This is a genomic window from Haloarcula terrestris, assembly GCF_031624315.1.
Taxonomy (GTDB): domain Archaea; phylum Halobacteriota; class Halobacteria; order Halobacteriales; family Haloarculaceae; genus Haloarcula; species Haloarcula terrestris.
Genome location: NZ_JAMQOM010000004.1, coordinates 107,983 through 163,496, shown reverse-complemented (window position 1 = coordinate 163,496; position 55,514 = coordinate 107,983). Strand labels below are relative to the sequence as shown.

The following is a 55,514-nucleotide window of genomic DNA, read 5'->3' as shown; positions in this document are numbered from 1 at the left end:
GCGAGGATATCCCGGTGGGAGACGCGGATCTCGAAGTCCTCGCCGGTCAGCCCGAGGTCGGTGAGCATCTCCACAGCGACGGCCAGGATCTCGGCGTCGGCCGTCGGCTCCGCCGACCCGAAGATGTCGACGTTGGTCTGGTAGAACTCCCGGAACCGGCCCTGCTGTGGTTCTTCGTAGCGCCAGAACGGCCGCGTCGAAACCCACTTGATGGGCTTTGAGAGTTCCTGTTGCTTGGCGACGAACATCCGCGCGACGGTCGGCGTCAGCTCCGGCGTGAGCGCGACCTCGCGGCCGCCCTTGTCCTCGAAACTGTACAGTTCCTCGACGATCTCCTCGCCGCTCTTGTCGACGTACATCTCGGTCGGTTCGAGGGCCGGCGTGCCGATCTCCCGGAAGCCGTACCGCTGTGCTACGTCCTCCAGCGTGTCCATGGCCCACCGCCGAGCCTGCATCTCCTCGGGGTAGAAATCGCGAAAGCCCTTGACGGAGTCGTACATACCCGCGCCTACAGCGAGCGCGCGCTTGAACCTGTTCGTTCACGCCGGACATGATCCTCGAACCGCGCGCCGGTATCTACCGGTAGAGAGTTACTAAAACACGGAACCACTGCGTGTTTCGCGGACAGTCTGTCCAGAACAGGAATGTCGGCCACCACACGCTGGTGTCGATGGCGATAAAGGCCGGCTATAGGACGGTCGAGCCGCGTTAGAGAACCGACAACAAAGGGAGACCCTCACGGGTGTGTCCGTATGGGACAGGTACTGAGCCGGTGGACACTCCGAGGGGTGAGACAGTGACACAGCGATTCGAGACGGGGGTTCGAGCGCTCGACCGGAAGCTCGACGGCGGTATCCCGGCCGGTAGCCTCGTCACGCTACTCGCCGAACCGGCGAGTCAAGCGGAACTGTTCCTCTCCAAGTTCGTCGCCCAGCAGGACACGATGTATCTCTCCGGCGAACAGGCACCGACCACGATCACGTCGACGCTACGGACCCACAGGGAAACCTACGACGACCTCACAGTCAGCCAACTGGACCGGAAAGCGCCAGTCAGCGACGCACTCACCCATATCGAGGAACTCACAAGCGAATCACTGCTCGTCATCGACCCCGTCGAACCGTTGGAACGGGCCGACACCGGAGAGTTTCGAGCCTGCCTCGAAACGCTGCAAGCCAAGCTCGCACAGACCGATAGCGTCGCGGTCCTGTACGCGCTCAAATACGACGCCACGCCACCACAGCGCCACCGGACGGAGTACACGAGCGACATCGTGTTCGACCTCGAAACGGAACGTAGCGCGGACGCCCTTGAGAACAGGCTCTTCGTCCCGAAGTTCCGCGGCGGCCGAGCGCTCACTGAACCGCTGTGTCTCGATATTACGGACCGGATCAGCGTGGACACCAGCCGGGACATCGCTTAGTCTGTAGAACACGCTCACAAGACCCGCACGCCGACGGCTACCGCAAGCCACGCACCCGGGACTGCGTATGCTCGGGGAACACGTCAGCCACAGCGCCCTCGCCGTAGCGCTCCCGCAACAATTCGCGCAGTTCGACCTCGTAGTCAGCCTTTGGAATCTCTGCACTGGGGCCGCTCTCGACAACCAATCGGTCGGCGGCCATCGCATCGATAGCGCCACGGCCGATACCGGCCAGCGGCGCGAGGTAGTCCACGTCCAAGCGATCCTCGACGCTCTGGGCGAGCGGGCGCTCGATAGTCGGGACCCGGTCGTCGCGGCGGGTGCCGTCGGCGACGGCTGCAAGCGAGTCGCTGCCGTCGGCCTCGGCGATCCAGTCGCCGCGGGCAACGGTTTCGACGGCGTGTTCGTGGACCTGCTGGATGCCGTTGCGAGGGTAACCGTCGTCGTGCATCCGCTCGACGGCCTCACTGGCCACGTCCGGGTCCAGGTCGACTGTCTCGTGACCGAAGCCGACGGCCGACGCGCTCTCCCGAGCGGGGTCGGTGTCACGGACGCCGAAGGTGCCGCTGACGAGTGTCACATTATAAAAGGGGTCGAGCAGGAGCGCCGCCAGCGTCGAGTCCTTGCCGCCGCTGTACAACAGGGCACACTCCATCTACCGGCGCTTGATGTCGAAGCTCTTGGAGTCGGGCGTCAGTTCCGAGAGGAGTTCCTTCATCTGGTCCTCGTCGATCTGGCCCTGGACGCGGCCGCTCTGGGCCAGCGCCACGACCTGCTGTTCGATTTGCTCGCCGACCTGCGGCTTCGACATCTTGACCGTGTTGAGCCGCTTGCGCGCGCCGTCGGTGAGGTTCTGTTTCAGCACGGCCTGCTTCTGGGCGTCGGCCTGCTGCTGGGCCGCTTCCTGTGCCTCGCCCTCGTCGCCCTGCTGTTCCTTGAGCTGTTCCATCTTCTTCTTGCGGAGTTCTTCGAGTTCCTCCTCGCTGGGGTCGCCACTCATAGTTGTCTGAACGTACTGGAGTCGGTCGGAAAACGATTTCGGAGCGGTCGCTGACGGGTCTCGAAAACGGAATAAAAGTCCTCAGTCAGGCGTAGCGTTCGAGCTCCGGGCGGTCCATCTCCGTCAGAAGGTCACCCGCAGTGTCATCGAGAAGGCTGCGGCCCTCGCCGGTGACGCGGCGGCCGTCGTTCTCGCTGGTCTCGACGTAGCCGGCGTCTTCGAGCTGCTGGAGCGCGGTCCGGATGATGTTGCCTGAGCCCTTGGTCTTGTGATGTGGGCGGACGCGGTAGCGGGTCGTGCCCTGCTTCGAGGTCCCGTACTCCGAGCGGAGGGCGTTGACGCCGACGGGACCGTCGACAGCGACCTTTCGGAGGAGGCTGGCGGCGCGTCGCGCCCAGAAGTCCTCCTGCTCGGGTGGGAGTTCGCGGTCGACACCGGTCTTGGTGTATTCGGCCCAGTCCGGGGCTTCGATGTCGTCTTCGTCTGCGAGCGTCTCCGTGAGTGCCTCGATGAGTTCCTCGGGGGGAACGTCGTAGAGTGTAGCCATTGCAGATTCCTTTCCGTCGCCGTCATTTAAACGCGTCGTTCGCAGTCGGCGGGCGTGAACCGTTCACTCGCCCGCAGGGCAGCAATGATGCCATCCACCGTCAGCTTGGCCGGGCGTCATTCCTCCGGCGAGGCGGCCCGGTCCACGCCGAGGGCTGCGGCGACGCCGCCACCGATAATCGTCGGCAAGAGATAGCTCCCGACACGGTGGATCAACACCCCCGACGTGGCGACGGCAGCGGAAATCGGTGCCGTCGAGACCAGCAGCGTCACGAGAACCGTCTCGATAGCGCCGGAGCCGCCGGGGAGCGGCACGACGCTGGCGATGCTGGCGACGGGGACGACGAGCAGAACAATCTCGGCGCTGACCGGTGCCCCGACGGCGTACAGCGAGGTCCACAGCGACGCCGACAGGCAGGCCCAGCCAAACGCCGACAGCCCGAAGGTCTGAAGCACCGTCCGGCGGTCGGTCGCGATGCGTTCGATGGCCGAAAAGAACCCCTCGATTCGTGCCTCGATACTGGCTGTGGACGGCGGTGACCATCGAGGAACGACTTTCGACACCGTTGCGAGAGCCGGTGCCACGCCGCGGATGACAGCCGTCTGAATTCGGTACCGGTGTCGCCAGCCCAGAACGGCAGCAATCGGGATCCCGACCGCGAGCACTGCCACGGCGACGGCGGCGAACGCGAGGTTCCGGGTCAGTTGGACCGCACCAGCGGCGACGAACGTGAAGCCGATGACCGCGTACCCGACCGACGGCAGGAAGTGGACTGTGTCGACGGTAGCGATGGCCGCCAGCCCGGTTTCGTACTCGGTGTCGGCGGCCGCGGAGATGAGCAGTGCGCTCAGTGGCTCGCCACCGGCCTGACCGAAGGGCGTGACGTTGTTCGAGAACACGGCGGCGACGAACACGAGAACGGCCGTGAGTGGCGACATCGGCGCGCCGAGGGCCTGCAGGACCGTCCACAGCGCCAGCCCCCACGAGACGAGCCAGAGCATGGCGATGCCCGCGACGGCCAGCAGGGCCACCGGGTCGGCCGTCGTGAGCGCGTCCAGCGTCTCGTCGATGCCGACGAGCCAGACCAGCCCCGCGAGGACGGCGAGCGTCGCCGCGAACCCGACGACCGTCGCCACCCGGTTCCCATCCATGTGGATGGCATTGGCAGTCTCCGGTTTCAACCCACCGACCCTGACCCGTCGGCCGATACCCCCGAGGGTTTTGGCCCGGGGCACCGACGACCGGGTATGGACGAGCGGGCTGCACTCGCCGACCTCGCCGACCGGCTGCCCGACGCGGGCGACGACTGCGCCGTCGTGGACGGGCAGGTCATCACGACCGACATGCTCCACGAGCGGACGGACTTCCCGGCGGGGACGACCCGCTACACGGCCGGCTGGCGAGCCGTCGGGGCGTCGCTGTCGGACGTGGCCGCGATGGGGGCCGACGCGACCGCCGCGGTGGCCGCCTACGGCGCACCGACGTTCGAAGCGGACGAACTCATGGCGTTCCTCGACGGCGCACAGGACGTGTGCCACGCGGTCGGCGCTGAGTACGTGGGCGGCGACCTGGACAGCCACGACGAGTTCACCGTCGCCACGACGGCCATCGGCATGGCGGCCGATCCGGTCCGTCGTTCGGGCGCGTCGCCCGGCGACGCGGTCTGTGTCACCGGCACGCTCGGCCGGTCAGCCGCCGCGCTCGAACTGTTCGACCGGGGCGACACAGCCCGAGCGAACGAGCTGTTTCAGTTCGAACCACGCGTGCGTGCAGGCGTCGCGCTCCGGTCACACGCGACGGCGATGATGGATTCGAGCGACGGTCTGGCCCGCTCGCTCCATCAGTTGGCCGAGGCTAGCGGCTGTGGGTTCGCCATCGAAGCGCCGCTGCCCATCGACACACAGGTCGACGCGGTCACAGAGACCGAACAGGAGCGCAGAGAGTTTGGCGTGTTCTTCGGCGAGGACTTCGAACTGGTCTGTACGCTGCCCGAATCGGTTGTTTCAGAGGCCAAAGAGGCTGTGCCGTGCCAACTGCATCGTGTCGGAACGGCCACCGAGCGCGGCGTGACGCTTGACGGCGAGACGCTTCCAGACCGGGGTTACTCACACTGAGAGCGGTCTCGGGGCGTGTGAACTGACGGTTATATCGCGCTGATCTCGAACGGAACCGGCGTGAAACAGGCCAGTCCTAGCAGGAGCGTGAACAACCCGAGGAGCCGCCGCTGGCGGTCCAGCGCCGCATCTACGGTCGGTCTCGCGGGACCCGCATACGCGAGCCCGGTGGCGAACAGGCCCCAGAACACCCACAGCCCCCAGACGCCGAAGCCGACCGGCGGCGGGTCCCGGGTGAAATACAGGTAGCCGGCGAGGGCAAACAGCGCGCCCGGAACCGCGGCGGCGACGGTCTCCTGACGCTGGCCGACGATGGCCCGGACGATGTGACCACCGTCGAGTTGGCCGACCGGCAGCAGGTTCAGGAACGTGAAGAACATCCCGGCCCAGCCGGCGAACACGATCGGATGGACCGATTCGCCGGGGCCGATCTCGGTTCCCAGTCCCAGCGCGTTCACCAGCCCCTCTAACGCCTGAAACAGCAGCGGATAATTGAACGTGATGATGACGCCGGTGTCGCTGTTTGCCACGCGTTCCGGGACCGTAATCGGGTCTATCGAGAGGCCGATGACGGTGACGACCGTCGTGGCGACAAGTCCGGCGAGCGGGCCGGCCACGCCGATGTCGAACAGCGCGGTCCGGTCGGGAATACGCCCGCGGATGTTGATGACCGCCCCCATCGTCCCCAGGTACGACGGAAACGGAATAAAGTAGGGCAGCGTCACGTCGACGCCGTGGTAGCGGGCGGCGGCGTAGTGGCCAAGTTCGTGGATGCCCAGTACGCCGAGCATGGCGACGACAAACGGCCAGGCCTCGAAGATCCGAAGCGGGTTCTCGGCAACTGGGATGTAGTACCAGGCGCTCGCCCCGACGTACAGCGTGGACGCAATAGTGGCCAATAGAAGGCCGATGTTGAGCCACGGGACGCCCCCGGTGTCCGTGTCAATCGGTTCTGCAACCAGTTCGTACTGGTCCGGGCGTGTGTTGGGCGACCCGCCGGGGACAGAAATCGAACCATCGACGCTCGGTCCCTCGACGGCAGTACCGCCATTGCTCGCAGCAGTCACACCAGCGGACTCGGAGCCGAGGCCTTCGAGTCGAACGTCGTACCCCCGCTGTCGGAACACCGGTCGGAGTTGCTCGACGACCGCATCCGGCGGCACCAACGGGTCCCCGACGTACCGGACAGTCTGACCCGTCTGCTGGACTGTCGACACGGCAAACGCGCCGGCCAGTTGGTCCGGGGACGGGGGGTCACCAGCGGGGCCACTCATCGACTGTTCGTAACGGATGGGGGCACAAATACTCCGCGAACGGACACACCGCTATCGGATGGGATAGCGGAAAACGGATCACGGGGACCAATCCACTACGCCGGCTCGATGCGCCAGGTGGTCGCGCTCGTGTACGACCACTTCTCGACGTTGATCTCGGACGCGCTGTCTTTGAGTTTGACCATCAGGGCACCGATCTCCTTCGGAGAGAGACCGACTTCGTCAGCGATGAACTTGCTCTTGAAATACATCTCACCGTCACTTGCCTTCTCTGCGAGGAACGACTTCAGTCGCTCTTCTTTGGAGGGCTCTTCCTCGCCGGAGGGCGTTGCAGTAGCGCTCATCTTTGTCACCTCACTCTCCCGTAACCCCGCCGGGAGTATATAAAGGAAGGAACCTTCAGGTCACTTCGGTCACTTTCAGGACAAATCGAGCTAAAACGGATTTTTTACTATCGTTTGAGATATCTTTAGACATTTTATAGAGCGTTTTAAGACTGTATCACTGATCTCTGTGTGGGGTGTTTTGAACAGTCTGTGAAAGAGGAATATCACCTTCTGTGACGGCAATAAACGGGTATTTTTGCCGATATTTCGAGGCGTCGTCAGACGTACGTCAGCGCGTCCGGCACGCGTCAGACAGCCAATTCAGTTGGTATCTGGTCGGCACCAGCCGCCATGAGTCACAACAGCGGCCACCCAGAGAGGCGACAGCCAGTGGCCTTGACAACCCTTAAGAGTGCATCGCGGTTACGGCGGGCTAATGAAAGTCGTCGTCTCCATTGGCGGAAGCGTACTGGCCCCGGACCTCGACGCGGACCGGGTCGCCGACTACGCCGACGCCATCCAGTCACTCGATGCACAGGGGCACACGCTCGGGACCGTCGTCGGCGGCGGCCCGACCGCACGGGATTACATCGGGAGCGCCCGCGACCTCGGCGCAAACGAGATCGAACTCGACCAGCTCGGCATCGCAGTTACGCGGTTGAACGGCCGCCTACTCATCGCTGCCCTGGACGACCGCGCGGCACCAACGCCCGCCGAGAGCTACGACGAGGGCCGGGAAGCCATCCGGCGCGGGGACATCCCCGTTCTCGGCGGTATCGTCGCCGCACAGACCACCGACGCCGTGGCGGCCGCGTTCGCTGAGTACGTCGGCGCGGACCTGCTCGTCTATGCCACGTCGGTTCCGGGCGTCTACGACGCCGACCCGAACGAGGACGACGACGCAACACGGTTCGACGAACTCAGCGCAAGCGAACTCGTCGACGTGATCGCCGATATGGAGATGAACGCCGGCAGCAGCGCCCCCGTCGATCTGCTCGCTGCGAAGATCATCCAGCGGTCCGGCATCCGGACGGTAGTGCTGGACGGGTCTGACCCCGAACGCGTCGTGCGCGCGGTCGAAGACGGCGAGTTCGACGGGTCCGAGATCATCCCGGGGGCGTAGATGGCGGAAGATCCCTATGAGGTCGGCCGCGGCGGCAGCCGGGCGTTCTGGGCCGACTCCGTCGCCGACGCAATCGAGGCGCGCGAGCCCGACGAGCCGATTGTCATCAAAGGCGGCGTCTCCCCCTCGGGCGTCCCTCACATCGGCCACTTCAACGAGATCATGCGGGGCTACTACGTCGCCGAGGCTCTGCGAGACCGCGGTCACGAGGTCAGGCAGGTGTTCACCGCCGACGACAAGGACCGGCTGCGGGCGGTCCCCCGCCAGCTCGCCGACCTCAACTGGAACGTCGTCGGCCTCGGCGAGGTCGACGCCGGGGCGCTCGGCCGGAACCTCGGCAAGCCGTACACGGACATCCCGGACCCCTTCGGCTGCTGTGACTCCTACGGCGCACACTTCACGACGCTCCTGCGGAAAAGCGCCGAACTGGTCGGCGTCGACGTGGAGTTCGTCTCGAACACCGAGCTGTACGCCGACGGCGAGTTCGAACCCGTGACCCGGCGCGTCCTCGAACGCGCCGACCGCGCCCGCGACGTGCTCGCGAAGTACCAGAACAAGGTCGATGACGACTACGTCCCCTTCCTGCCCCAGTGTGCCAACTGCGGGAAGATTACCGAGGGCGTCACAGCGGTCGACCTCGACGCCGGCGAAGTCGAGTACGTCTGTGAAGATGTCGAAGCCGGCGACCAGACCATCGAGGGCTGTGGCCACGAGGGAACGGCGACGCTCCGGGATGGGAAGCTCCCGTGGCGCTTCGAGTGGCCCGCCCAGTGGGAGATTCTCGGCGTCGACTTCGAGCCGTTCGGCAAGGACCACGCCGAGGGGTCCTGGCCCTCCGGCGAGGACGTGGCCGAAAACGTGCTGGACATCCAGCCGCCGGTTCCGATGGTGTACGAGTGGTTTACGCTCGACGGCGAACCGCTCTCCTCCTCGTCGGGCAACGTCATCACCGTCGACGAGGTGCTGGATATCCTCGAACCGGAGGTGTTCAAGTACTTCTTCGTGAAGGACCCACGGAAGCAGCGGGACTTCTCCGTCGAGAACGTCGACCAGCTCGTCGACGAGTTCGACCGGTTCGAACGGCGGTACTTCGGGGAGGCAGACGGAAGCGAAGACGAGATGGAACTCGCCGAGCGGGCCTATCCGATGGTCGTCGAGGAGCCACGCGAGGAACGTGTTCGGATTCCCTACACGTTCGCGGCCGTACTCGGGATGACCGACGACCCAGAGGTTCGGGAACAGATCGCCCGGAAGGAGGGCCACATCCCGGACGACGCCCCAGAGTGGGCCGTCGAGCAGGCGCTTGCCCGGGTCGAGCGCGCCCAGGAATGGGCCAGCCTGACGAACAACGAGTTCAACTACGAACTCAAACGGACGGAGATGCCCGACGTGTCCTTCGACGACGCGACGGCGGCCGCACTGGACGAGCTGGCCGATTTCATCGCCGAGGGCCACGACGGCGAGGCGATTCAGGCCGAGATCTACGAGACGGCAAAGCGAAACGACATCGATATCGGCGAGTTCTTCTCTGCCGGCTACCGGCTGCTGTTCGACGACACCGAAGGCCCACAGCTCGGGACCTTTATCGCGAAACTCGACCGGGAGTTCGTCGTCGAGCGCTTCCGCCGAAACGAGTAACGTCTGAGTAAGGCGGGCTTACTCGGCATAAAACAACATAAACCGTTCCGATCAGTGAGACTGTTCCTGCGTGTCGATCCGCTCGAACATCGGACCGAGTCGCTCCTCATAACATGGGCGGCAGACGTACGCGTCGAGTACGCCGGCCTCGCTGTGCGTGTGAATCACGGTATGGACTGTCGCGTCAAACGGGACCGTCTCGCCGCAGATACCACAGGTTTCTGGCATTGCCGGACACGTGTTTGCGGTACGTTCTCACAGTACATAGAACGGGCGGTTCGTACAGCGACACCAGTTCGTCTCAGGGAGCGCGCGGGACCACGAGCACGGGCACGTCGATGGTCCGGAGCAGTTGCGACGTGACGCTGCCCAACAACTGGCGTTTCAGGTTCGAGCGGCCGTGTGACCCCATCACGACGAGGTCGATGTCGTGATCGGCGACGTACTCGCGGATGCCGACGGCCACGCCGTCAAACGAGTCAGTCCGTGTCACCGCGGTTTCAATCGCCACAGCAGGAGCCGTCGTTTCGAGGTCGGCGGCGGCCGAATCAACGGCTTCGCGCCCGCTTTCCTCCAGCCGTTCGACGAACGTTTCGTTCAGTCCGCCGGCGTTGAACGTCCCGCCGGCGGCCTGGATGTCGACGACGTTGAGGACGTGTACCGTCGCGCCGTACTGCTCCGCTACTGCCCCACTGTGTCGCGTCGCCGTTTCGGCGTTCGTGCTGCCGTCAGTCGGGACGAGTATCCGCGAGTACTCGAACGCGTCCGCGTCCGACTGTCTCCCGCCCGAGACAACGAGTACGGGCACCGAAGTGCGGTGTAACAGCTGTTCGGTGACGCCGCCGAGAAGTCGCTTCCCGAGGCCCGTCATCCCCTGTCGACCGAGGACGATGAGGGACGCGTCGGTCTCCCGGGCGTACTCGTCTATCCGGACGCTCGGTTTCCCTTTGAGCAGTTCCGTCGTGACGGGGTGGCCGATATCGGCGGCGAGCGATTCGATCTCACCCAGGACCGACTCGCCGTGGTCACGGAGTCGGTCGCGCTCGCGGTCCGTCCGCGTGAGTCTGCGCGCTCGCCCATCGACGACGTAGACCGCCTCGACGGTCGCATCGAAGTCCCGGGCCAGTTCGAGGGTGCGACGCGCGGCCGCCGTGGACTCGTCGCTCCCGTCAACGGGAAGCAGGATATGGTCGTACATTGTGTGTCGGTTTGACGCCCGGTCACTTCACCGTTGGCCGCCGGGAGACGGCGGCGGTGTATCCCAAACCAAACCCTCTTGCTTGGCTAAACCTAGGTCCGAGTAAATGGTGAGTACGCTGACGTGGGTCCTCGCGGGCCTTGTCGCCTACACCCTCCTCGCGATGGCGCTCCGGACCCGCGGCGTCATCCCCGAGTATATTCGTTTTAGCGGCCCGATTACGACGATCCACACCCAGAAGGGGAAAGCAGTACTGAACTGGCTGGCCCGGCCCAAACGGTTCTGGCGGGCCTGGGGCAATCTCGGCGTCGGGTTCGGCCTCGTGGTGATGGTCGGCTCGTTCCTCCTCGTTGCACTCGGTGCCTACCAGGCGCTCGTCAACCCACAGCCCTCCGCGCTGAACGAACCCCGGAACGCGCTGGCGATTCCCGGCGTCAACGACTTCCTCCCGCTGTCTGTCGCGCCCGAAATCGTCCTCGGTTTGCTACTCGGCCTCGTCGTCCACGAGGGTGGGCACGGACTGTTCTGCCGCGTCGAGGACATCAGCATCGAATCGATGGGGCTTGCCCTGCTGGCGATCATCCCCATCGGCGCGTTCGTCGAACCCGACGAGGACGAACTGCTGCGCTCCGACCGCGGCGCGCAGGTCCGGATGTACACGGCCGGCGTGACCAACAACTTCGCGCTCGCGATCATCACGCTCCTGTTGCTGTTCGGGCCAGTCGCCGGCGCTGTCGCCGTCGTCGACGGCGTCCCGGTCGGGAGTCCGATCAACGGAACCCCCGCCGCCGAGGCGGGTATCCAGTCGGGTGATGTCATCACGGCGGTCGACGGGCAACCGGTGAATAGCAGCCAGGAACTCGAATCGGTACTGGCCGAAAACGATGCCCAGACCGTCGAGGTAGCCCGTAAAGACGCCGATACGGTCGCTGTCGAGCGATCCGTCGTCGTCTCGGCGGCCCTTCAGAGCGCGCCGCTGGGAACCGGTGAGACGATTGTCTCGGTCAACGGGACCGCGGTAGCTACTAGTAGTGGGTTCGAACAGGCGGCCCGAAACCACCCCGTTGCGACGCTCGAAACCGAGTCAGGGGAGACCGTCACGACTCCGCTCGGCGCGTACGTGCTGGTGGCCGAAGATGGCCCGCTCGCGAGCGAAGGGGCACCGAGCGGCGAGGGCATGATACTCACCGAAGTCAACGGGGAGCGAACCCACAGCGGAACGGCGCTGATGCAGGCGCTTGAGGGCGGCGAACCCGGTGACCAGGTGACGATCATCGGCTACGTCGACGGCGAGCGCGAGACCTACGAGGTGACCATGGCCGAGAGCGGGCAGGTGGACAACGGTATCATCGGCGTCAGCATCCAGCAGGGTATCAGCGGCATCCAGGTCAGCGACTTCGGCATCGACGCCTACCCCGCCGCCGCGTTCCTCGAGTTCCTCGGCGGCTCGCCCGAGACTCCCACGTCAGTCTCGGAGTTCTCGTTCGCCCAGCGGATTTTCAGCACGCTCCTGCTCCCGTTCATCGGCGTCGCCGGCGGCTTCGGCTACAACTTCGCCGGCTTCACCGGGATCGCAACGAACTTCTACACGGTCCAGGGCCCGCTCGGGGCGCTGGGAGCGACACCGGTGTTCCTGCTTGCGAACGTCCTGTTCTGGACCGGCTGGATCAACCTCGTCATCGGTCAGTTCAATCTCATCCCGACGTTCCCCCTCGACGGCGGCCACATCCTCCGGGCCGCGACCGAGTCGTTCGTCTCGCGGCTCCCCGTCTCGGACGGACGACGGGTGACGACGGCCGTCTCCATCGCGATCACGGTGTCGATGATCAGCGGCCTCCTGTTGATGGTGTTCGGCCCGCGGCTGCTGACCTGAGGACGGGGTTTCGTTACCCATTTACTCCCCGCCGCGAAAGCTGAGCGTATGTTCCTGCAGCTCCGTGCGGAGGTCGAGGACGCCCTCGCCGACGCACTCACAGCCCTCGACCTGCCGGCCGAGGACCTCGGTATCGAGGAGCCACCGGAGGATGTCGACGCCGTGCTGGCGTCGAGCGTCGCCTTCCGGCTGGCCGGCGAGGTCGGTACTGCGCCGCCGAACGTCGCCGGTGACATCGCCGAGGCTATCGACACCGACGACCTCACCTACGTCAGCGACGTGACGACACAGGGGCCGTACGTCAATTTCCTCCCGAGCGAGGCGTACTTCGCCGAGACCCTGCAGTCCGTTACTGACGACGGGTTCGGCCGGCTGCCCGACCGCGACACCAGCGTCGTCGTCGAACACACCTCCGCGAACCCGACCGGGCCGGTCCATGTCGGGCGCGCGCGAAATCCCATCATCGGCGACGCCGTCGCTCGCGTGCTCGATTACGCCGGCTACGAGGTCGACCGCCACTACTACGTCAACGACGCTGGCCGCCAGATCGCCGTGTTCACCTGGGCCTACGAGACCTTCGACGAAGATGACCTGCCCGAACCAGAGCGGGAGTCCCCCGAGTACGAGATGGTCCGGTACTACCGCAAGGGCAACACCGTCCTCGAAGACGGCGACCCGGAGGAAGTCGAGGACGCAGAAGCCGAAATTCAGTCCATTCTACAGGGCCTGGAAAACGGCGACGAGGAGACCTACGAGCGGGTCGCCGAAGTCGTCGACACCGTGCTGGGCGGGATGCAGACCACGCTCGGCCGCCTCCCGGCGGAGTTCGACGAGTTCGTCAAGGAGACGCGGTTCATGCGCAACGGCGACACGGACGACCTGGTCGACCGGCTGCAGGAACTCGACTGTGCTGTCTACGAGGAGGACGCCTGGCAGCTTGACCTGCCCGACTTCGAGAAGAACCTCGTGTTCCTGCGCTCCGACGGGACTTCGCTGTACACCACGCGGGACCTGGCCCACCACGAGTGGAAGTTCGAGAACTACGACCGCGCCGTCACGGTGCTGGGCGAGGACCACAAACTCCAGGCCGACCAGCTCTCGGCGGCCCTGGAACTGCTTGACAACGACACCGACCAGCTCCGGCAGGTGTTTTACTCCTGGGTGAACCTCCCGGAAGGCGGAATGAGCACGCGCGAGGGGACCGGTATCGACCTCGACGACCTGCTCGATGAGGCTATCGACCGCGCGCGCGAGGAAGTCGAGTCCCGACTGGACGACCGGACCCGCGGCGACCTCGACGAGGACGACATCGACCGCATCGCCCGTCAGATCGGAATCGGCGCAGTGCGCTACGACATCGTCTCGAAACAGCCGACGAAGGGCATCACCTTCGAGTGGGACCGCGCGCTGGACTTCGAGGCCCAGTCCGCCCCCTACGTCCAGTACGTCCACGCGCGCTGTTGTGGCATCCTGGGCGACGTGGAGGCCGATATCCCCGAGGAGCCCGATCTCGGCCCGCTGTCGGAACCGGAGGAGCGCGACCTGCTCCGCGAACTGGCCCGGTTCCCCGCTGTCATCGACGCGGCCGCGGACGACCTGACGCCCCACACCGTCGCCACCTACACCCGGGACCTCTCCGAGACGTTCAACGCCTTCTACCGGGAGTGTCCCGTGCTCGACGCCGACCCCGAGACCCGCGCGGCCCGGTTGGCACTCGTCGACGGGACCCGGACGACGATTGCGAACGCGCTCGACGCGCTCGGCGTCGAAGCACCGACCTCGATGTAGGCGCGGTTTGCGTCGGTTGTCGGGCGGGGCAAACGAAGAAAGCGCCGTCTGAACGGCCTATTTCTGCAGGAATACGTCGACTTCTGCCGCGACTAGCTCGGGTGCCTCGGCGGGGCCGCCGTGGCTCACCCCGTCGAATTCGACGAATCGGCTGTGAGGGAGTGCATCGTGGACGTTCCGAGCACTCCACCGGAGGAAATCCGGTCCGTCGGTGCCGGCTAAAACGAGGGTGGCCGCATCCACGTCGAGGCGGTCGGGGAGTCGGTAGCGCTCGACAGACCGGTTCATCCAGACGACCTCCTCGGCGAGATCGACGCAGTCGGGCCAGGCGGGCCACTCCGCCAGCCAGGCGTCGAGATCGTCGATACCGTCGGGGTGGAGGACCTGTTCGATGTAGCGTTTCACCGCTTCTTCCCGCTCCCCGTTCTGTATGAGCGACGCCATCCGGTCAGCGAGGGCAGCATCAGCCCGGTACTCGGCGGGAAGCACTGCTGGTTCGTATGCGATGACTGCCTCGACTGCCGTGTCCGTCGCAGCCTCGATAGCAGTGAGCGCGCCATAGGAGTGGCCGAGCAGGATCGGGTCGCCGTCGACGGCGTTGACGAGGGACTGGACATACCTGACCTCGCGGTCCAGGACCTCGTCCGCGCCCGTGTCGGTAGGGGAGTCGAGGCAGGTTCCGAACCCCGGGCGTTGCGGAACAACGGCGCTGTATCCATCGAGTGCCGGAATCACCGGCATCCAGTATTCCGAGGGAGCCATCCCGCCGTGCAGGAACACCAGCGGCTGTCCGTCGCCGTGTCTCTCGTATTCGATTTCCATCTCACCTGTAGAGCGTGTCGACTGCATACACCAGATGGTGGAGCGCAGTCTGGCTAAGCCGTTCTCTCAGTGATGGGGCCGTTTATAAGAGATCGACGACTGTCTGTTCCGACAGGCGCTTCAGCATTGCCGGAGAGTGGAACAGTATGGGACTTCTTGCCGAATTTCGGATCGGCTGTGACGCGCTGCCGCTCGTGTCTGTCGCGGAGGTGGTCCCCGAAGCAGCGATCACGCTCTCTCTGCAGTACAACCACGGTCGCCACCCGCTGTTTCTCGCTACCGTGACAGGCGGTTCCAAGCAGGCTATCGAGCGAGCACTCACAAGCGCCTACGATGTCCAGAAGTGGACGCATATCGGGTCAGCCGGCGACACCCACCGGTATCAGGCCGTGCCGGCCCTGAGCTTTGAGGAGCAACTGGGCGGACAGATCGACGACCTCGACGGGCTCGAAGCCCTCGCCACGGCGGACGCCATCATCGAACGGATAGCGGTGACCGCTGACGGGTGGGAGCAAACGGGCTGGTTCGCCGACCGGGCAGCGTTCACCGAATTCTCCTCGTTCTGGCAGCGAAACGCCGACTTCGAGTTGGAGCGACTGACTCGGGACGGGGAGCCGAAATCACCCGGCAACGGGCTTACCGACCGGCAACTGGAAGCGATGCGAACGGCGTACGAGCTGGGGTATTTCGAAATTCCACGGCGCACGTCGCTTGAGACAGTCGCCCGAGAACTGGATATTTCAGCGTCGTCGCTCTCCGAGCGGTTACGCCGGGCACAGACCCAGCTGATTCAGGAAACGGTAGCGACGCTGTGGCCGCCGCTGCCGGAGTGAGCCAGGACGGGGCGAGACCGGAGCCAACTGAAAACAGCGGCGGGGTGTGAAAATCAGTTAAACAGGCCGAAGACGCCGCCGGAGCCCTCGTCGTCATCGGCATCCGAGTGGTCCTCGGCGTCCTCAAGGAACCACTCGTCGTCCAGTATCGTCTCGATGTCCGATTCAACGCTTTCATCCTGGAAGAACACGCCCTCCAGCGCCTCGGTCAGCCGTCGATAGGCGTCGGCGGCCGTACTCTCTGGGGCGTTGAGCACGAGCGGTTCCTCGGTCGTGGCCTGCGGATCGTCCGGGATGACCGCGAGCAGCGGGAACTCCATCTGCTCGGCGATAGCGGCGACATCGGTGTGGCGGGTCGCACGGTTGATGATCGCCCCGAGGACGGCCCCGTCGATGCGGTTCGCTAGCTGTGCCGTTTTGACCGTATCGCCCACCGCAACGTCGTCGGGGGTCGTGACAAGAACGATACCGTCGGCCAGCCCGAGCGGCACGGCGACCTCGTGGCTCAGTCCGGCCCCGGTGTCGATGAGCACCACGTCGTAGGCGTTTCGGAGCGTCTTGATGACCTTTCTGAGCTTCGCGGGATCGGCATCCGCGAACGCCTCCAGCGACTGTTCTCCCGGAATTACTGTGAGTCCCCCCGGCGCATCGGTCAGCGCCTCGCTGACGGCGGCCTCCCCGGCCAGAATCTCGTGGAGGCTCTTTTCGGGCTCCACCGAGAGCATCGAGCCAAGGTTCGCCATACCAAGGTCCGCGTCGACGACGGCGACATCGTAACCCATCTCCTGGAGGACGGCCCCGACGTTTACCGCAGTCGTCGTCTTTCCGACGCCGCCTTTCCCGCCTGCAATCGTACACACATACCCCGCCATAGTCTGATTGCTTGGGTACAATGCAGGCAGTCATATAAATGCGACTGTCATTTGTTGAGTCGCCGAAATCTGGTCTCCGGCCACAACGGCCGACTGCACCCCATTCTAGTCATTATTTCTTCATATTCGCAGAGATGTCGTCTGTACGACTGTATCGTTCGACTGGTTCTCCCCGCTATGCTGTCCGAAGGCCGCGCTTCGCGCGCCCTTCGCTCCCTTCCTCCACGGCTCCCGTCGGTCGCCGTTCCGACACGAGGGCCGCTCACTCCGTTCGCGCCCCTCGCTTCTCGCGGCTTCGCCGCTCGATTGACCCGAAACCCTTCGTTTCACTCAGGCTTTCGCTCCCTGTCAACAGGTTCTTACGCCACCTCGGCCAACAGAGAGTAATGAGCGAGCAGCAGGAACAGGAACAATCTGACAAGCAGAAATACGAGTTCCGGAAGGTCATCGAGGAACTCAAGGGGTACCAGGGCTCGGGAACCCAACTCGTCTCTATCTACGTGCCCGAGGACAAGCTGATCAGCGATGTCGTCGCCCACGTCACCCAGGAGCACTCCGAGGCTTCGAACATCAAATCGAAGGACACCCGGACGGCGGTGCAGGACGCACTCACCTCTATCAAGGACCGGCTCCGATACTACGACAACAAACCGCCGGAGAACGGCCTGGTGCTGTTCTCGGGGGCCTTTGACTCCGGCGGCGGTCGGACCGACATGGTGACCAAGGTCCTCGAATCCCCGCCGGATCCCATCGAATCGTTCCGCTATCACTGTGACTCGGAGTTCCTGACCGAGCCACTGGAGCACATGCTGGCCGACAAGGGGCTGTTCGGCCTCGTCGTGCTCGACCGACGCGAGGCTAACGTCGGCTGGCTGAAAGGCAAGCGGGTCGAACCCGTCAAATCCGCCTCTTCGCTGGTCCCGGGGAAGCAGCGAAAAGGTGGCCAGTCAGCCCAGCGATTCGCCCGTCTCCGACTGGAAGCCATCGACAACTTCTATCAGGAGGTCGCCGGGATGGCCAACGACCTGTTCGTTGCCGACAGACACGAACTGGACGGGATCCTCGTCGGCGGTCCCTCACCAACGAAAGACGAGTTCCTCGACGGCGACTACCTCCACCACGAACTGCAGGACATGGTACTCGGGAAGTTCGACGTGGCCTACACCGACGAGTCGGGCCTGTACGACCTCGTGGACGCGGCCGACGAGGTGCTGGCCGAACACGAGATGCTCCGGGACAAGGAGCTCATGGAGGACTTCTTCAAGCAACTCCACAACGGTGACAAGGCCACCTACGGGTTCGACCAGACGCGCCAGAACCTCAACATGGGCGCGGTCGAGCAGTTGCTCATCTCCGAGGACCTCCGGAAAGACGTGGTCGCCTACACCTGCGAGAACGGCCACGACGAGTACGACCTCATCAACAGCAGCGCCGGGACCGGCGATCACGACTGCTCGCGCTGTGGGGCCACCGTCGACGCTGATGACGGCGATCGCGAGGACGCCATCGATCACCTGATGGAACTGGCCGATCAACGCGGTACCGAGACGGTGTTCATCTCGACGGACTTCGAGAAGGGCGAACAGTTGCTGACGGCGTTCGGCGGCGTCGCCGGCCTGCTGCGGTACTCGACTGGCGTCTAACGCACGTCGCCCGTTCTCCGGACCCTGTTAGCCGTTCCCGACCTGACAGAACTCGCATATCTATCGACGGCCTCCAGTAGCAGTCTCGATAAAGCCGGACGGCTGAACGCGTGCGGCCGAAGACACGAGCACCACTCCGTCGCAGTTTCTCCCGGTACCGACACCGACCATGTGAGCCATTTTGTATGCATCTTGATGTCTAGCCCCTACCAGGACTGATAGGCAGTTAATATAATGCACATGTTAAATTTCGACTGATATTCACTTTTACAAATATTTTAGGAACGTATAAATAAGCGTTATCACAAGAGGCGGGTGCTATGCCAAACAGGAGAGACGGATGAATACGCGGCGTCGGTTCTTGCAGTCGCTCACAGCGGGGTGTGTGGGCACTGCGGTATTGAGTGGCACATCGGTCGCAGCCCCATCAACGGTCACAGTAGACGGCGGTGGCTCAGACATCTGGGGCACCGAGGATAAGTGTCACTTCTACTACGAACAGGTCGACGGGACGTTTGACGTGACGGTCCGTGTCGACGACATCGAAGACACCAGCGACTGGGCGAAAGCCGGCATCATGGTCAGAGACGGCCTCGCTCCGGACGCGAAGAACGTGCTGGTCCGGCACACGCCGGAGGACCGAAGCTCCGTCCAGTGGCGCTCAACCACTGGCGGTGAAAGCAACAGCACAACGCAGAGCGATCTCGGGACCGGAACGACAGACGGCAGCTGGCTCCGACTGGTCCGGGAAGAGGACGCGGTCGTCGGCTACGGGTCGACCGACGGCAACGACTGGACCCAGGTCTGCCGACTGTCACGCAGTCGGGTCGGTCTCAGCGAGGAGGTGTACGTCGGCCTTGCAGTCTCAAGTTTCGACCGGGGGGCGCTATGTTCCGCGGCCTTTGACAATATCTCCGGGCTCTCGCCGGACAGCAATCAGGATATCGGAAACGTCGACCCACCCGGAGGCGTCTCTGCGAGCGACAGCAGTGAGACACCCACTGAAGCGTCCATCGAAACGACTGCCGTCGGGACCTCGCAGTTCGGTCTCGACGCCGGGTTTGCCGACCCGGCCCCCTGGCTCGACGACAACGTCTCTGTCCGGACCGTTACAGAGCCGACGCGCAGCGCTGTCGAAGACGCAATCAACGGGAGCAGTCCACGCGTCGTCGTCTTCGAAACGAGTGGCACCATCGACCTGAACGGCTCGCCGCTGAAGATACAGGCGAACAACTGCTGGATTGCCGGCCAGACCGCTCCCTCGCCCGGCATAACGTTCATCAATGGCCGTCTGCAGATAAGCGGCGACAACTGCGTCATCCAGCACGTCCGCTCTCGCATCGGCTCGGGCTCGGACGACACCATCCAGGGTAACGACTCCGTCAACACGGCGTTCGGGACGGAGAACAACGTCATCGACCACGTGACCGCAGCGTGGGGGACCGACGAGTGCATGTCCGTCGGCTACAACACCAGCGACACGACGTTCACGAACAACCTCATCTATGAAGGGCTGTACAGCCCCTACGGGAACCGGTCCGAACACCACTACGGCACCCTCGTCGGCGACGACGCCGACAACGTGACCCTTGCCGGCAACGTCTGGGCGAAGGTTCGGCGCCGGACCCCGCGGCTGAAAGACGGGACGCGCTCTGCCGTCGTCAACAACCTCGCGTACTTTTTCGACGGCGGGAGCAACATGGACGGCGACACAAGAGCGAGTTTCGTCGGCAACAAATATCTCGGCCAGGTCGACACGAGCGACCGGGTGTTCGAGGGTGGTAACGCCTATCTGGAGGACAACACCGTCACGGAGCCCGCACTCGATGCTGGGACGCCGAAATACGACGGCGGCAACGAACTCGACTCGCGGCCGGTCTGGCCCGACGGACTCGACGCGATGCCGTCCAGCGATGTCGAGACCCACAACCTCGCCAATGCCGGCGCACGACCCGCCGACCGGACGGCTCACGACAAGCGTATCGTCGAAGAGATACGCAACCGGGCTGGTAACGACGAGCTAAACTCGCCGTTCGATTACTGGGTCGCCGATGTGGACGACGCCGGTGGCTTCCCCAGCCTGCCGGAGAACACCCACTCGCTGGATGTCCCCGATAGCGACCTCCGGGAGTGGCTTGCCGCCTGGGCGCGGGCGGTCGAAGATCCCGACGCCAGCCCGCCGTAAGGCCCCATATCGGTCGCTGATGACTGCCTCGCTCACAGCAGCTGTTCGAGTTGCCGACGGCGACGACCGAGGTCGACGTGGGCCTCGTCGCCGTAGCTGGCGTCGAGACGGTCCAGCGCCAACAGCGGGTCGACGCCCGCCTTCTCGACTCGCTCCAGCAACGCAGTGATCTCCGCGCGGTGCATCGCGAGCGAATCGAGCAGTCCGATCAGTAGCAGTAGCGGGACCGCCGCCGCCTCGTCCTCCGGAATCGAATCATCGAGAGCCGCAAAATCAGGAGCCTCGGCGGGCGGTTCGGTCTCCGGATGCAGCGCCAAGCAGGACCGGCAGACGCTGGCTCCCGGTTCATCACCGGGGAGAAACCGCTGGAGATCCGCCGGGACTGGGAAGGAAACGAGGTCGCCGCCACAATCGGGACAGGCCATACGCAAGTACGAACGGGAACAGCACAAAAACGATACCGGTCAAGACGGGTGGGTCAGTCGTCGGCGGTGACCGGCTCGGGCTCCTCTTCTTCCGCCTCGGCGGCCGCGAGTTCGTCCTCTTCCTCCTCTTTCTTGGCTTTGATCTTCTTCATGCGGAAGATCTCCTCGCGCTCCTGCTCTTCGAGCTTCTGCTCGATGTACTCCTGATTGTCATAGAGGTCGGGCAGAAGTTTGAACTCCAGGGCGTTGACGCGCCGTTTCGTCGTCTCGATCTCTTCGAGCATCTTCTTCATCGCCGTCTCGACCTCGGCGGCGAGGATGATGTTCTCGAGCAGTTCCTCGTAGGCCTCGGCGGCCTCGTCGATGCGGGCCGAGGTCCCCATGACGCCGTAGCCGCGTTCGTCCAGGGATTTCCGGACCTTGCTTGACTCGATCTGTGGGACGACGACACCCATGATGTTCTTGGACTGGGTCGTCAGTTCGGGGTGTTCTTTCAGTGCCGCGGCGGCCCCGCGAACGGCCACGTCGCCCTCCATCGCCCGCGCCATGTTGATCGCACGCTGGGCGCGGTCGTAGGAATCATCGAGGTCCTCACGGACATCCTGCGCCTGGTCCAGAATGTCCATGAACTCCATGATGAGGCCGTCACGCTTCTTCTCCAGCGTGTCGTGCCCACGCTCGGACAGCTCGATGCGGTCCTCGATCTGCATCAGATTCTTGCGCGTGGGTTTGACATCCTTAGCCATTACGGGGCTCTTTTCGACGTAGGCAGTTAACGGTTTCCAGTTATTACGGCTCGCGTCCGGACTGACACCGAAAAAACGGAATCGCGACCGGCGGCAGTTAGTCGTCCGCAGGCGTTGCGCCGGTACTGGTCGTCTCCGCAGCGCCGTCGAGCACGCCGTGGCTCCGGAGCAGGATGATACCGAAGCCGACCTTGGCGGTCAGGTCAATGACCATGAAGCCGGCCGTCTCGATACCGATGCCGACGAGGCCGATTCCTTCAGTACCGATGAGCCACCAGACCGGGTAGACCAGCCAGACGACTGTCACGAGATTGCGCAACGTCTTGAACGTGCTACGCGTGTCACTGGGCAGGTCTGCGACCCGGCCGGACAGCGAACTGAACAGGAAGTACAGCAGGACCAGCAGGAAGGCGGTGCTGATGCCCCACCAGACCAGCCGTTCCGCGCCGGCCGACAGCACGCCACTTCCTGCGCTCAACGTCGCGACCAGACCGGTGCCGATCATCAGCACGTCGAGGCTGACGAGCGAGCTAATGGTGTTACGGTCCGCTCCGGCAAGCAACCCGAGGTCGTACAACAGCAACGGCGTCGTGAACAGCCAGTCGCTGTATCGCGCCCAGTAGATCGGGCGTTGTTCGCCGGCAATTTCAACGATTGTCAGCCCGAACCCAAGCGCCATCGCGAGGTAATTCACGAACGCGATTGCCGTGATCAGTATTGTCGCGATGTAGAACTTCTGGCGCCTACTGTCGGTCTCACCCCAGCCGCGCGCGATGAAGTATAGCATGCCGAGGAACATGCCCGCTGTACCTAACCACAGCCATATTGCTTCACTCCCTGGTTCTGGCATAGTGCATGTCAATATACGTAGCCGACGCTAAACAGTCGCATACCCAAAATATAAGGTAAAAATTGCGAACGGCCGTGAGATGTAGGGCCGTTGTCAGGCTTCGGCTTCGACGGTTTCGGCGGTTTCGTCCTCGCGGTAGTGCTCCTCGATGAGGTCCTCGTCGATGCGGTTCAGCGCATCCTTCGGCAGCATCGAGAGCAGGTCCCAGCCGAGTTCGAGCGTCTCGTCGATACTGCGGGCCGTGTCGGTGCCCTGGTCGACGAACTCCTCCTCGAAGCGGTCGGCGAAGTCCAGATACTTGTTGTCCAGTTCCGACAGCGCCTCGCGGCCGACAATGTTCACGAGGTCACGCAGGTCTTCACCTTCCGCGTAGGCGGCGAAGATCTGGTCTTTCACGTCGGCGTGGTCGGCGCGAGTCAGTCCCTCGCCGATACCGTCGTCCATCAGCCGCGACAGGCTGGGCAGGACGTTGATCGGCGGCTGGATGCCCTGGCTGTTGAGGTCCCGATCGATGTAGATCTGGCCCTCCGTAATGTAGCCAGTCAGGTCCGGGATCGGGTGGGTGTCGTCGTCGCCCGGCATCGTCAGGATCGGCAGCTGGGTCACGGAGCCCTCGCGGCCCTGAATCCGACCGGCGCGCTCGTAGAGCTGTGCCAGGTCGGTGTACATGTATCCGGGGTAGCCACGCCGGCCCGGGACCTCCTCACGCGCGGCACCGATTTCGCGCAGCGCCTCGCAGTAGTTGGTCATGTCCGTCAGGATTACCAGCACGTGGTAGTCCTTCTCGAAGGCGAGGTATTCGGCGGTGGTCAGCGCCAGCCGCGGCGTAATCGTCCGCTCGACGGCCGGGTCGTCCGCGAGGTTCATGAAGACGACGGAGCGTTCCAGCGCGCCGGTGCGCTCGAAGTCGTCCATGAACTCGTTTGCCTCTTCGGCCGTGATACCCATCGCGCCGAAGATGACGGCGAACTCCGAGCCGTCGTCGTCGTCGCCTTCCTCCTCTTCCGGCACCGTCGCCTGGCGTGCGATCTGGAGTGCCAGGTCGTTGTGTGGCAGGCCGGAGGCGGAGAAGATCGGCAGCTTCTGGCCGCGGACGAGCGTGTTCATGCCGTCGATGGCCGACACGCCCGTCTGGATGAACTCCTCGGGGTACTCCCGGGAGTAGGGGTTAATCGCTTCGCCGACGATGTCGAGCCGTTCGTCGGGGACGATCTCCGGCCCGCCGTCGATGGGCTGGCCGGTTCCGTCCATGACCCGCCCGAGGAGGTCCTCGGTGACGGGCATCTTCATCGTCTCGCCGAGGAAGCGAACCGAGGCATCGCGGTCGATACCCTCGGTCCCCTCGAACACCTGGATGGCGACGTAGTCGCTCGCGGATTCGAGCACCTGGCCACGGCGGGTCTCGCCGTCGCTGAGCTCGATCTCGACGATGTCGTCGTAGCCGACCGGTTCGTCGGTCTCGACGAACACCAGCGGTCCGCTGATCTCCGTGATTGTCTGATACTCTTTCATTGTTAGTACAGCTCCCGCAGTTGCGACTCGATGTCGTCTTCGAGGTCGTCGATGTACTCGTTCCAGTCCTCTTGGACGCCGATACGGTTGAGCCGCGGGGCGGCGTCGATGTCGGTAATCTCCTCGACGGGGACGCCGGCATCCAACGCCTCGAAGGCCGCGTCGTTGTACGTCTTCGCGGCGTCCATGATGCGGTAGGTCTTCTCGGGCTCACAGAACGTGTCCACGTCGTGGAAGGCGTTCTGCTGGAGCCACGCCTCGCGCAGGTAGCGGGCGATCTCAAGCGTCAACTGCTGGTCTTCCGGCAGCGCGTCCTTCCCGACAAGCTGGACAATCTCCTGCAGTTCTGCTTCCTCGTCCAGCGTGTCGATGGCCCACTGGCGCGTCTCCGGCCAGTCGTCGCGCACGTTCTCGACAAACCACGGGTCGAGCTGGTCGCGATACAGCGAGTACGACTCGTTCCAGTTGATCGACGGGAAGTGCCGGCGTTCGGCCAAGTCCGCGTCGAGCGCCCAGAACGTCTTGACGATCCGCAGCGTGTTCTGGGTGACCGGCTCGGAGAAGTCCCCGCCCGGCGGCGAGACGGCCCCGATGACCGAGACGGAACCCTCGGTGCCGTTGATGTTCTCGAAGTAGCCGGCGCGCTCGTAGAACTCGCTCAGGCGAGCGGAGAGGTACGCGGGGTACCCCTCCTCGCCCGGCATCTCCTCGAGTCGGGACGAAATCTCACGCATGGCCTCGGCCCACCGGGAGGTGGAGTCGGCCATCAGCGCCACGTCGTACCCCATGTCACGGAAGTACTCCGCGATGGTGATCCCCGTGTACACGCAGGATTCACGCGCCGCGACGGGCATGTTCGACGTGTTGGCGATGAGGCAGGTCCGGTCCATCAGCGCGTTGCCGGTGGTCGGGTCCTCGAGCTCCGGGAAGTCCTCGATGACTTCGGTCATCTCGTTGCCGCGCTCGCCACAACCGACGTAGACGACGATGTCGGCGTCGGCCCACTTGGCGAGCTGGTGCTGGGTGACCGTCTTCCCGGAGCCGAACGGACCGGGAATGGCGGCCGTTCCGCCCTTCGCAATCGGGAACAGGCCGTCGAGCACGCGCTGGCCCGAGATGAGCGGTTCCGTCGGGGTCTCCTTGTCGACGGTCGGGCGCTGCTGGCGCACCGGCCACTCCTGGTGCATCTGGATCTCCTCGCCGCTGTCCAGTTCGACGACCGTCTCTTCGACGTTGAAATTGCCCGATTCGATGGCGACGACCTCGCCGCCCTCGGAGTCGGGCGGGACCATCACCTTGTGGTCGATACTCGGCGTCTCGGGGACGGTGCCGACGATGTCGCCGGCCTCGACCGCGTCGCCTTCCTCGACTTCAGGAGTGAACTCCCAGGTCTTCTCCAGGTCGATACCCGGCGCGTCGACACCGCGGTCGAGGAACGCCGACCCCATCTTCTCTTCGAGCACGTCGAGCGGGCGCTGGACGCCGTCGTAGATGGCGTCGAGCATGCCCGGCCCGAGGTCCACGGAGAGGGGCGAGCCCGTCCCTTCGACGGGTTCGCCGGGGGAGACACCGGAGGTCTCCTCGTACACCTGAATCGTGGTGATGTTTCCTTCGATCTCGATGACCTCGCCCATCAGCCCTTCCGAACCGACGTAGACAACGTCGTTCATCCGGGCGTCGAGGTCCCGAGCCGTTACGACCGGTCCCGAGACGCTTTCGATAATGCCGTCCTCGCGGACGTCTGTGTCTGTTGCTTGACTCATGGTTAGTCCTCGTCCATCAGGTCGATACCGATGGCTCGCTTGATCTGTTCACGCAGTCCGCCGCTACCTGTGCCACCGCCGAGCGTGACCATCACCGGCTCGACACTCGTCTCCGCGTCCTGCCTGACACCGCGTGAGAGATGCGACAGGTCGTCGTCGTGCATCACGACGATACCGACATCGTCGTCGTTGAGCATCTCCTCGACGGCGTCGTCGAGCTGCTCGTCTTTCTCATCGGCAGGCACGTCCGCGAACTTTCGGACGCCAGCCAGCCGGAAGCCCGTCGTGAACTCCGGGCTTCCGATGACAGCGATCTCCTGGCTCATAGTATCACCAGCTCCTGTTCGATCTCGTCGGGGCCGAGGCCGGCCTCGCGACCGCGGGCGATGGCCCGGATGTTGTCGACCTCGCGCTCCTTTTTGAGGATGTACGACAACACCGGACAGACCGACAGCGGATAGCGGTTCGAGAGCCGGTCGGCGTATTCGAGCAGCGCCGCGTCCAGCGCCCGCTCGAAGTCGATGAGGTTGTCCGCTTCCTCAAGCGCCGACAGCGCCTGATCGAGGTCCTCGCCGTACTTGCTCTCGCGGACGGCGCTGACCAGCTGGTCGAGATTCGTCGACAGCTGTGCAACCTCCTGTTCGTCGAACAGCTGGCCACCCTCGATGAAGTACTCCGAAGGATCGATGTCAGTGCCACTGCGGGCCAGCCGGAGCGCGTTCCGGAGGTTCCGGAAGTCGACTTCCGTCTCCAGGAACTCGACGTACAGCCCGGTCGGGCTGTCGATCTCCGGATTGTCCGGCAGTCCCGACAGCAGCGTATCGTAGAAGGCGTGGTCGAGCGCGTTCTCAAGCGGGACGAGAACGCCGCTTTCCTCGTACACCTCGAACGCCTCGGCCAGCGTCTCGCCGAAGATAGTGTCGTCGAGTTGCTCGACGACCTCCTCGATGGAGCCGGCGTTCAGTAGGTCCTCGACACGCCGGTCGGAGAATTCGCCGGCCCGGATGAGGTCGTCCTCGACCTCGGTCCGCTCCGCGTCGGAGTAGAGCCCGCGGATGACTGTCTTGACGTTCCACACGTCGAACTTCCGCAGGTAGCGGGCGATGTAGTCGTACAGCGCCCCCTCGGACCAGCGAAGCAGGTCGTCGAAGTGTTTCGCGAGGTTGCGGTTCAGCGCGTACTCGACGAGGTCGACGCCGTCGTACCGGGAGCCGAGCGCGTTCATCTCGGTCTCGTACTCGGTTTCCTCCATGAAGCGGGCGATCTCGCCCGTCCCCATGCGGACCAGCTTCCGGTAGTCGTCATCGTCGAACAGCGACGCGCTGCGGGCACGAACCCGTGCGATGACGTACTCGTAGTTGCTTCCCTGGCCGCTCGTTCCCGTTCGCGAACTCATTGGTTTTCGAACAGGCGTTCGCTGATTGCTTTCAGGTTGTCCTCCCAGACATCCTCCAGGATGGAGTCGAACGTGTTGTTCACACGGACCCGTGACTCGCTGCTTTCGACGACGACGCCGCCGAGGCAGTCCCGCTCGCCGGCGTAGGTCGCACCGTCGTAGTCATCGAGTACGTCCTCGAGAAGCGACTGGTCAGACGCACGGCCGTACACCGACAGCTCTGCGCTGTCGTCGAACTCGTCGACGGCGGCGTCAAGCAGTGCGCGTGTCAGTTCCTCTCGTCTGTCCCCTTCGAGGGCCGCGAGCGCGTCCTCGACATCGCCGCGAACGTCTTCGAGGATGTCACGCCGGGCGTTGAGTCGAGCCTGCTTGGCCTCGAGCTTCGCGGAGGAGAGTCGCTGCTCTCGCTCCTGCTCGATGGTCCGCTCGACCTCGGCCTCGCGTTCCTCACGGATCTGCTCGGCGTCGGCCTCGGCCTCGGCGATGATCTCCTCGGCACGTTCGTCGGCCTCGTCGCTAATCTCCTGAGCACGCGCGCGGGCCTCGTCGCGGATATCCTCTACGACTGTTTGAAGGCTCATTATTGGAAAAGACGGAGTGTTGTTAGACGACGAAGACGACGACAAGCGCGAGAATGACGAGCGTTTCCGGCAGGACTGTCAGGATGAGCCCACGACCGAACATGCTCTCGTCTTCTGCGATTGCGCCGACGGCGGCGGCCCCGATCCCACGTTCCGCGTACCCCGAACCGAGCGCAGCGAGCCCGACAGCGAGGGCTGCGCCGGCCGAAGCCGGAATAGCTGGAGCACTAGCGGTACCTTCCTGCAGTATTGCGGTGACAAGGGGTGCGATGGTTGCGATCATGGATTTGATGTAGTCTCTTGAATTGCTCGTGTCCGAACAGGCGTATGTGAATCCACGTAGTTCATAAAGCTTCCCAAAACGGTTCGTCAGCGTGCTGTTCGGGCGGTTTAGGGGGCTCAGATACAGTCGGATGTGAGCGTGTAGCAGTCGCCAGGCTCGTCGGAGCAGTCGGAACCGGCAGAAAAGAACCAGTATCAGTCCGGGGCGAACGGAAGCGCGCGTTCAGTCTTCGGTCGTGTAGTTGCGCTCGTAGCCGAACGGGTTGTACCGCTTCCCGCCGCCTTCGAAGAACTTGCCGAAGAACTCCACGTACTCGAGACGAACGGCCTGGAGGCCGGCGCTGGTGATACCCAGCACCAGCACGAGCAGGTGGCCGATGACCAGGATGAGGACGCCGACCAGCGCAGCGGCGATGCCGGAGTGGACGAGGCCAGGGAACGTCACGCTAGTGACCTCGTAGCCGTGGTACATCACCGAGTCCGTACCTTCGGGTATCGTCGGCATGCCACCGATACCGAAGTGCCAACCGCCCTTGCTGTCGACATAGGCCCCGAAGAACAGCAGATTGACCACGAAGGCCATCCCTGCCTTGGCCAGCAACACGGCGGCCAGTCGCGTGTACGACAGGACGTTCACCAGCACGTTGAGGAACTCGACGAGTTCGATTGGCTCAGCGAGTGCCAGCAATACGAAGCCGGCGAAGAACAGGACGAGCCACGCCGAGAACGGCGCGCCGAGGCCCGGAATCGAGAAGAGGTTGATTGGCGGCAGTCCCGCGAAGCCCCACGCGTACGGGTTCCCGGCGAAGACGCCTGTCTCAGCGGTGTAAAGGAAGTCGGGCGCTGCGCCGTTCGCACCGGAGAACACCCACGCCCACAGGCCGAACATCATCAGCAGCCAGGACCCGCTCTCGGTGATTGCGTCCCAGAGGCTGTGGCTCAGGTTCTCGACGAAGTCGAATATCCAGCCCGCGGCGAGGTGAGCCGTTCCGGCGAGCAGGCTGATCGTCAGCCAGGCCAGCGCGTAGTCGGAGTAGGCCGGCTGGAGCCCCTTATGCATCGGCGGATTACCGCCCCAGACGATTTCTCCGAGTTGGTGCAGTCCGAAGACTTCGCCGTACAGCACGCCGAACAGCGCCGTGAACCCACCGGCCCACATCGCGACGCCGCCGAGGCTTTTGATCACGTCGCTGTCGACTTTCGAGTACAGCCCGTAGCCAAGCGCCAGATACAGCAGTCCGTACCCGAGGTCACCGATCATGAATCCGAAGAAGGCCGGGAACGTCAGGAAGAACGCGACCGTCGGATCGAACTCGCCGTATTTCGGGCGGTTGACGACCTCAACGAGGTCCTCGAAGGGCTTTACGCCTTTCGGGTTGTCCTGAATGACCGGCGGGTCCTCGTCACCCATCGTGATGACGCCGCCGTCGGCGACCGTCTCCTGGGGCTGGCGTTCGCTCTCGGCTTCCGGCGCGTCGACGGTACTTCCGACCGGTTCGCCGCCGTTGCCGCCTTCGCGTTCGACTTCCTCGTGGGACTCCGCGTGGCCCTCACTGTCGTACTCGGCGATTTCGATCCTGTCGATGTCGACAGCATCGCCGACAGCACTCGAAAGGGCGCGCTCGAACTCCTCGTAGCGCTCGTTGGGAATCCAGCCTTCGGCGATGAAGGCGTTCTCCGTCGTCGCGAAGGTGAGCGGCGCTTCGCCTTTCTGGGCCTCGATGGCCAGTTTCTCCTCGGCTGCGAGCAGGAAGCCGGCGTGATCGAGGCGGAGCTCGTCGAGTTCGTCCTCGACGGTCGAGAGCTTCGATTCGAGCTGCTGTTTCTCGTGTTCCAGCTCTTCGAGATACGTCGACGGGTCGCCCTCGCCGTCCGGGACTTCGAGCCGGGAGAACGTCGCCCCGACTAACGCGTCCTGCAGGGCGTCTTCCTCGGCCTGAGCGAACACGGCGACGACGCCGTCCTCTGTGAACAGCTCGAACGTCTCGATGTCGCTGTTCCCCAAGACGGCGTCGATCTCATCGCTGTCGCCCTCGCCGACGACGACCGACAGCGAGTCGTAGCCACGGAGGAGGTCGAGATCGATACCGAGTGTGACGAACGGCGCCATCGTGTTGATCCGGTCCTCAACATCCCGGAGTTCGTCACGGATGTCGTCGCGGCGGTCGTCGAGTTCGTTGACCTCGGTTCGAACCGTTTCGAGTTGGTCCTCGATTGCGTCGTCTGTGACGACCCGCGTCGGTCCGGCGTCCTCCTCGCTGACATCCAGAATGGACTGCAGCGAACGAGCGGTGACGAGCTTGTCGGAGACCTCGTTGGTTCCATCGAGCGAGTTGCCCGGCTCGAACCCGTCCCACGAGCCGTCGTACTCGGTGACGTGGAGCATATCGAGGTCGTGAACGGCCTCGATAGTCTGCTCTATCGCGCGCTTCGACCCCGTCACCGAGACGCGGCACATCTTCTCAGGTCTGAGCATGCACCGCCTCCTCGAACAGGTCTGTGACGTGTTCGACTACCTCGTCGATCTGTTCACTGGCCTGCTGTTCGAGATCGTCGCGAGCGGTCTCACCGTCTTCGATGATCTGCTCGCGCTCGGCCTCGATTTCTTGGCGAGCCGCTTCAAGGCGGTCCGCCGCCGCCGCCTCGGCCCCCTCCCGCGCGGACTCGCGGATCTCGTCGGCCTCCTCACGAGCCTCCGCGATGCGGTCTTCGCGGTCTTGTTCGGCCTCTGCGACGATCTCGTCGGCCTCCTGCTCGGCCTCCTGTATCCTGTCGAGAACTTCTGGCCGTGGCATTCTCTAATCACGTGAGCGTTGCCAGAGCGGCTATTTGGTAGTTGCGAAGTTGCCCCGTGTGCCTGACAGCCCGAAATCCGGGGAATTATGACCGCCAAGTCCTAAGCTGGGGCTAATGGGAGTCCTCGAGAACAAGGCCCGCGCGCGGACGTTCTACAAGTACCTCTCGAAGGTGTACGACCAGATCAACCCCTTCATCTGGGACGAGCGGATGCGCGACGAAGCGATCGCGATGCTCGACCTCTCGCCCGACGACAAGGTCCTCGATGTCGGCTGTGGCACCGGCTTCGCCACCGAGGGACTGCTCGAACACGTCGACACGGTGTACGGACTCGACCAGAGCCCACACCAGCTCTCGAAAGCCTTCGAGAAGTTCGGTAAGTTCGGCGACGTGCGCTACCATCTCGGTGACGCCGAGCGGCTCCCGTTCAAAGACAACAGCTTCGACGCGGTGTGGTCCTCGGGGTCCATCGAGTACTGGCCCAACCCCGTCGATGCCCTGGCGGAGTGTCGCCGGCTGACAAAACCCGGCGGCAAGGTCCTCATTGTCGGCCCTGACTACCCCAACTCGACCATTTTCCAGAAGATGGCCGACGCCATCATGCTGTTTTACGACGAGGAGGAAGCCGACCGGATGTTCACCGAGGCGGGGTTCGAGGAGTTCGAACACCACATCCAGCAGTCCCGACCAGGCAGTCCACGTGCGATCACGACGGTTGCCACCGTCCCTGAGTGACTTCCGGCCACGAGCGGAGCGAGTGGCAGTTTTTTCGCCCACGTTTTTGCGGTGAGTGGTGACCACCGGTCACCCGAACCGGAAAAAGGTGGTTTTGCAGTCCCGACCCGGCAGTCCGCGTGCGATCACGACGGTTGCCACCGTCCCTGAGTAAGGCATTGGAGAAGTGTTCCGACCGTCTGCAAGTAACAGCGGTCAGTTCACGAGAGGTGTAGCCGCTCTGTTTCGCGTCGCTACACTGACCTACCGATCAGGACCCCGACGCGCTTGCCGTCCTGCGTGGTGGCGGTAACCGTATACTCCCCGCGGGGTTCGACCGTCCAGAGGGCGCCGCCTGGACCGGTCGTCCCGATCCGTTTGCCGTTTATCCTGACAGTCGCGTTCGCAGTAGAGCTCGTACTGTTGTCGGTGACCGTGACGAGCAGCGGTCCCGACTCGAAAGACCGCTGGACACGGATGCGAACCGACTGGTTCACGTTTGTCGCCACTTCCGACCGGTCGACCGTCGTCAGTTCGAGACGCTGCGTTTCGAAGAAGACGTTCGTCGTGCCGCCGTCGAGATAGGCGGTCAGTTGGCCGTTCGGATGGTTGGCCTGAATCTCGTAGATGGCGCTCCGGCCGTATGTCTGGACGGCCGGGTACTGCTCACCGTACAGCCACGGATAGAGCTCTCCTGCCCGGATGTTGACCGCGTTGAGAGAATCATCGGTCTGTGCGAACTGGTCCGTCGCGTCCGGATCACGTTCGGTCCCGAGGTATGTCTCGCGCGTGTACTGGTTGCCAGCGGCCGTCGACAGCATGTACCCCTCCGACGACGCTTCGAGGTACACCGCGTTCGGTTCCGTCGATCCGGCGATTTCAGCACCGACGCGCTGGCTTATCGGGCCGCGGTACGTCTTGAGCGCGCCCCTGTTGTTTTCTATCCGGAAGCGCTGGTCCTGTGACAGCGAGTAGCCCGGCGCAGTGCCGGCGGCCGTCCGAATCCGTTCAAGTCGGGTAGTCAGTTGGCGGGATTCGGCATCGACCAGCGCTCGGTGTCGGAGGAACTCCGCGGCGGTGATGATGCCGTCTGCGTACTGCCGGATCACACGCTGGTTCCGCCGGTCGAGGGTCGTCCGCTGGGTCTCGATATCATCGAGCGTCTCGTCGACGAGCCGATCACGGGCGGCTTCGCTGTCTCGCTGGAAGAACTGCTGCTCGAAGTTCGCTGCCGCGTAGTCGTTCCGGAGCTCACGAGAGCCGGCCGCAACCGCGACGCCGACATCGAGTGAGGACCGGTTATACGTCGTCGACTGGACCTCGCTGGCTGGAATCGAGAGGTGGTTCGTCGTGTTGTCCACGACCGTGATCTGTGGCAACTGGTCGCTGCCGTCCGCGGTCTGGGCCGGTGTGGCGAACCCGGCCGCCGGGGCAGCCACGGAGACGACCATGAGGAGGACCACACCGACTGCGGGGAGGGGACGCATCGGCGTCACGTACTCGCCCACCGTACAAAAATCCCCCCATTCTCCATATCTCTACTATCACCTGAGAGGACACGAGACGTTTCAAAGCGCGCGCTGACGTTTTATTCTCGGATGGAAAGGGTTTTGCCCCCAGGCCGTTCATCGATGAACGAGAATGACCCCGCGGGTATCAGGTGCCCTCCTCCTCCTTGTCCTGTTTGCCCTGTTGGCAACCCCGCCGCTGGCGACAGCGACAACGCCGGACGCCGCTCCCGCTCAGCAGGCACCCGGCACGCCGACACCGGTTGCGGAGAACACGACGTTCGCCCTACAGATTCACTCGAACGGCGATGCTACGTGGACGGTAACGGACACCTACGCGCTTGACGAGGACGGAACGGAGGCGTTCCGAGATATCGGCGAACGGTTCGCGAGCGGCGGCGGTGAAACGACGTGGCTGCCGGTGTTCCGACAGGCGAACGACGAGGCCAGCACCGTCACCGGCCGCGGGATGGAGATTACCGACGTGAACCGTGAGTACGAGGTGTCCGAACGGAAGGGGCAACTCGTCCTCGAGTTCACGTGGACGAACTTCGCGGTCATCGACGGCGAGAACATCGTCGTCGGTGACGCGTTCAACAGCACGGACGGCACGTGGTTCGGGACGCTCACAGCGGACCAGCGGCTCGTCATCTCGCCACCATCAGGGTATGGCGTAAAAAGCGCCCCGAGCGCCGTCGAGAACGGACAGTTGATCTTCGAGGGGCCGCGGACGTTCGAGCCGGGCTATCTCGCTGTCGTCTACACCGGCGAGCAGCCGGGTACGCAGCCACCGACGGAAACCCCCGAGCAGATATTCAGCGGCATCGACTCGATCTGGGTCGGCGGGGCCGTGTTGGTGGTCCTGCTCGTCGGGGCCGTGGGATACATGTTCAGAGCCGGCCACACCGACGTACTCCCGTCGGTTCCGGGTGAGAGTGCCGAGGACGAGAACGCTGGGACCGAAGCGGCGGCAGGCGAGCCAACGGATACAGACGATGTCGATGTCGAGCTACTCAGCGACGAGGAGCGTGTCGAACGGCTCCTCGAAGAGAACGGCGGGCGGATGAAACAGGCCCGTATCGTCTCCGAGACCGGCTGGTCGAACGCGAAGGTGTCACAGTTGCTCTCGTCGATGGACGAGGAGGATCGCATCGACAAGCTCCGGATCGGCCGGGAGAACCTCATCTCCTTCCCGGACGAGGACATCACCGACTTCGACGAGTAGCCGTCCTGCGTACTCATTGTAAACGACTCGGGTGTGGTTTCTGGTTCGGAAACGTTTATTCGCTGTCCGGGCGGACGATATGGTATGCAAATTCTTGTCACGGTAAAGGAGGTGGCAGCCGTCGACGACGAGTTCGAGATAGACGGGCTCGGAATCGACGACCGGTACGTCACGGCTGACCTCAACGAGTGGGACGAGTACGCCGTCGAGGAGGCCGTCCAGATCAAGGAGGCCCACGACGATGTCGAGGTCGTCACCGTCACGATCGGCCCTGCCGAGACGGACGAAACGATCCGGCAAGCGCTGGCAAAGGGGGCCGACCGCGCGATCCGTGTCTGGGACGATGCCCTCGATGACGCCGGGCTGTTGGACCCCGAGACGAAGGCCGAAGTACTGGCTGGGGTCGCCGCCGAAGAGGACCCCGACCTGGTCCTGACCGGCGTCCAGTCCGCCGACGACGGGTTCGGGGCGACCGGCGTCACGCTAGCCGACAAGCTCGGCATAGAGTGGGGCGCTGTGGTCAACGACCTCGAGCTGGACCTGGAGACAGGCATCGCTAGCGTGCACCGGGAGCTGGAGGGCGGTGTCGAGGAACTGACTGACATCGAGATCCCGGCCGTCCTGACGATACAGACCGGAATCAACGACCCGCGGTACGCGAGCCTTCGAGGGATTCGACAGGCACAGAGCAAGGAACTGGCGGAGTACAGCCTGTCGGACATCAGCCTCGACGCGGCCGGGATCGAGAGCCCGCTCGAACAGACATCGCTGTACGAGCCTGAAACCGAGGGCGAGGCGACGGTGTTCGAGGGGAGTCCCGAGGAGACGGCGACCGAGCTCGCCGAACTGCTCGAAGAGAAGGGGGTGACCAGCTGATGTCGGTGCTCGCTGTCGCCGAACACCGGCGCGGAGAGCTCCGCGACGTGAGCTTAGAGCAGTTGGCGGCCGGCCGCGACCTCGCTGACGCGCTGGACGGTGAGCTCCATACCGCCGTCATCGGCGGCGATGTCGAGACGTTCGGTGCGGCCCTGAACCGCGAGGGCGTCGACACTGTCCACACCGTCGATGTCGGCGAGGAATTCAACCACGACGTGTACACCCAGGTCGTCACCCAGCTGACCGACCGGTTGGAGCCGACCGTTCTGTTGCTGCCCAACAGCGTCAACGGCCTCGATTACGCACCGGCAGTCGCCAACCGGCTGGACCGCCCCCTCGTGACCGACGTGGTCGACATCGCCGCCGAGGACGGCCTCACTGCCACCAGGGAGCTGTACGGCTCGAAAGTCGAGACGACCATCGACGTACATGCCGAGCAGGCGGCCGTGACCATCCGCCCGGCCGAGTGGCCGACCATCGAAGCGGACGGGGACGCCGCCGTCGAGGCGTTCGATGCGACCATCGACGAGAGCGCGGTCAGGTCCACAGTTAAGGGCTTCGAGGAGGTCGGCGGCGGCGACATCGATATCACCGACGCCGACGTGCTGGTGTCCGTCGGTCGCGGCATCGAGGAGGAAGAGAACTTGGACATCATCTATGACCTCGCGGAGGCGCTGGGCGCGACAGTATCGGGTTCCAGGCCGCTCATCGACAACGGCTGGCTGGCGAAGGACCGCCAGGTCGGCCAGAGCGGGAAGGTCGTCACCCCGGACGTGTACATCGCCATCGGTATCTCCGGGGCTGTCCAGCACGTCGCCGGGATGAAAGGCTCGGACACAATCGTCGCCATCAACACCGACCCGAACGCCCCGATCTTCGACATCGCCGACTACGGCATCCAGGACGACCTGTTCGAGGTCGTCCCGGCGCTCATCGAGCAGTTCCAGTAGCCGTCACACACCGAGTCGCGGGTGACAAGGTACTTTTTATGGTAGTCCTAAGGGGGCGGTAATGGAGTATCTGGAGCGCCGGCGGGACCAGGTCGAGGAGCGGTTGGAGGCCGTCCTCGACAGCGTCGAACCGGACGAACTCGCCGACGAAGTCCGCCACGTGGCACTCTCCGGCGGGAAGCGGGTACGGCCGACAGTGACAGTGCTCGTGTGTGAGGCACTGGGCGGGGAACCGGCCGACGCCGTCGACTTCGCGGTCGGGATCGAACTCGTCCACAACGCCTCGCTTGTCATCGACGACATCATCGACGAGTCCGAGCTCCGACGGGGGTCCCCAGCGGCATGGGAGGCCTTCGGCCACGGCCCGGCCATCATCGCCTCTGACGGCCTGCTCGGGGAGGCCTTCGCGCTCTTCTCGACGGACGAACGCGCTATGCAGACCGTCTCCGAATCGATGGTCGAGCTGGGTGAGGGTGAGGCGATGGAGCTGGTCGCCGAGCCGACCAACGAGAAGGAGTACATGGAACTGGCACGCCGGAAGACCGGCGCGCTGTTCCGCGCCGCGGCGGAACTGGGAGCTATCGCCGCCGACTCGGACCCGTACACGATCGAGGCGGTCGGCCAGTACGCCGAGCGGGTCGGCGTGGCCTTCCAGATGCGCGATGACGTGCTCGACGCGACGGCCGACGCCGAAACGCTGGGCAAGCCGGCCGGGACCGACGCGGAGATGGAACGGCCGTCGCTGGTCGAGGTGACGGAGCTGACGACCGAGGAGGCAAACGAGCGGGCACGGGCCGAGTCCGACGCCGCCCTTGAGTCGCTGTCGACCATCGACGCACCGGACTCCCAGTCGATGGAGTACCTGCGGGACCTCGCGGAGTTCGTCGTCGTCCGCGAGCGGTGAGGCCGAACGGGAGGGCTTTTGCCCGCCGCTCGACTACGCCCGGCAATGACAGTTATCGGTATCGTCGGGCTGCCGGGCAGCGGGAAAAGCGAGGCAGCGAACGTCGCCGCCGAGATGGACGTGCCGGTCGTGACGATGGGCGACGTGATCCGCGAAGAGTGCCGCGACCGCGGGCTGGACCCCGCGTCGGACCACGGAACGGTCGCGAAGGCGCTCCGGGAGGAAAACGGGCCGGCCGCCATCGCCGAGCGCTCGCTCCCGATGATCGAGGCCGAACTCGAATCGAACGACACCGTCCTCGTCGACGGCATCCGGTCTGACGTAGAGGTGGACGCGTTCGAATCGGCGTTTGGCGACACGTTCCTGCTGGTCGAGATCGACGCCCCCTTCGAGCTGCGAGCGGACCGCCTGGACCTCCGCGGCCGGGACGCCTCGACGGACGACGGCGGCGAATCCTTGGAAGACCGCGACGCACGCGAGCTCGGCTTCGGCATGGGTGAAGCGATGGAGATGGCCGACCGGACCATCGAAAACACGGAGACACTGGCCGCGTTCCAGCGAAAGATCCGCACGCTGATTCGGAACGGCCCGGAGGCACTCGACCAATGAGCGCCGTCTACGCCGTCGACATCCGTATCGAAGCCCCGGTCAACGACACCGAGGTGACCGACCGAGTCGTTGATGCCATCCAGAATCTCTTCCCCGAGGCGGACCCGACCCACCAGCAGGGCCAGCTCGTCGCCGAGGTCCACACGATGGACGGCTTCTCCGAGCTGCTTCACCGCCGGGAGATTCTGGATACCGCCCGCTCGGTCTTCTTCGACAACCTGGAGGGCGACACCTTCGCCTTCGACGTGAAGAAGCAGGCGGCCTTCGAGGGACGAATCAACTTCGCCGTCGGGGAGCCCTCAGAGTTGGGCGACATCCACGCGACCGTGACCGTCCACGAGCCAAGCGCCGAGGAGTACATCGACTACGTCGCGCCGCCGACCGAGGACGGCCAGCCGGTGTACGACGACGAGTCATGACGACGGTCATCTGCTTCGACCTCGACGGGACGCTCGTCCACTACCCAGAGCCATACGAGACCGTTGTCCGTGAGACACTCGCGGCCCACGACATCGAGTACACGGACGAAATCCGGGCGATGAGCGAGAACGTGTTCCAGACCGCCTTCGACGCGCTGGAGCCGGAGCCGCACCGCCAGGCGATGGCCGCTATCGTCGAGGCTGTCGAGTCAGACGCGGACCCTGACGCGCTGGTCGAGACGCTGCGAGAGACGGAGTACGCCGCGACGGCCGTCCCCGACAAGGCCCGGGACAGCCTGACCGCGCTCGCAGCGGACAACACGCTTGCGGTCATCACAAACGGCGTGCGTGACTGGCAGGTCGGCAAGCTCGACCACCACGGCCTGACCGACCTGTTCGACCTCGTCGTCGCCTCCTACGAGGTCGGCGCACACAAGCCCGACAGCGCGCCGTTCGACCGGGTCCGCGACGAACTGCCGGCCGACGAGTACGTGATGGTCGGCGACGAGTACGAGTCGGACGTGGAGGGCGCACGCGCCGCCGGCTTCGTCCCGATTCATTACGAATCCGGCGGGGACGGCGAGCCGGACCTCTGGGACTCTATCGACGCCTTGCTCTAACCGAGCCGGGTACATGCGTCCGACCGAGCACTGCGCAACGGAGCGCCGTTTCGTCGATGGTCGCGGCTTGGGGTAAGCCGATAGTACTGCTACAGCGCCATCTCGGGAGTGAAATAGCCCGCTAATAACTAATCGTGCATGAATGAGAAGGGTACTCATGGAAGACGTTGACAAACAAGGCCGGACAGGTTCCATCGGGCGTCGTCGCCTTCTCGGAGTTATCGGTGGCGGAGCCGCGACTGCGTTGCTCGGGACAGGTGTCGGTGCTGCGAAACCAGACCACGCGAAGGGGAAGGGAAACAGCGGAAACAACGGCGTCGGGCCGTGTACCTGTGACGGGTGTCCCGGAGACACGTTCTGCGGGAAGATCGAGGGCGCGCCGGAAGACGGCGAGACGTACACGTTCGAGTCAGACGGGGACAGCTTCAGTGTGACAGTCGAGAGCGTGACCGAGAAAGAAGGCGGAGAGATCACGTGCTTCGTGTTCTCCACGGACGACGACATCGAGCAGGTGTGCGTCAAGGGCGGTCCGGACACCGCGACCTACGACGATGATCCCGAAGGAACGGAGCTGTGTGCGCCGACGAACCCCGGCGGCCAGCAAGCGGCCATCAGCAACGCTTCGTTCTGCGGGACCGGTGGCGACGAACTGGAATGCTACCAGATCGACCTCGTTGAGGGCGAGGTTATCACAGAGTTTGGCGGTGACGACGACCCCGGCGAGGCGGGGTACGGTAACGCGCGACGGATCGAGAACTTCACCGTCTGCGAGGACGGGAGTAATCAGCAGGACCTAGACTCATCGGGAACGCGGGAGAGAGAGGGCTGTGAGATTGAGTGGTCGGGGCTCGACTTCGACGCCGCCGACAACACGGTCGATGTCGAGGTGAAGCTCCCGTCGCCAGCGAGCGGGTCCTGTACCATCACGCTGGCCGGCTACCTGCTCCCAGATGGCGAGACGGAGTACGACCCGAACACGCTCACCGAGCAGGTGTACCGCAGCAGCGATACGGTCGAACTCAACGAGGGCGATTCGGAGACGCTAACGATCGATCTGGACGGCTGAAGCGCTCACTCAGCGGTTCGAACCCGAACCTCGTTAGCTTAGCCAGTGACGGCAACGAAGATAACGCCCGTGTTCCACACAGTCACTGCGACACCCAGTATCGCAAGCCCGAGCGGGACGCCGATGGAGTACGGCCAGGAAACGTACTTCCAGATGGCGAAAAACCCCACGAACACGGCGGCTTTCAGGCCAGTCAGTGCAACGAACGCGTGCTGTTCCAGCAGGAGTTTGACGACGGGGCTGAGTTCCGTCACGCCGGTGATGCTGTAGCCGACGAAGGTCGTGACGAGATCGCCAACGCCGAAAAACACGACGGCGACCGCCCACAGGGCCACGGCGGCGTTCGAGGGACCGGTGAATCGGGTGGAGGACTGCCGCCAGTTCATGGCTCCCACTACCACACTAGACCACTTCGTTAGTGGTTGCTTCAATGACAATTGTGTGGGGTAAGCAATACCTTCGGCCGCTGAGACCACTGTTCGAGTCTACTCCCCGAGCCGGCAGTCATCGACAGAAACAGCCGATTCCACTCCCTAGAAGTGGGCATATATTACGGGTAGCCACTGCTTTCCGAGCGGCGCTATTGGAAAGGAACTACAGCAGTCTGTATCAGAGCCCACTCACGAATATCGCGAGCCACTCGCCGAGTTCGCGGCGTTTGCTGACCCGAACAGATTCGACCCACTTGACCCACTGAAAGCCACGGCGACCGGGCGCGACGAGTCTGAGCGGATACCCGTGGCCGTGGGCCAGGCGTTCGCCGTCGACGTGAGTAGCGAGGATCGCGTCGCGGGCCTCCGGCAGCGGGAGGCTCCACCGGTAGCCGGTGACCGACCGGAACTGGACCCACGCCGCTGCGTCGTCGGGATCGGCGGCATCGAGCAGGTCACCGACGCGAACGCCCTGCCACTCGTGGCCGGAGTACCAGCCGCTCGTGCAGTCGAGAATCGCGGATTCAGTCGCGTCGGGCGAGAGTTCGTCCGCGGCGTAGCTGGTTTCACTGGTGACTCGGCCCTCGACCGACAGCGACCAGTCGGCGGCGTCGACCGGGTCCGGGTCGTCGGCGACCCAGCTAGTGACGGGGAACCGATTGCCGTCGTCGGTTCCCTCCTCCCGCGACCCGGTGTACCGGCGGTCCGCACCGGCCGAGCCCAGCGCATCGTTGACCGGCCCCTGCACCCGCCAGAGGAGCGCACCAGCGGTCACCAGTCCGGCGTACCTGAGCACGTCCCGACGGCCGCCGCGGGTGGCCCCTGCCGGGGAGTGAAACCGGGAGCGGAGATGCACTACGAGCAGCGGCGGGACCAGCAGACCGAGCGCGACGTGGAGGTGAAACAGCCCCCACGGCCCGAGATCGAGCGTGCCGCCGAAGATCCACCAGACGCCAGTGCCGAGCGCTCCCAGAGCTACCGCGGCCAGACAGACCGAGAGAGTTCGAGTGCCGGTCAGCCGCGACGGGGACACCCGGTGGGAAACGCGACGGAGCTTCACCGGCAACAGAAGAACCAGAACCACGCCGGAGAGCGCGTGTACGTCGATTATCCACGCACTGTCTGGTGTGCCAGCGAAGATGGTCGCGACGCCGGTCGCGAGCAGCGTCGCCACCGCCGCGAACAGTCCCCAGTCGACCGCTCGCGGCGTCGGCGTTAGCCGGCGGCTAGCCATGGTAGCTGTTGGCACTCAAGCGGTTTATACTGTTGTGGCGACACGGCGTGCCGAGATTAGTACGACTGCCGAAGCACGGTTTCGCCGCTCGCGTTCCGAACGGTGATGGTGTCACCGTCGTTGTTCCAGACCGCACCGCTCCGGCCCCAGTACCGATCGGTGGCGCTGTCTGTTCCGCTGCCAGTGTGGAGCGTCACCGACGCGTTCGAGTCAAGCGTCAGGTTCGTGAACGTGTACTGGTGGTTTGCGTCGTCGCTGACGGTCCACCCGGACAGGTCCAGCGCCGCGTCGCCGGTGTTCCTGAGCGTGACGTACTCGTCGTTCAGGTTCTCGTTGTCGTTGCCCGCCGCGTCGGCGTGGATTTCGGCGATTGCGAGGCCGCCGGGGCTTTCAGTGATGGGGCCGCCGTCGGCAACGACCGTTCGCGTCACTGCATTCGGGTCCGTACAGCGCCAGAGTCCGCGCCGTTCGGAACGGGCTGTTTCCTCGGCCGCATAGAAGTTCTCGGCTCGCGTGAACTCGCTGTCGTAGACCCGTGCATGGCCACTCTCGACGAGTCGATAATTGAACAGCGACCCGTCGACGACGATGTAGGCGAGCAGTCGGTCGTAGTAACCGCGCCGGTCCAGGTTCGGATCGAACGCCAGGCCGACCGTCTCGCCCAGCAGGTGCTGTTTGGCGAGCGACGACGCGTTCGTGCCGGCCCCGCGGAGACAGGACGCCCCGGCGTCCGTCTCGGGGACGCCCTCGAACTCCGCGGGGTCGTTCTCGGTGTGGACTTCGGGCGTGTCGACGCCGACGAGTCGAACCGTATCGGTAGTCTCGTTCTCGTAGGCGATCCGTATCGTGTCGCCGTCGACCACCGCCGTGACGGTCACCGTGACAGCGGACTCCGGCACGTCGACCGCGGACTGTCCGTCGACAGCAGTCCCCGCCGGCTGGGACGGCGGCCCGGTGAAGCCGCTACAGCCGGCAGCGACCGCAAGGACGACGATGAGACCCAACGCGACGCGTCGCATTGTCCGAACGTTGGCGGCCGGAGACACAAGGGTGCCGGTGTCGTCGGGCGGAGTGTTATACGTTTGCCCTGTCTGGGTTTCGGTACAATGCTCGTCCCCCTGCCAGTCAGAGAGATCATGCGGACGCCGGTCAAGACCATCAGCCCCGACGCCCCGGTCATCGAGGCGGCCCAGCGGCTCCGCGACGAGGACATCGGCTCGCTTGTCGTCGAGGACGACGGCGACTGTATCGGCATCATCACGGAGAGCGACATCGTCGCGGTCACAGCGGCCGAGGGGGATACCCGGGCGCTGTCGGTCAGCGACGTGATGGCCAAAACGCTGGTAACGATTGCTCCCGACGCCGATATCGAAACGGCCGTCGATCAGCTACGGGCGAACAACATCAAGAAGCTGCCCGTCGTTGAGGACGGGGCGCTCGTGGGCATCGTCACGACGACGGACCTCTCGGACTACATCCCGCATCTCTCGCGAGCGAGGGCAATGGCCGACGATCAGTCCCAGCAAAAGCGGTTCACCCGGCCGGATACGCTGTACGAGAACGAGGACTGGACGTTCGAGAGCTTCGGGACCGCTGACGGTATCGACGTGGGGGACCACGTCCGGTTCACCAAGACGATATCGCAGGCGGACGTGGAGGCCTTCGCCGAGGCCAGCGGCGACACGAACCGGCTCCACCTCGACGCGGAGTTCGCCGAGGGGACGCGCTTTGGCCGCCGAATCGTCCACGGGACGCTCGTCTCCGGAATTATCAGCGCCGCTCTGGCTCGCCTCCCCGGGCTGACGATCTACCTTTCACAGGAGCTGAGCTATCAGGGACCCGTCGATATCGGCGAGGAAGTCACGGCCCACTGCGAAGTCGTCGAGCGCATCAAGGACAACCGGTTCCGCCTGGCCACGGCTGTCGACGACGCCGAGGGGAACTGCGTCATCGAGGGTGATGCTGTCGTCATCTCCGACCCGATCCCGGAAACGGCCTGATCGACCGGGGAGACACCACGTCCGCGCCTGCCCCGGATTGCACGAACGGAGCAACTGCTGAACTCCCACGCCGTTTCATGTTTCATGTTACCAAACGACAATGGTTAAGCATCTGCCACCGGATACCACGGATATGGACGCAGTCGAACGGCCGACATTCGAAACGAGCGCGGCGATGGAGGTGTATCAGTACATCGAGCGCCACGGGACAGCGGCGCGCCACAGAGTCCGTGAGATGGTCGATCTGTCGCCGGACGCGTTCGAGGAGGCGCTGACACACCTCCTGTCGAAGGGGTACATCGAGGACGACGGCGGGACCCTGGCGCTGGCCCTGGATGTCGGCTCCGTCGAGCAACACACCACGGACGGGCTGAGCTACACCATTCGACCGGCCCGCAACGACGATTTCGAGGGGCTCGTCCAGACGATCCGGAACGTCTCCAGCGACGGCACCTACGTCGTCGCTGAGAGCGTCGCCGAGCAGTTGCTGTACGAGGACGCTGTCACGCGACACAACACGGTCGAGTCGCGAGTGTTCTTCGTCGCCACTATCGACGGCGAGGTCGTCGGCTGGTGTCACCTCGACCTCCCGCAGTTAGACAAGCTCCGGGAGACCGCCCAGCTCACCGTCGGCGTGACCGAGGCGCAGCGGGGCCAGGGCATCGGCAGCCAGCTCATGGCGCGCGGGCTGGACTGGGCGAAGGCCAACGGCTACCGGAAGCTGTACAACAGCGTGCCGGCGATCACGGAGAACGCGATGGTGTTCCTGGAAGAGCACGGCTGGCACACTGAAGGCATCCGCCGGAACCACTACACGGTCGACGGCGAGCAGGTCGACGAAGTGATGATGGCCTACACGTTCGAGTAGCGGCGGGGCACCGGTGTCTCGCTACAGCAACACGACCAGCGCCAGTGCGATCCAGACGATTTTCAGCCCCGTGTTCACGACGATGACTTTCGACCCGAACTCCCGGCCCCAGATGCCGTACTGGAACGGGATCGAGCGCTTGAACGTCGAGACGGCAAAGGAGATGATGCCACCGACGAGCATCGTCGCCACGGCGGTCCGGGCAGTGAAGGTCCCGTTGCGGATGAGCGGCGCGATGACCGTCGCCCCCGAGGTGGTGTCCAGTGCGTAGGCGGCGATGACGGGAATCGCCGCGCCAGGCAGCCCCAACAGCCCCGCGAACCCGTCGGCAGCAGCGGTCACCGAGGCCCCGTCGCTGCCAGCGAGAGCGAGTATCTCGTCGCCGTAGGCCACGAGCAGCGAGACGACAGCGTAGATGGCCGCCAACCGGGGCAGGATGTCCCGGACTTTCTCGGCCGTTGCGTCCAAGGCCGTTCTGATCGCCGCCCGACGGCTTGCCGGGCGCTCGTCGAACACGTCGCCTGCGTCGTCGGCTGTCCCGCCGTCAGGGGTCGGGCCTCCACTCGCGCTCGACCGGCCGACGTTGGACGCGTCCAGCAGGATCGCGCCGGCCGCGATGCCGGTCAGCGTGATCGCCAGCGCGATGAGCCCCCGCGTGGCGACGTACAGCACCCCGACCCGAAAGCCCAGAATGGGGATGAGTATCGGCGCATAGAACGTGATGATGTGCTGTGCGAAGCCGAAGAACGTGTTGATGGTGACGGCGACGAGCGTCGCGCGGTCGGACAGCACGCCGGACTCGCGGAAGTCGGCGAGCATGCCGTAGCCGGCGGTCGTCGACGCCGTCGTCGTCAGGATAGCGGTCCCGACCTCGTCCGGGAGGTTCGCCGGCGACGTGAGATAGCGCGAGACGACGGCGATCTTCTCGACCAGGCCGAACGCGACCGCCAGTTCCGCGAGGAACACGCCGACGGAGAGGAAGACGGTGATGCGGAGGACCCGGACCGCGACCTCACCGAGTACCGAGACGGCCGGGTGTCCAAGCACGGCGGCGACGAGCGACTGCACGTTCGAAAGTAGGAATCTGGCCGGCAAAGGCCCATCGGTAGCGACAGAATCACCATCGAACGAGCAATCACGTCTGTGGCTAGCACAGACAGCGTACCCAATCACACAAAGACCCGGACAGCCCCGAACAGCACCACCACACCGAGCACATCACAGACGTTCGTGACGACGGGAATGACCACGTCGTCGGGATCCAGTTCGAACCGATAGGCGGCGTAGGTCGTCACCGTCGTGACGACGATAGCGAGTACCGCCAGCAGACTCCCGCTGACGAGGGCAACGAGGACAACCGTCCGGAGCGGGAGCGCAGTCCCGCCGATAACGCGCTGGAGAAGCCACGCGCCAGCGCCGACGAGCGGGAACAGCGTCACCGCGAGGGCCACAGTGGCGATAGCGTTGCCGGCAAGCCGGTCGTCGGTCGCCGAGAAGGACAGCAGGCCGAGGTGAAACGCCGTCGAGAACCGCGCCGCGAGGATGCTGCCGAGGTTGCCCGCCATCCCGATGGTCACCGGCACGAGCACGAGCAGCGACGGGTACTGTAGCAATGTGCCCTCGAAGGTATCCAGCACGAGGCCGCTCCCGAGTTCGATAGCGGTGAGCACGACCAAGATGGGGAACATCGTCCGCACGATGCCCGAGACCGACCACTGGGAAGCGAACTCCGCCATTCAGCCACCTCCCAGTGCGAGGACCAGTCTGGTCGCACCCAGCAGCGTCGCGATACCGACCACGTCACCCGTCGTCGTCACGACCGGACCGGCCAGCGTATCGGGATTGAGCCCGCGCCGGTAACCGACGAACACGACCGACACGACGGCGATGGTCAACAGCAATCCAGAGACGAAGCCGGCGATAAGCGCGATGGCGACTAGCGTTGCGAGGGAGGCCGACGGTCGCCCGACCAGTGCGAGCAACGCGACGGCCATCACCGCGGCGACACCGCTGATGAGCACGCCGTTTGCCAGCGCCGCCGCGACGGCGGCGTTGATGCGGTCGTCCGCGAACGAGAACTGCGGGTCAATGAGCCCCTGATGGAGCGCCGAGCCGAGGCGTGCCCCGAGCGAGCCGTAGACGTTCCCTCGGGTGGCGAGCAACGCCGGCACGAGCACGAGCAGGCCGGCGACTTCCTGGAGTTCCGCGTCCATGCCGCCGAGAACGACGCCCGCGAAGAGGCCGCCGACAGCACTGAGCCCCAGCACCGGGAGCGATTCCCGGTAGGCTTCGAGCGCCACCTCGCGGACAGTCATTGCAGGGCGAACGACGGCGAGCGAAAAAAAGCCCCCTGATACCGACGACGCCGGCTCAGCCGGCAGTCGACCGAGCCCTGTCTGCCCACGGCGGCGGCCCGACCGTCGTGTTCCCGACCGCACTGAACTCCACGGTCCTGGTCACGGTGACCTGCTCGCCGTCCGCCGGCATGGTGTACTCGGTCCGGTAGTAGCGAACGAGCCCCGACTGAGTGACGTGGGCGACGAGGGACGTGTTGTCCCGGGACTCCCACGCTGCCGACGGTTGGTCTGCCCGTAACTGGTCACCCCTGACGACGTAGGCAGTCCCGTCCGCTCGTCGGACCTCCGCCGTTCGGGTCTGAAACGGGGAGATGGTCCGTGTCACGTCGGCGGCGGGACGGCCGGTCAACGCGGCGGTGTAGACCCAGTACCGCCACGTGCCGGCGTAGCTATCAGGCGGATCGTACTCGTTGTAGATTGTCCGGTTGTCCCGCGTGAGCCGACGGAGATAGGTGTCCCCGTCGGACCAGAACGACGCCGTCGCCGGCGGCCGGCCGAGGAGAACCGGGGCCTCAGGTCCGCGGATGGAGATATTTGCCAGATACGTCCGGTTCGCGTCCACCGCGACGCTGATCCGGAGCTGTGAGCGCAGCGAGCCGTTCGGATACCGGACAGTCCGGTTCGTCACGAGCGTGTAGCCGGTTTCATTGAGGTGGTCGCCGTGAACCGAACCGAGTCGCGAGGGATTAGTGACGCCGGTCGACCCGACGCCGGGCGGATACGTCGACTCGGTACTGGTCGGCACCGGGGCGGGCGTCACCGGCGTCGACGGCCCGTCAACGCTGCCGAATCCGAATCCCCCACACCCCGCAGTAAGGACGACCGCGACGACGAGTGCGTGCCGTCCTCTCATCCACGCCATGTTATAACAAACCATATATCTGAGTATAAGAGTACGGGCTCCCGTTCCGTGGGACCGCGTCACTGCCTACATGTGAAATAGTTGATTAACCTACCGAAACTATTATGATAGATACAGACACCGTATGGAACATGCCAACTAATGGCAGTTCGGTCAACCGACGACAGTTGCTGAAAAGTACGGGTATCGCTGGTGTGGCAGGCCTGACAGGACTGGCCGGTTGTTCCGGTGGTGGCGACGGTGGCGGAGATGGTGGCGACGGTGGCGGAGATGGTGGCGGCGACGGTGGCGACGGTGGAACGGACTATCCGGCGCTCGGTAACTTCCCAGTCGAGGGGGACACGGTGACGTTCGGATTCAACGTTCCGCAGTCGGGACCCTACTCCTCGGAGGGCCAGGACGAACTCCGAGCGTATGAACTCGCTCAAAAGCACCTCAACAACGGGGGTGGCTGGGTGGACAGCTTCGAGGACCTCAGCGGTGACGGCGTCCTGGGCTACACGGTCGAGTCGGTGAACGGCGACACGGCGACCGACGCCGACACCGCCCGACAGTCCGCCTCGCGGATGATAAACCGGGACGACGTGGTGATGATCTCCGGTGGCTCCTCCAGTGCGGTGGCCATCGCTGTGCAGGGCCTCTGTCAGTCGGAGAAGGTCATGTTCATGGCCTGCCTGACCCACTCGAACGACACCACCGGAAAGGACTGTGCCCGGTACGGGTTCCGGGAGATGTTCAACGCGTACATGACCGGCCAGGCGCTCGCACCAGTGCTCGAAAGCGAGTACGGCTCGGACAACCAGTTCTATCAGCTGTACGCCGACTACTCCTGGGGCCAGACTGTCCAGGAGTCGATGAACCAGTTCCTCACGGAGATCGGCTGGGAGCAGGTCGACAGCGTGCCCACGCCGCTGGGGACCAGCGACTTCTCGTCGTATCTCTCGGAGGCGGCAAACAGTGGCGCCGACGTACTGTTGCTCGACCACTACGGGCTGGACGGCGCGAACTCCGTCCGACAGGCCGTCGACGCCGGTATCGACGAGGACATGGAGATCGTCGTGCCGCTGTACAACCGCCCGATGGCACAGGCGGCCGGTGGGACCATCGAGGGCGTGTTCGGCACGATTGCCTGGGACTCCCAGGTCGACAACGAAGCGTCGAACGCGTTCACCGAGGTGTTCCAGAACGAGTACGACCGCATCCCGTCCGGGCCGGCCCAGCTCGCCTACGCCCAGACGCTCCAGTACGCGGCCGCCGCCGAACGAGCGGGTACGTTCTACCCGCCGGAGGTCATCCGCGAACTGGAGGACTACGAGTACAGTAACATCGGGATGGGCGAGGAGACGATGCGTGCCTGCGATCACCAGGCCCAGCGGGATATTCCGGTCGCTCGGGGGCTCCCGGAGAGCGAACAGGGCGATGGGAACTTCATCGAGATTGTCGAGATCACGTCGCGGGACGATGTCGGATACGGATGCGATTCCGGGCCGGCCGCGGAGTGCGAACTCGGCGAGTACGGGGACGAATAGGCCACAATCCGGACAGGGATCGTATCCCTCATAATTTATAGGCCATGAGTGCGCCTTACTTGATACACAAAAACTAGCATGATTAGGAATACGCAGATAGTTCGAGAAGAGTGCGGTGGGGGGAATCCGGCGTGACGCTACTCGCGGATATCCTCACCATCCTATTGAATGGATTGCAGCAGGGCGCGATTTACGTTCTGCTGGCGGTTGGACTGTCGATTATCCTGGGGACACTGAAATTCGTCAACTTTGCCCACGGGGCGCTGTACCTCGTCGGTGCGTATCTGGGGCTGTTCGTCACTGGCCAGGTTCCGCTGAACAACGGCCAGTTAGCGGAGTGGGGCATCCAGTCGTACGGCATCGGACTGGGGTTCATCGCTGCACTGATCATCGTACCGATTGTCGTGTTCGTCATCGGCCTGCTGATGGAGCGGTTCGTCGCACAGGCGTTCTATGACCGCCCCGACACCGACCAGATTCTCGTCACGTTCGGACTCGCAATCATCGTCCAGGAACTGCTCCGGGCGCTACTGGGTGGGAGCAGTCAGCCGTTCCCACAGCCCTCGTGGGCATCTGGCCCCATCGCGTTGCCCGTCGTCGGAAACTTCCCGCGCTGGCGGCTCGGTGTCATCGCGATTACGGCGGTGCTCGTTCTGGGTGTGTACGGCCTCGTCGAGTACACTGACTTCGGGCTCATCGTCCAGGCCGGTACCCTCGACGGCGAGATGGTTCGCCTCCTGGGAATTAAACTGAGCCGGCCGTACCTCGTCGTCTTCGGTATCGGTGCCGCACTCGCCGGCGTTGCCGGCGTCGTCGGCGGGCCGCTCGCCAATGTCAACCCCAACATCGGCACTGAACAGTTGGTGCCGGCGTTCCTGACCGTCGTCATCGGCGGCGTCGGGAAAATAGAGGGGGCCGTCGTGGCCGGGCTGATGCTGGGCACGCTGCAGGTCCTTCTCATCCAGACCGGCTACGCCGCCTGGAGTCAGGTCGGCATCTACGCGCTCGCAGCGGTTATCCTGCTGGTGCGTCCGCAGGGACTGCTGGGCTCGGAGGTGGAGGTCTCGTGAGCGACGAACCGCGCGACGCGACCGCCACGGCAGCGGCCGATGCCGACGCGGAAGTCACCGGCGGTCTCAGCGACCGCTGGGCCAGCTTCCGGGACCGAGAGATATCGACGGTGCTGCTCACGGTCGTGGGCGTGGCCGTCTTCCCGTTCCTGTTCAACAACTTCCTCAACGGCTACACGCAACTGGCGACGCTGATGCTCATCTACGGCATCTTCGCCGTCGGGTTCGACATCCTGCTGGGATACACTGGCTTGCTGTCGTTCGGCCACGCCGTCTTCTTCGGCGGCGCGGCCTACGCCGCCGGTATCTTCAGCGCGAGCGTCAGTACGTCGCCGCTGCTGGTGTTGCTCGCCGGCACGGTGTTTGCCGTGTTGCTGGCGTGGATCGTCGGGTTCCTGTCGCTGCGCCGCGGCGGGATTTACTTCGCTATCCTGACGCTGACGTTCGGCCAGATGTCGTTCTACCTGGCGGCGTCGCCGCTGGCCTTCCTCACGAACGGTGAGAACGGCTTCACCTCCGTGGACATCGGTAGCCTGCTTGGCGTCATCGACATCCACGGCGGGGTGCCGTTCCCGCTGTCGATGCTGGTCGACAACATGCTGTACGTGTTCGTCGCCGTCGTGACCGTGCTGTCGGTCGCGATGGCGAACCGCATTCTTCACTCGCCGTACGGGACAGTGTTCCGTGCGATTCGAGAGAACGAGCGGCGGGCGGAGTTCGTCGGTCTCGATGTGTGGCGGTACAAGCTGATGGCGTTCATCATCTCGGCGGCCTTCGCCGGCATCGCCGGGAGCCTGTTCGCCATCGAGGGGAACTACGTGCCCCTGGAGTCGCTGTACTGGACCGAGTCCGGTCGTATCGTCATCATGACTGTGCTGGGCGGTGTCGGATCGCTGTTCGGCCCCCTGTTCGGTGCCGGACTGTATCTGTACATCGAAAACATCGTCAGCGGGTTCGAGACGCTGGGGCCCTTCTGGCACCTCATCCTCGGCATCGTGTTCGTCGTCGCCGTCGTCGTCTTCCCCAACGGCATCTGGGGCGGTATCGACTACGTCCGCGACAAGGTCGCCGGAGGTGAGGACAAATGACGGTGCTCGAAACCGAGCAACTCACCAAGCAGTTCGGCGGCCTCACGGCCGTCGACGAGGTGGACCTGGAGATAGAACAGGGCGAAGGCGTGAGCCTGATCGGCCCCAACGGCGCGGGGAAATCGACGTTCATCAACCTCGTCACCAGACGGCTCGAACCGAGCTACGGCGAGATCGCGTTCCAGGGGGAGTCCATCATCGGGATGGACCCTCACGAGGTCGTCCAGATGGGGATGAGCAAGTCCTTCCAGACGGCCTCGATCTTCCCCGAGCTGACCGTCAAGGAAAACGCCACTATCGCGGCACTGGCGGCCGAACACGGCTCGTTCCGGTTCAACTTCTTCCGGAACCAGAACAGCTACCCGGAAGTCGATAAACTGGCGGACGAAGTGCTCGAATCCGTCGGCCTCTTCGACGAGCGGGAGAACCAGGCCGACAGTCTCGACTACGGGAACAAACGCCGGCTCGAACTCGGCATCGCGCTGGCCGCCGAGCCGGACATGCTGTTGATGGACGAGCCGACCGCCGGGATGAGCCCCGACGAGACGAAATCGACCGTCGAACTCATCAAACGGGTCAAGGAGGAACTCGACCTGACGTTCCTGCTGGTCGAACACGACATGGAGATCGTCTTTGACATCTCCGACCGCATCGTCGTCCTCAACCGCGGCTCAGTTATCGCGAAGGGGACGCCCGACGAAGTGCAGGACGACCCTGCAGTACAGGAAGCGTACCTGGGAGGTGTCGAGGAATGACATTACTCGAAATCGAAGGTATCAACGGCTACTACGGCGAGAGCCACATCATTCAGGACGTGTCGATGAACGTCGACGACGGCGAGATCACGGCCCTGCTGGGCCGCAACGGGGCGGGAAAGACCTCGACGCTCCGGTGTATCTCCGGGGCAACCCCGCCGGACGTTCGCAGCGGCTCGATCCGGTTCGCTGGCACCGACATCACCAGCGACCCGCCGGAGGACATCGCCGTCCGTGGCATCTCGCTGGTACCGGAGGAACGACGCGTGTTCACTGATCTGACTGTCGCCGAGAACCTCCACCTCGCCGACACCGTCCGCAACAAATCGAACACCTGGCGGCGGAAACTCGACTTCCGCGACGAAGGCATGTCGACCGAAGAGATTTACGAGTACTTCCCGCGGCTCGACGAACGGCGCTCCCAGAAGGCCGGCACACTCTCCGGCGGCGAACAGCAGATGCTCGCCATCGCGCGGGCGCTCCACCAGAGCACCGACTTGCTAATGCTCGACGAGCCATACGAGGGGCTCGCACCACAGATCATCGAGTCCGTCGAGAACGCGATCAGGCGGATCAGCGAGGACGGAACGACGATACTCCTGGTCGAGCAAAACGCCGTGGCGGCGATGAAAATCGCCGACCGGTGTTACGTACTGGACCGCGGCCAGGTGGTCTTCGAGGGGCCTGCCGAGGAACTGCAGAACGATCAGGAAACCCGCGACAAATATCTAGGTGTCTAAATGTCACAAACACAGTCACCCGAGGCGCTACTCGATGCATTGGAAGACGAGGATGTCGTCGTCATCGACGCGGAAACGGACGCAGTCAGCACGACGGAAGCGTTCGAGGCTGACCGCGAGGTGTACTACGACACGTACGTGACGATGGCCGACGCGGAGTTCCACGAGTCCGTCGCCGACGTGTTCGGCCTCGACTCGGCGGCCGAAGCGGCCGAGCGGGTTGACGAGCTCGACGTGTCGCGAGAAGAGTTCGCTACGTTCCTGACCTTGCGGTCGGCCGTCGACGGCTCCTACACCACCGCGGAACTGACGACGATGGCCCAGATGGCGACCGAACTGGGGCCGGAAACGCCGGTTCCCGACGGCGTCGAACACTTAGACGACGACAGCTACGAAGCCTTCGTCGACGCCCACGAGCGGTGTGTCGTCACGGTGTGGAAACTGTTCTGTGACCCCTGCGAAGCGATGAAAGCGCAGTTAGACGACGTGCTGGCCGCGTTCCCGGACGGCGTCCCGGTCGGCGGCGTCGCCGGCGAGCGGTCGCCGGAGTTCTGCCAGTCGGTCGGTGTCAACGCGGCACCCGCGTTCGTGCTGTTCGAGAACGGCGAACCTGTCGAGCGGATCACCGGCCGGACAGACCCGTCGGCGCTCGCTGCGCGGGTCGAAGAAGTGTACGGAAACTGACTGCGGGCTTAGTTTTCTTCGCCGCTACAGACCAGCACGGAGCGGTCCGTCCCGAGAATAACGCTCTGTGTAACGCTGCCGAACAGCACCTTCCCCGTCGGCGTCCGCTTGCGGCCGGCGACAACGATCATGTCGGCGTCTTGCTCGTCGGCCAGCCGGAGGATCGCGTCGGCCGGTTCGCCGCTTGACTCCTCCAGGGCCACCTCGATATCGGCTTCTTCGAGAACGTCCCTCGCCCGGCGCACGGACGCCACCTGATCGACCGACGCCCCCTCGGGGTTTTCCTCGAAGTCGTGCAACAGTGTGACGCGGACCTGGCTTGCGTCCATCGGTATCTCGGTTATCGCTTCCGCGATGGCGGTCCCACGAGCCTCACTTTTGTCTATCCCAGCGACAATTTCGTACATGCTCGCTTCGTCCGTAGGACGGGCCAACCCTTAGTTCTGGCCCGGATTTCGAACATAAATCATCAAAAACAACGTTGGATATCCAACCCGACAGATCGACACGGAGGACTCAGTCGCCGAACGGCCCCATGCCACCGCCACCCATGCCACCCATACCGCCGCCACCGCCGCCACCGCCCTGTTGCATCTGTTTCATCATCCGCTCCATGTCGCCGTCGCCCATGCCCTGGAACTGCTTGAGCATCTGCTCCATCTGCTTGTGCTGCTGGAGGAGTTCACGCACCCGCTCCTCGGGCTTGCCGGAGCCCCGGCAGATGCGCTCTGTGCGGGACTGGCCGACGACGCGGGGGTTTTCCAGTTCCGCCTCGGTCATCGAGTCCATGATGACATCGAAATCCCGCATCCGTTCCTGGGTCACGTCCATCGCGTCGTCGGGGAGCTGATCCATCAGCCCGCCGCCCAGGCCAGGAATCATGTCCATCACCTGGTCGAGCGGCCCCATGTTGTTCATCGTCTGCATCTGCTTGCGCATGTCCTTCAGGGTGAACTGCCCCTCCAGCATGTCCTCGGGGTCCCAGTCCTCCTCGTCGTCCCCCTGGGTCTCCTCCATCGCGCGCTCGACGCGCTCGGTGAGCTGCTTGAGGTCGCCCATCCCGAGCAGGCGGGAGATGAATCCGGAGGGTTCGAACCGCTCGATGTCCTTGACCGTCTCCCCGGAACCGAGGAAGGCGATGGTGGAGTCGGTCTCGTTGACGGCGGCGAGCGCGCCGCCACCTTTCGCCGTCCCGTCGAGTTTCGTGATCACGACGCCGTCGATGCCGATCGCTTCCTCGAAGTCGGCGGCCTGGCTCTTGGCGCTCTGGCCCATCGCCGCGTCCAGCACGAGCAGGTCCCGGTCGGGCTGGACCTCCTGTTCGATGCGCTCGATCTGCTCGATGAGTTCCTCGTTCAGGCCGTCACGACCCGCCGTGTCCACGATGCGAACGTCCGCGTTCTCCGTCGCTTCCAGCCCGTCGCGGGCGATCTTCACGGGGTCGTCCTCGTCGGGGTCGCCGTAGAAGTCCACTTCGGCGCGCTCGGCCATCTCCTTGGACTGGTCGTACGCGCCGGGCCGGTCCGTGTCGGTCTGGATGATGGCCGGGCGGAGCCCCTTCGTCGAGAACCACCAGGCCATCTTCGCGGCCGTCGTCGTCTTCCCCGACCCGTACAGGCCGGCGAGCATGATGGTCTGCTCTTCTAGCGGCAATTCAGTCGACTCGCCGACGAGGTCGACCAGCTCCTCGTAGACGATGCGCAGGACCCAGTCCCGCGGCGTCGTGCCAGCCGGCGGCTCCTCCTCCAGCGCACGCGTCTCGATGCTGTCCGAGAGATCCTGGACGAGTCCGACATCCACGTCGGCCTGCAACAGCGACCGCTGGATCTCCTTGACGATGTCCTCGATGTCCTCCTCGGAGAGCCGGGACTTCCCCCGGAGGTCGTCGAGTGTCCCCCGGAGCGAACTCCCAAGATCGTCGAGTACCATTGTTGGACCGAGATACGCGACCGCACGGGTAAAGGCTTGTTGTCGGGCCGTCGACCCCGACTCTCG

58 protein-coding genes (1 of these 58 running past the window's edge) are annotated in these 55,514 nt (G+C 64.3%); 26 read left to right on the top strand and 32 right to left on the bottom strand.

Going from position 1 to position 55,514, the window contains the following annotated elements:
- A protein-coding gene (hisS, locus tag NDI54_RS11005) for a histidine--tRNA ligase (RefSeq protein ID WP_310896494.1) crosses the window boundary here: on the bottom strand, window positions 1-500 show its start. Its footprint begins 808 nt before the window's first position; the window shows 500 of its 1,308 coding nt (coding positions 1-500); its start codon is at window positions 498-500; its stop codon lies beyond the left edge, outside the window.
- 296 nt (window positions 501-796) lie between these two features.
- Here hisS and NDI54_RS11000 point away from each other — a divergent pair, with 296 nt between their 5' ends.
- Window positions 797-1,423 carry an RAD55 family ATPase gene (locus NDI54_RS11000; RefSeq protein WP_310896493.1) on the top strand — a complete coding sequence of 209 codons (627 nt, stop codon included), beginning with the start codon at window positions 797-799 and terminating at the stop codon, window positions 1,421-1,423.
- Between the two features lie 37 nt (window positions 1,424-1,460).
- On the opposite strand, the gene NDI54_RS10995 is transcribed toward NDI54_RS11000, so the two are convergent.
- From NDI54_RS10995 to NDI54_RS10980, 4 genes are all read right to left on the bottom strand, one after another.
- A complete protein-coding gene (locus NDI54_RS10995; RefSeq protein ID WP_310896492.1) occupies window positions 1,461-2,078 on the bottom strand; it encodes a DUF7411 family protein in 618 nt (205 codons plus the stop codon).
- Complete coding sequence (locus NDI54_RS10990) at window positions 2,079-2,423, bottom strand: DNA-binding protein (protein WP_310896491.1); 345 nt, start codon at window positions 2,421-2,423, stop codon at window positions 2,079-2,081.
- Window positions 2,424-2,508: 85 nt separating this feature from the next.
- Window positions 2,509-2,970 (bottom strand): 30S ribosomal protein S19e, encoded by a 462-nt coding sequence (locus NDI54_RS10985; RefSeq protein ID WP_310896490.1) that lies wholly within the window; start codon window positions 2,968-2,970, stop codon window positions 2,509-2,511.
- A gap of 116 nt (window positions 2,971-3,086) precedes the next feature.
- Window positions 3,087-4,121 carry a lysylphosphatidylglycerol synthase transmembrane domain-containing protein gene (locus NDI54_RS10980; protein WP_310896489.1) on the bottom strand — a complete coding sequence of 345 codons (1,035 nt, stop codon included), beginning with the start codon at window positions 4,119-4,121 and terminating at the stop codon, window positions 3,087-3,089.
- Window positions 4,122-4,217: 96 nt separating this feature from the next.
- On the opposite strand from NDI54_RS10980, the gene thiL reads away from it, so the two are divergent.
- On the top strand, window positions 4,218-5,084 hold the full coding sequence (gene thiL / locus NDI54_RS10975) for a thiamine-phosphate kinase (protein ID WP_310896488.1): 867 nt from the start codon (window positions 4,218-4,220) through the stop codon (window positions 5,082-5,084).
- Between the two features lie 29 nt (window positions 5,085-5,113).
- On the opposite strand, the gene NDI54_RS10970 is transcribed toward thiL, so the two are convergent.
- Window positions 5,114-6,358, bottom strand: a complete 1,245-nt coding sequence (locus NDI54_RS10970; protein WP_310896487.1) for a site-2 protease family protein — start codon at window positions 6,356-6,358, stop codon at window positions 5,114-5,116.
- 95 nt (window positions 6,359-6,453) lie between these two features.
- Window positions 6,454-6,702 (bottom strand): DUF7123 family protein, encoded by a 249-nt coding sequence (locus tag NDI54_RS10965; RefSeq protein ID WP_004518404.1) that lies wholly within the window; start codon window positions 6,700-6,702, stop codon window positions 6,454-6,456.
- A gap of 418 nt (window positions 6,703-7,120) precedes the next feature.
- On the opposite strand from NDI54_RS10965, the gene pyrH reads away from it, so the two are divergent.
- On the top strand, window positions 7,121-7,807 hold the full coding sequence (gene pyrH / locus NDI54_RS10960; protein ID WP_310896486.1) for a UMP kinase: 687 nt from the start codon (window positions 7,121-7,123) through the stop codon (window positions 7,805-7,807).
- Window positions 7,808-9,445 carry a lysine--tRNA ligase gene (lysS, locus tag NDI54_RS10955; protein ID WP_310896485.1) on the top strand — a complete coding sequence of 546 codons (1,638 nt, stop codon included), beginning with the start codon at window positions 7,808-7,810 and terminating at the stop codon, window positions 9,443-9,445.
- A 51-nt stretch (window positions 9,446-9,496) separates the two neighbouring features.
- Here lysS and NDI54_RS10950 read toward each other — a convergent pair whose 3' ends face one another.
- The gene (locus NDI54_RS10950) at window positions 9,497-9,673 is read right to left on the bottom strand and encodes a hypothetical protein (RefSeq protein WP_310896484.1); all 177 of its coding nucleotides are present in this window, start codon (window positions 9,671-9,673) and stop codon (window positions 9,497-9,499) included.
- A gap of 73 nt (window positions 9,674-9,746) precedes the next feature.
- On the bottom strand, window positions 9,747-10,643 hold the full coding sequence (locus NDI54_RS10945; protein ID WP_310896483.1) for a universal stress protein: 897 nt from the start codon (window positions 10,641-10,643) through the stop codon (window positions 9,747-9,749).
- 106 nt (window positions 10,644-10,749) lie between these two features.
- Here NDI54_RS10945 and NDI54_RS10940 point away from each other — a divergent pair, with 106 nt between their 5' ends.
- Entirely contained in the window at window positions 10,750-12,516 is a 1,767-nt protein-coding gene (locus tag NDI54_RS10940; protein WP_310896482.1) for a site-2 protease family protein, read from the top strand.
- 48 nt (window positions 12,517-12,564) lie between these two features.
- The gene (argS, locus tag NDI54_RS10935; RefSeq protein WP_310896481.1) at window positions 12,565-14,304 is read left to right on the top strand and encodes an arginine--tRNA ligase; all 1,740 of its coding nucleotides are present in this window, start codon (window positions 12,565-12,567) and stop codon (window positions 14,302-14,304) included.
- A 57-nt stretch (window positions 14,305-14,361) separates the two neighbouring features.
- Here the strand turns inward: argS and NDI54_RS10930 are convergent, their stop codons facing one another.
- Window positions 14,362-15,153: an alpha/beta fold hydrolase gene (locus NDI54_RS10930; protein WP_310896480.1), complete on the bottom strand. Its 792-nt coding sequence runs from the start codon at window positions 15,151-15,153 to the stop codon at window positions 14,362-14,364.
- A gap of 119 nt (window positions 15,154-15,272) precedes the next feature.
- Here NDI54_RS10930 and NDI54_RS10925 point away from each other — a divergent pair, with 119 nt between their 5' ends.
- Window positions 15,273-15,959 (top strand): helix-turn-helix domain-containing protein, encoded by a 687-nt coding sequence (locus tag NDI54_RS10925; protein WP_310896479.1) that lies wholly within the window; start codon window positions 15,273-15,275, stop codon window positions 15,957-15,959.
- 53 nt (window positions 15,960-16,012) lie between these two features.
- Here the strand turns inward: NDI54_RS10925 and NDI54_RS10920 are convergent, their stop codons facing one another.
- Entirely contained in the window at window positions 16,013-16,831 is an 819-nt protein-coding gene (locus NDI54_RS10920) for a MinD/ParA family ATP-binding protein (RefSeq protein WP_310896478.1), read from the bottom strand.
- A 386-nt stretch (window positions 16,832-17,217) separates the two neighbouring features.
- Here NDI54_RS10920 and prf1 point away from each other — a divergent pair, with 386 nt between their 5' ends.
- Both prf1 and NDI54_RS10910 read left to right on the top strand, forming a co-directional pair.
- The gene (gene prf1, locus NDI54_RS10915) at window positions 17,218-18,474 is read left to right on the top strand and encodes a peptide chain release factor aRF-1 (protein ID WP_310896477.1); all 1,257 of its coding nucleotides are present in this window, start codon (window positions 17,218-17,220) and stop codon (window positions 18,472-18,474) included.
- 400 nt (window positions 18,475-18,874) lie between these two features.
- Entirely contained in the window at window positions 18,875-20,659 is a 1,785-nt protein-coding gene (locus NDI54_RS10910) for a DUF1349 domain-containing protein (protein ID WP_310896476.1), read from the top strand.
- 32 nt (window positions 20,660-20,691) lie between these two features.
- Here NDI54_RS10910 and NDI54_RS10905 read toward each other — a convergent pair whose 3' ends face one another.
- The 11 genes from NDI54_RS10905 to ahaH all read right to left on the bottom strand — a co-directional run bounded on the left by NDI54_RS10905 (window position 20,692) and on the right by ahaH (window position 31,009).
- Window positions 20,692-21,084, bottom strand: a complete 393-nt coding sequence (locus NDI54_RS10905) for a DUF6276 family protein (RefSeq protein ID WP_310896475.1) — start codon at window positions 21,082-21,084, stop codon at window positions 20,692-20,694.
- 53 nt (window positions 21,085-21,137) lie between these two features.
- Window positions 21,138-21,830: a V-type ATP synthase subunit D gene (locus tag NDI54_RS10900; protein ID WP_310896474.1), complete on the bottom strand. Its 693-nt coding sequence runs from the start codon at window positions 21,828-21,830 to the stop codon at window positions 21,138-21,140.
- Between the two features lie 97 nt (window positions 21,831-21,927).
- Window positions 21,928-22,680 carry a cruxrhodopsin Cop3 gene (gene cop3 / locus NDI54_RS10895; RefSeq protein WP_310896473.1) on the bottom strand — a complete coding sequence of 251 codons (753 nt, stop codon included), beginning with the start codon at window positions 22,678-22,680 and terminating at the stop codon, window positions 21,928-21,930.
- Between the two features lie 93 nt (window positions 22,681-22,773).
- The gene (locus tag NDI54_RS10890; RefSeq protein WP_310896472.1) at window positions 22,774-24,192 is read right to left on the bottom strand and encodes an ATP synthase subunit B; all 1,419 of its coding nucleotides are present in this window, start codon (window positions 24,190-24,192) and stop codon (window positions 22,774-22,776) included.
- A gap of 2 nt (window positions 24,193-24,194) precedes the next feature.
- The gene (locus tag NDI54_RS10885) at window positions 24,195-25,955 is read right to left on the bottom strand and encodes an ATP synthase subunit A (RefSeq protein ID WP_310896471.1); all 1,761 of its coding nucleotides are present in this window, start codon (window positions 25,953-25,955) and stop codon (window positions 24,195-24,197) included.
- A 2-nt stretch (window positions 25,956-25,957) separates the two neighbouring features.
- Window positions 25,958-26,281, bottom strand: a complete 324-nt coding sequence (locus NDI54_RS10880; protein ID WP_008311106.1) for a V-type ATP synthase subunit F — start codon at window positions 26,279-26,281, stop codon at window positions 25,958-25,960.
- Entirely contained in the window at window positions 26,278-27,351 is a 1,074-nt protein-coding gene (locus NDI54_RS10875) for a V-type ATP synthase subunit C (protein WP_310896470.1), read from the bottom strand. The genes NDI54_RS10880 and NDI54_RS10875 overlap by 4 nt, the downstream gene beginning before the upstream one ends.
- Window positions 27,348-27,932 (bottom strand): V-type ATP synthase subunit E, encoded by a 585-nt coding sequence (locus NDI54_RS10870; RefSeq protein ID WP_310896469.1) that lies wholly within the window; start codon window positions 27,930-27,932, stop codon window positions 27,348-27,350. The genes NDI54_RS10875 and NDI54_RS10870 overlap by 4 nt, the downstream gene beginning before the upstream one ends.
- A gap of 22 nt (window positions 27,933-27,954) precedes the next feature.
- The gene (locus tag NDI54_RS10865) at window positions 27,955-28,215 is read right to left on the bottom strand and encodes a F0F1 ATP synthase subunit C (RefSeq protein ID WP_310896468.1); all 261 of its coding nucleotides are present in this window, start codon (window positions 28,213-28,215) and stop codon (window positions 27,955-27,957) included.
- 222 nt (window positions 28,216-28,437) lie between these two features.
- Window positions 28,438-30,690, bottom strand: a complete 2,253-nt coding sequence (locus tag NDI54_RS10860; RefSeq protein ID WP_310896467.1) for a V-type ATP synthase subunit I — start codon at window positions 30,688-30,690, stop codon at window positions 28,438-28,440.
- A complete protein-coding gene (ahaH, locus tag NDI54_RS10855) occupies window positions 30,677-31,009 on the bottom strand; it encodes an ATP synthase archaeal subunit H (RefSeq protein WP_310896466.1) in 333 nt (110 codons plus the stop codon). The genes NDI54_RS10860 and ahaH overlap by 14 nt, the downstream gene beginning before the upstream one ends.
- Window positions 31,010-31,124: 115 nt before the next feature.
- Here ahaH and NDI54_RS10850 point away from each other — a divergent pair, with 115 nt between their 5' ends.
- Window positions 31,125-31,745, top strand: coding sequence for a methyltransferase domain-containing protein (locus NDI54_RS10850; RefSeq protein WP_310896465.1), 621 nt, complete (start codon window positions 31,125-31,127; stop codon window positions 31,743-31,745).
- Between the two features lie 233 nt (window positions 31,746-31,978).
- On the opposite strand, the gene NDI54_RS10845 is transcribed toward NDI54_RS10850, so the two are convergent.
- Window positions 31,979-33,211 carry a DUF7094 domain-containing protein gene (locus tag NDI54_RS10845; protein ID WP_310896464.1) on the bottom strand — a complete coding sequence of 411 codons (1,233 nt, stop codon included), beginning with the start codon at window positions 33,209-33,211 and terminating at the stop codon, window positions 31,979-31,981.
- A 154-nt stretch (window positions 33,212-33,365) separates the two neighbouring features.
- Here NDI54_RS10845 and NDI54_RS10840 point away from each other — a divergent pair, with 154 nt between their 5' ends.
- From NDI54_RS10840 to NDI54_RS10805, 8 genes are all read left to right on the top strand, one after another.
- The gene (locus NDI54_RS10840; protein WP_310896463.1) at window positions 33,366-34,457 is read left to right on the top strand and encodes a helix-turn-helix transcriptional regulator; all 1,092 of its coding nucleotides are present in this window, start codon (window positions 33,366-33,368) and stop codon (window positions 34,455-34,457) included.
- 84 nt (window positions 34,458-34,541) lie between these two features.
- Complete coding sequence (locus NDI54_RS10835) at window positions 34,542-35,333, top strand: electron transfer flavoprotein subunit beta/FixA family protein (protein ID WP_310896462.1); 792 nt, start codon at window positions 34,542-34,544, stop codon at window positions 35,331-35,333.
- The gene (locus tag NDI54_RS10830; protein ID WP_310896461.1) at window positions 35,333-36,283 is read left to right on the top strand and encodes an electron transfer flavoprotein subunit alpha/FixB family protein; all 951 of its coding nucleotides are present in this window, start codon (window positions 35,333-35,335) and stop codon (window positions 36,281-36,283) included. The genes NDI54_RS10835 and NDI54_RS10830 overlap by 1 nt, the downstream gene beginning before the upstream one ends.
- A gap of 61 nt (window positions 36,284-36,344) precedes the next feature.
- A complete protein-coding gene (locus tag NDI54_RS10825; protein WP_310896460.1) occupies window positions 36,345-37,187 on the top strand; it encodes a polyprenyl synthetase family protein in 843 nt (280 codons plus the stop codon).
- Window positions 37,188-37,232: 45 nt separating this feature from the next.
- Complete coding sequence (locus NDI54_RS10820; RefSeq protein WP_310896459.1) at window positions 37,233-37,796, top strand: AAA family ATPase; 564 nt, start codon at window positions 37,233-37,235, stop codon at window positions 37,794-37,796.
- On the top strand, window positions 37,793-38,215 hold the full coding sequence (locus NDI54_RS10815) for an RNA-binding domain-containing protein (protein ID WP_310896458.1): 423 nt from the start codon (window positions 37,793-37,795) through the stop codon (window positions 38,213-38,215). The genes NDI54_RS10820 and NDI54_RS10815 overlap by 4 nt, the downstream gene beginning before the upstream one ends.
- Complete coding sequence (locus tag NDI54_RS10810) at window positions 38,212-38,835, top strand: HAD family hydrolase (RefSeq protein WP_310896457.1); 624 nt, start codon at window positions 38,212-38,214, stop codon at window positions 38,833-38,835. Before NDI54_RS10815 ends, NDI54_RS10810 begins: the two co-directional genes overlap by 4 nt.
- A gap of 157 nt (window positions 38,836-38,992) precedes the next feature.
- A complete protein-coding gene (locus NDI54_RS10805) occupies window positions 38,993-39,901 on the top strand; it encodes a hypothetical protein (RefSeq protein WP_310896456.1) in 909 nt (302 codons plus the stop codon).
- 38 nt (window positions 39,902-39,939) lie between these two features.
- Here NDI54_RS10805 and NDI54_RS10800 read toward each other — a convergent pair whose 3' ends face one another.
- From NDI54_RS10800 to NDI54_RS10790, 3 genes are all read right to left on the bottom strand, one after another.
- Window positions 39,940-40,287: a hypothetical protein gene (locus NDI54_RS10800; protein ID WP_310896455.1), complete on the bottom strand. Its 348-nt coding sequence runs from the start codon at window positions 40,285-40,287 to the stop codon at window positions 39,940-39,942.
- A gap of 223 nt (window positions 40,288-40,510) precedes the next feature.
- Window positions 40,511-41,566, bottom strand: a complete 1,056-nt coding sequence (locus NDI54_RS10795) for a molybdopterin-dependent oxidoreductase (protein ID WP_310896454.1) — start codon at window positions 41,564-41,566, stop codon at window positions 40,511-40,513.
- 56 nt (window positions 41,567-41,622) lie between these two features.
- Complete coding sequence (locus NDI54_RS10790) at window positions 41,623-42,585, bottom strand: lamin tail domain-containing protein (protein ID WP_310896453.1); 963 nt, start codon at window positions 42,583-42,585, stop codon at window positions 41,623-41,625.
- A gap of 87 nt (window positions 42,586-42,672) precedes the next feature.
- Here NDI54_RS10790 and NDI54_RS10785 point away from each other — a divergent pair, with 87 nt between their 5' ends.
- Together NDI54_RS10785 and NDI54_RS10780 are read left to right on the top strand one after the other, a co-directional pair.
- Window positions 42,673-43,566, top strand: coding sequence for a CBS domain-containing protein (locus tag NDI54_RS10785; protein WP_310896452.1), 894 nt, complete (start codon window positions 42,673-42,675; stop codon window positions 43,564-43,566).
- 133 nt (window positions 43,567-43,699) lie between these two features.
- Complete coding sequence (locus tag NDI54_RS10780) at window positions 43,700-44,434, top strand: GNAT family N-acetyltransferase (RefSeq protein WP_310896451.1); 735 nt, start codon at window positions 43,700-43,702, stop codon at window positions 44,432-44,434.
- Window positions 44,435-44,455: 21 nt separating this feature from the next.
- On the opposite strand, the gene NDI54_RS10775 is transcribed toward NDI54_RS10780, so the two are convergent.
- The 4 genes from NDI54_RS10775 to NDI54_RS10760 all read right to left on the bottom strand — a co-directional run bounded on the left by NDI54_RS10775 (window position 44,456) and on the right by NDI54_RS10760 (window position 47,653).
- Entirely contained in the window at window positions 44,456-45,502 is a 1,047-nt protein-coding gene (locus NDI54_RS10775; RefSeq protein WP_310896450.1) for a nucleoside recognition protein, read from the bottom strand.
- A 101-nt stretch (window positions 45,503-45,603) separates the two neighbouring features.
- Entirely contained in the window at window positions 45,604-46,170 is a 567-nt protein-coding gene (locus tag NDI54_RS10770) for a magnesium transporter (RefSeq protein WP_310896449.1), read from the bottom strand.
- Window positions 46,171-46,749, bottom strand: a complete 579-nt coding sequence (locus NDI54_RS10765) for a magnesium transporter (protein ID WP_310896448.1) — start codon at window positions 46,747-46,749, stop codon at window positions 46,171-46,173.
- A gap of 55 nt (window positions 46,750-46,804) precedes the next feature.
- Window positions 46,805-47,653 (bottom strand): DUF7537 family lipoprotein, encoded by an 849-nt coding sequence (locus NDI54_RS10760; protein ID WP_310896447.1) that lies wholly within the window; start codon window positions 47,651-47,653, stop codon window positions 46,805-46,807.
- Window positions 47,654-47,784: 131 nt separating this feature from the next.
- Between NDI54_RS10760 and NDI54_RS10755 the strand changes: the two genes are divergently transcribed.
- The 6 genes from NDI54_RS10755 (at window position 47,785) to NDI54_RS10730 (ending at window position 53,519) form a co-directional block, all read left to right on the top strand.
- A complete protein-coding gene (locus NDI54_RS10755; protein ID WP_310896446.1) occupies window positions 47,785-49,182 on the top strand; it encodes a substrate-binding protein in 1,398 nt (465 codons plus the stop codon).
- Window positions 49,183-49,313: 131 nt separating this feature from the next.
- On the top strand, window positions 49,314-50,252 hold the full coding sequence (locus NDI54_RS10750; protein ID WP_310896445.1) for a branched-chain amino acid ABC transporter permease: 939 nt from the start codon (window positions 49,314-49,316) through the stop codon (window positions 50,250-50,252).
- On the top strand, window positions 50,249-51,340 hold the full coding sequence (locus NDI54_RS10745) for a branched-chain amino acid ABC transporter permease (protein WP_310896444.1): 1,092 nt from the start codon (window positions 50,249-50,251) through the stop codon (window positions 51,338-51,340). The genes NDI54_RS10750 and NDI54_RS10745 overlap by 4 nt, the downstream gene beginning before the upstream one ends.
- Window positions 51,337-52,095 (top strand): ABC transporter ATP-binding protein, encoded by a 759-nt coding sequence (locus NDI54_RS10740; protein WP_310896443.1) that lies wholly within the window; start codon window positions 51,337-51,339, stop codon window positions 52,093-52,095. Before NDI54_RS10745 ends, NDI54_RS10740 begins: the two co-directional genes overlap by 4 nt.
- Complete coding sequence (locus NDI54_RS10735; RefSeq protein WP_310896442.1) at window positions 52,092-52,835, top strand: ABC transporter ATP-binding protein; 744 nt, start codon at window positions 52,092-52,094, stop codon at window positions 52,833-52,835. The genes NDI54_RS10740 and NDI54_RS10735 overlap by 4 nt, the downstream gene beginning before the upstream one ends.
- A complete protein-coding gene (locus tag NDI54_RS10730; protein WP_310896441.1) occupies window positions 52,836-53,519 on the top strand; it encodes a thioredoxin family protein in 684 nt (227 codons plus the stop codon).
- 8 nt (window positions 53,520-53,527) lie between these two features.
- On the opposite strand, the gene NDI54_RS10725 is transcribed toward NDI54_RS10730, so the two are convergent.
- Together NDI54_RS10725 and NDI54_RS10720 are read right to left on the bottom strand one after the other, a co-directional pair.
- Window positions 53,528-53,926, bottom strand: a complete 399-nt coding sequence (locus NDI54_RS10725; protein WP_137682989.1) for a universal stress protein — start codon at window positions 53,924-53,926, stop codon at window positions 53,528-53,530.
- Between the two features lie 109 nt (window positions 53,927-54,035).
- On the bottom strand, window positions 54,036-55,448 hold the full coding sequence (locus tag NDI54_RS10720; protein WP_310896440.1) for a signal recognition particle protein Srp54: 1,413 nt from the start codon (window positions 55,446-55,448) through the stop codon (window positions 54,036-54,038).
- Between the last annotated feature and the right edge of the window lie 66 nt (window positions 55,449-55,514).

Excerpts from the sequence above, each read along its gene's own strand:
- NDI54_RS10925 (WP_310896479.1), top strand. The coding sequence starts at position 15,273 with ATGGGACTTCTTGCCGAATTTCGGATCGGCTGTGACGCGCTGCCGCTC.
- thiL (WP_310896488.1), top strand. The coding sequence starts at position 4,218 with ATGGACGAGCGGGCTGCACTCGCCGACCTCGCCGACCGGCTGCCCGAC.
- NDI54_RS10765 (WP_310896448.1), bottom strand. The coding sequence starts at position 46,749 with ATGACTGTCCGCGAGGTGGCGCTCGAAGCCTACCGGGAATCGCTCCCG.
- cop3 (WP_310896473.1), bottom strand. The coding sequence starts at position 22,680 with ATGCCAGAACCAGGGAGTGAAGCAATATGGCTGTGGTTAGGTACAGCG.
- NDI54_RS10930 (WP_310896480.1), bottom strand. The coding sequence starts at position 15,153 with ATGCAGTCGACACGCTCTACAGGTGAGATGGAAATCGAATACGAGAGA.
- NDI54_RS10865 (WP_310896468.1), bottom strand. The coding sequence starts at position 28,215 with ATGATCGCAACCATCGCACCCCTTGTCACCGCAATACTGCAGGAAGGT.
- NDI54_RS10875 (WP_310896470.1), bottom strand. The coding sequence starts at position 27,351 with ATGAGTTCGCGAACGGGAACGAGCGGCCAGGGAAGCAACTACGAGTAC.
- NDI54_RS10825 (WP_310896460.1), top strand. The coding sequence starts at position 36,345 with ATGGAGTATCTGGAGCGCCGGCGGGACCAGGTCGAGGAGCGGTTGGAG.
- NDI54_RS10720 (WP_310896440.1), bottom strand. The coding sequence starts at position 55,448 with ATGGTACTCGACGATCTTGGGAGTTCGCTCCGGGGGACACTCGACGAC.
- NDI54_RS10880 (WP_008311106.1), bottom strand. The coding sequence starts at position 26,281 with ATGAGCCAGGAGATCGCTGTCATCGGAAGCCCGGAGTTCACGACGGGC.
- NDI54_RS10995 (WP_310896492.1), bottom strand. The coding sequence starts at position 2,078 with ATGGAGTGTGCCCTGTTGTACAGCGGCGGCAAGGACTCGACGCTGGCG.
- NDI54_RS10870 (WP_310896469.1), bottom strand. The coding sequence starts at position 27,932 with ATGAGCCTTCAAACAGTCGTAGAGGATATCCGCGACGAGGCCCGCGCG.
- lysS (WP_310896485.1), top strand. The coding sequence starts at position 7,808 with ATGGCGGAAGATCCCTATGAGGTCGGCCGCGGCGGCAGCCGGGCGTTC.
- NDI54_RS10835 (WP_310896462.1), top strand. The coding sequence starts at position 34,542 with ATGCAAATTCTTGTCACGGTAAAGGAGGTGGCAGCCGTCGACGACGAG.
- NDI54_RS10770 (WP_310896449.1), bottom strand. The coding sequence starts at position 46,170 with ATGGCGGAGTTCGCTTCCCAGTGGTCGGTCTCGGGCATCGTGCGGACG.
- NDI54_RS10885 (WP_310896471.1), bottom strand. The coding sequence starts at position 25,955 with ATGAGTCAAGCAACAGACACAGACGTCCGCGAGGACGGCATTATCGAA.
- NDI54_RS10735 (WP_310896442.1), top strand. The coding sequence starts at position 52,092 with ATGACATTACTCGAAATCGAAGGTATCAACGGCTACTACGGCGAGAGC.
- NDI54_RS10840 (WP_310896463.1), top strand. The coding sequence starts at position 33,366 with ATGACCCCGCGGGTATCAGGTGCCCTCCTCCTCCTTGTCCTGTTTGCC.
- NDI54_RS10820 (WP_310896459.1), top strand. The coding sequence starts at position 37,233 with ATGACAGTTATCGGTATCGTCGGGCTGCCGGGCAGCGGGAAAAGCGAG.
- pyrH (WP_310896486.1), top strand. The coding sequence starts at position 7,121 with ATGAAAGTCGTCGTCTCCATTGGCGGAAGCGTACTGGCCCCGGACCTC.
- NDI54_RS10760 (WP_310896447.1), bottom strand. The coding sequence starts at position 47,653 with ATGGCGTGGATGAGAGGACGGCACGCACTCGTCGTCGCGGTCGTCCTT.
- NDI54_RS10900 (WP_310896474.1), bottom strand. The coding sequence starts at position 21,830 with ATGGCTAAGGATGTCAAACCCACGCGCAAGAATCTGATGCAGATCGAG.
- NDI54_RS10860 (WP_310896467.1), bottom strand. The coding sequence starts at position 30,690 with ATGCTCAGACCTGAGAAGATGTGCCGCGTCTCGGTGACGGGGTCGAAG.
- NDI54_RS10740 (WP_310896443.1), top strand. The coding sequence starts at position 51,337 with ATGACGGTGCTCGAAACCGAGCAACTCACCAAGCAGTTCGGCGGCCTC.
- NDI54_RS10805 (WP_310896456.1), top strand. The coding sequence starts at position 38,993 with ATGGAAGACGTTGACAAACAAGGCCGGACAGGTTCCATCGGGCGTCGT.
- NDI54_RS10890 (WP_310896472.1), bottom strand. The coding sequence starts at position 24,192 with ATGAAAGAGTATCAGACAATCACGGAGATCAGCGGACCGCTGGTGTTC.
- argS (WP_310896481.1), top strand. The coding sequence starts at position 12,565 with ATGTTCCTGCAGCTCCGTGCGGAGGTCGAGGACGCCCTCGCCGACGCA.
- NDI54_RS10830 (WP_310896461.1), top strand. The coding sequence starts at position 35,333 with ATGTCGGTGCTCGCTGTCGCCGAACACCGGCGCGGAGAGCTCCGCGAC.
- NDI54_RS10945 (WP_310896483.1), bottom strand. The coding sequence starts at position 10,643 with ATGTACGACCATATCCTGCTTCCCGTTGACGGGAGCGACGAGTCCACG.
- NDI54_RS10990 (WP_310896491.1), bottom strand. The coding sequence starts at position 2,423 with ATGAGTGGCGACCCCAGCGAGGAGGAACTCGAAGAACTCCGCAAGAAG.
- NDI54_RS10965 (WP_004518404.1), bottom strand. The coding sequence starts at position 6,702 with ATGAGCGCTACTGCAACGCCCTCCGGCGAGGAAGAGCCCTCCAAAGAA.
- NDI54_RS10785 (WP_310896452.1), top strand. The coding sequence starts at position 42,673 with ATGCTCGTCCCCCTGCCAGTCAGAGAGATCATGCGGACGCCGGTCAAG.
- NDI54_RS10815 (WP_310896458.1), top strand. The coding sequence starts at position 37,793 with ATGAGCGCCGTCTACGCCGTCGACATCCGTATCGAAGCCCCGGTCAAC.
- NDI54_RS10845 (WP_310896464.1), bottom strand. The coding sequence starts at position 33,211 with ATGCGTCCCCTCCCCGCAGTCGGTGTGGTCCTCCTCATGGTCGTCTCC.
- prf1 (WP_310896477.1), top strand. The coding sequence starts at position 17,218 with ATGAGCGAGCAGCAGGAACAGGAACAATCTGACAAGCAGAAATACGAG.
- NDI54_RS10730 (WP_310896441.1), top strand. The coding sequence starts at position 52,836 with ATGTCACAAACACAGTCACCCGAGGCGCTACTCGATGCATTGGAAGAC.
- NDI54_RS10940 (WP_310896482.1), top strand. The coding sequence starts at position 10,750 with ATGGTGAGTACGCTGACGTGGGTCCTCGCGGGCCTTGTCGCCTACACC.
- NDI54_RS10755 (WP_310896446.1), top strand. The coding sequence starts at position 47,785 with ATGCCAACTAATGGCAGTTCGGTCAACCGACGACAGTTGCTGAAAAGT.
- NDI54_RS10970 (WP_310896487.1), bottom strand. The coding sequence starts at position 6,358 with ATGAGTGGCCCCGCTGGTGACCCCCCGTCCCCGGACCAACTGGCCGGC.
- NDI54_RS10980 (WP_310896489.1), bottom strand. The coding sequence starts at position 4,121 with ATGGATGGGAACCGGGTGGCGACGGTCGTCGGGTTCGCGGCGACGCTC.
- NDI54_RS10950 (WP_310896484.1), bottom strand. The coding sequence starts at position 9,673 with ATGCCAGAAACCTGTGGTATCTGCGGCGAGACGGTCCCGTTTGACGCG.
- NDI54_RS10850 (WP_310896465.1), top strand. The coding sequence starts at position 31,125 with ATGGGAGTCCTCGAGAACAAGGCCCGCGCGCGGACGTTCTACAAGTAC.
- NDI54_RS10920 (WP_310896478.1), bottom strand. The coding sequence starts at position 16,831 with ATGGCGGGGTATGTGTGTACGATTGCAGGCGGGAAAGGCGGCGTCGGA.
- NDI54_RS10790 (WP_310896453.1), bottom strand. The coding sequence starts at position 42,585 with ATGCGACGCGTCGCGTTGGGTCTCATCGTCGTCCTTGCGGTCGCTGCC.
- ahaH (WP_310896466.1), bottom strand. The coding sequence starts at position 31,009 with ATGCCACGGCCAGAAGTTCTCGACAGGATACAGGAGGCCGAGCAGGAG.
- NDI54_RS10810 (WP_310896457.1), top strand. The coding sequence starts at position 38,212 with ATGACGACGGTCATCTGCTTCGACCTCGACGGGACGCTCGTCCACTAC.
- NDI54_RS10905 (WP_310896475.1), bottom strand. The coding sequence starts at position 21,084 with ATGGCCTGTCCCGATTGTGGCGGCGACCTCGTTTCCTTCCCAGTCCCG.
- NDI54_RS10800 (WP_310896455.1), bottom strand. The coding sequence starts at position 40,287 with ATGAACTGGCGGCAGTCCTCCACCCGATTCACCGGTCCCTCGAACGCC.
- NDI54_RS10725 (WP_137682989.1), bottom strand. The coding sequence starts at position 53,926 with ATGTACGAAATTGTCGCTGGGATAGACAAAAGTGAGGCTCGTGGGACC.
- NDI54_RS10985 (WP_310896490.1), bottom strand. The coding sequence starts at position 2,970 with ATGGCTACACTCTACGACGTTCCCCCCGAGGAACTCATCGAGGCACTC.
- NDI54_RS10795 (WP_310896454.1), bottom strand. The coding sequence starts at position 41,566 with ATGGCTAGCCGCCGGCTAACGCCGACGCCGCGAGCGGTCGACTGGGGA.
- NDI54_RS10780 (WP_310896451.1), top strand. The coding sequence starts at position 43,700 with ATGGACGCAGTCGAACGGCCGACATTCGAAACGAGCGCGGCGATGGAG.